This is a genomic window from Nonomuraea sp. NPDC052634 (assembly GCF_040678535.1).
Lineage (GTDB): Bacteria > Actinomycetota > Actinomycetes > Streptosporangiales > Streptosporangiaceae > Nonomuraea > Nonomuraea fastidiosa.
In genome coordinates this window covers 283,522-340,692 of sequence record NZ_JBFATY010000005.1, presented here as the reverse complement: position 1 = coordinate 340,692, position 57,171 = coordinate 283,522, and the positions used below count along the sequence as shown (strand labels likewise).

General features: G+C 69.9%; 51 protein-coding genes and 2 riboswitches (2 of these 53 cut by a window edge). Of the genes, 37 read left to right on the top strand and 14 right to left on the bottom strand.

What is annotated here, in order from left to right:
* The 5 genes in view from AB0K67_RS23990 to AB0K67_RS23970 are tightly spaced (at most 9 nt apart) and all read left to right on the top strand, a layout consistent with a single transcriptional unit that may run on beyond the window.
* On the top strand, positions 1-682 hold the 3' portion of the coding sequence (locus AB0K67_RS23990; RefSeq protein WP_364064094.1) for a sugar ABC transporter permease. Its footprint begins 125 nt before the window's first position; 682 of the gene's 807 nt are visible here — the last part of the coding sequence; its start codon lies off the left edge, out of view; the stop codon is at positions 680-682.
* Positions 679-1,491, top strand: a complete 813-nt coding sequence (locus tag AB0K67_RS23985) for a carbohydrate ABC transporter permease (RefSeq protein ID WP_364064091.1) — start codon at positions 679-681, stop codon at positions 1,489-1,491. The genes AB0K67_RS23990 and AB0K67_RS23985 overlap by 4 nt, the downstream gene beginning before the upstream one ends.
* Positions 1,488-4,430 carry a glycoside hydrolase family 38 C-terminal domain-containing protein gene (locus AB0K67_RS23980; RefSeq protein WP_364064088.1) on the top strand — a complete coding sequence of 981 codons (2,943 nt, stop codon included), beginning with the start codon at positions 1,488-1,490 and terminating at the stop codon, positions 4,428-4,430. The genes AB0K67_RS23985 and AB0K67_RS23980 overlap by 4 nt, the downstream gene beginning before the upstream one ends.
* Positions 4,427-5,653 carry an enolase C-terminal domain-like protein gene (locus AB0K67_RS23975; protein WP_364064086.1) on the top strand — a complete coding sequence of 409 codons (1,227 nt, stop codon included), beginning with the start codon at positions 4,427-4,429 and terminating at the stop codon, positions 5,651-5,653. The genes AB0K67_RS23980 and AB0K67_RS23975 overlap by 4 nt, the downstream gene beginning before the upstream one ends.
* A gap of 9 nt (positions 5,654-5,662) precedes the next feature.
* On the top strand, positions 5,663-7,099 hold the full coding sequence (locus tag AB0K67_RS23970; RefSeq protein WP_364064084.1) for a peptidase S10: 1,437 nt from the start codon (positions 5,663-5,665) through the stop codon (positions 7,097-7,099).
* Here AB0K67_RS23970 and AB0K67_RS23965 read toward each other — a convergent pair.
* The 5 genes from AB0K67_RS23965 to AB0K67_RS23945 all read right to left on the bottom strand — a co-directional run bounded on the left by AB0K67_RS23965 (position 7,058) and on the right by AB0K67_RS23945 (position 11,639).
* Positions 7,058-7,900, bottom strand: a complete 843-nt coding sequence (locus AB0K67_RS23965; protein ID WP_364064081.1) for a hypothetical protein — start codon at positions 7,898-7,900, stop codon at positions 7,058-7,060. The two genes, AB0K67_RS23970 and AB0K67_RS23965, sit on opposite strands and share 42 nt — an antisense overlap.
* Positions 7,901-7,974: 74 nt before the next feature.
* Positions 7,975-8,394: a peptidase inhibitor family I36 protein gene (locus AB0K67_RS23960; RefSeq protein ID WP_364064079.1), complete on the bottom strand. Its 420-nt coding sequence runs from the start codon at positions 8,392-8,394 to the stop codon at positions 7,975-7,977.
* Between the two features lie 298 nt (positions 8,395-8,692).
* On the bottom strand, positions 8,693-9,463 hold the full coding sequence (locus tag AB0K67_RS23955) for an SDR family oxidoreductase (RefSeq protein ID WP_364064077.1): 771 nt from the start codon (positions 9,461-9,463) through the stop codon (positions 8,693-8,695).
* Positions 9,460-10,422 (bottom strand): DUF4432 family protein, encoded by a 963-nt coding sequence (locus AB0K67_RS23950; protein WP_364064074.1) that lies wholly within the window; start codon positions 10,420-10,422, stop codon positions 9,460-9,462. Before AB0K67_RS23950 ends, AB0K67_RS23955 begins: the two co-directional genes overlap by 4 nt.
* 44 nt (positions 10,423-10,466) lie before the next feature.
* Entirely contained in the window at positions 10,467-11,639 is a 1,173-nt protein-coding gene (locus AB0K67_RS23945; RefSeq protein WP_364064071.1) for a DUF4185 domain-containing protein, read from the bottom strand.
* A 166-nt stretch (positions 11,640-11,805) separates the two neighbouring features.
* On the opposite strand from AB0K67_RS23945, the gene AB0K67_RS23940 reads away from it, so the two are divergent.
* The 4 genes from AB0K67_RS23940 (at position 11,806) to AB0K67_RS23925 (ending at position 17,572) form a co-directional block, all read left to right on the top strand.
* Positions 11,806-13,416, top strand: a complete 1,611-nt coding sequence (locus AB0K67_RS23940) for an ABC-F family ATP-binding cassette domain-containing protein (protein ID WP_364064068.1) — start codon at positions 11,806-11,808, stop codon at positions 13,414-13,416.
* A gap of 88 nt (positions 13,417-13,504) precedes the next feature.
* Positions 13,505-14,308, top strand: a complete 804-nt coding sequence (locus tag AB0K67_RS23935; RefSeq protein WP_364064065.1) for a hypothetical protein — start codon at positions 13,505-13,507, stop codon at positions 14,306-14,308.
* 135 nt (positions 14,309-14,443) lie between these two features.
* Entirely contained in the window at positions 14,444-15,979 is a 1,536-nt protein-coding gene (locus AB0K67_RS23930; RefSeq protein WP_364064062.1) for a sigma-70 family RNA polymerase sigma factor, read from the top strand.
* A gap of 549 nt (positions 15,980-16,528) precedes the next feature.
* The gene (locus tag AB0K67_RS23925; protein WP_364064059.1) at positions 16,529-17,572 is read left to right on the top strand and encodes a C40 family peptidase; all 1,044 of its coding nucleotides are present in this window, start codon (positions 16,529-16,531) and stop codon (positions 17,570-17,572) included.
* A gap of 6 nt (positions 17,573-17,578) precedes the next feature.
* Here the strand turns inward: AB0K67_RS23925 and AB0K67_RS23920 are convergent, their stop codons facing one another.
* Positions 17,579-18,070: an inorganic diphosphatase gene (locus AB0K67_RS23920; protein ID WP_364064056.1), complete on the bottom strand. Its 492-nt coding sequence runs from the start codon at positions 18,068-18,070 to the stop codon at positions 17,579-17,581.
* Positions 18,071-18,403: 333 nt separating this feature from the next.
* Between AB0K67_RS23920 and dacB the strand changes: the two genes are divergently transcribed.
* The 11 genes from dacB (at position 18,404) to AB0K67_RS23865 (ending at position 28,019) form a co-directional block, all read left to right on the top strand.
* Entirely contained in the window at positions 18,404-19,579 is a 1,176-nt protein-coding gene (dacB, locus tag AB0K67_RS23915; protein ID WP_364064053.1) for a D-alanyl-D-alanine carboxypeptidase/D-alanyl-D-alanine-endopeptidase, read from the top strand.
* Between the two features lie 68 nt (positions 19,580-19,647).
* Positions 19,648-20,730: a zinc-dependent metalloprotease gene (locus AB0K67_RS23910; RefSeq protein ID WP_364064050.1), complete on the top strand. Its 1,083-nt coding sequence runs from the start codon at positions 19,648-19,650 to the stop codon at positions 20,728-20,730.
* A 220-nt stretch (positions 20,731-20,950) separates the two neighbouring features.
* Positions 20,951-21,943 carry a tRNA lysidine(34) synthetase TilS gene (gene tilS, locus AB0K67_RS23905; protein ID WP_364064048.1) on the top strand — a complete coding sequence of 331 codons (993 nt, stop codon included), beginning with the start codon at positions 20,951-20,953 and terminating at the stop codon, positions 21,941-21,943.
* 10 nt (positions 21,944-21,953) lie between these two features.
* Entirely contained in the window at positions 21,954-22,505 is a 552-nt protein-coding gene (gene hpt / locus AB0K67_RS23900; RefSeq protein WP_364064046.1) for a hypoxanthine phosphoribosyltransferase, read from the top strand.
* Positions 22,506-22,757: 252 nt separating this feature from the next.
* A complete protein-coding gene (gene ftsH, locus AB0K67_RS23895; protein WP_364064043.1) occupies positions 22,758-24,758 on the top strand; it encodes an ATP-dependent zinc metalloprotease FtsH in 2,001 nt (666 codons plus the stop codon).
* Positions 24,755-25,333, top strand: a complete 579-nt coding sequence (gene folE, locus AB0K67_RS23890; RefSeq protein ID WP_364064041.1) for a GTP cyclohydrolase I FolE — start codon at positions 24,755-24,757, stop codon at positions 25,331-25,333. Before ftsH ends, folE begins: the two co-directional genes overlap by 4 nt.
* A gap of 69 nt (positions 25,334-25,402) precedes the next feature.
* Positions 25,403-26,260, top strand: coding sequence for a dihydropteroate synthase (folP, locus tag AB0K67_RS23885; RefSeq protein ID WP_364064039.1), 858 nt, complete (start codon positions 25,403-25,405; stop codon positions 26,258-26,260).
* Positions 26,257-26,706: a nuclear transport factor 2 family protein gene (locus AB0K67_RS23880; protein WP_364064036.1), complete on the top strand. Its 450-nt coding sequence runs from the start codon at positions 26,257-26,259 to the stop codon at positions 26,704-26,706. Before folP ends, AB0K67_RS23880 begins: the two co-directional genes overlap by 4 nt.
* Positions 26,696-27,061 carry a dihydroneopterin aldolase gene (folB, locus tag AB0K67_RS23875; RefSeq protein WP_364064034.1) on the top strand — a complete coding sequence of 122 codons (366 nt, stop codon included), beginning with the start codon at positions 26,696-26,698 and terminating at the stop codon, positions 27,059-27,061. The genes AB0K67_RS23880 and folB overlap by 11 nt, the downstream gene beginning before the upstream one ends.
* Positions 27,058-27,561: a 2-amino-4-hydroxy-6-hydroxymethyldihydropteridine diphosphokinase gene (gene folK, locus AB0K67_RS23870; protein WP_364064031.1), complete on the top strand. Its 504-nt coding sequence runs from the start codon at positions 27,058-27,060 to the stop codon at positions 27,559-27,561. The genes folB and folK overlap by 4 nt, the downstream gene beginning before the upstream one ends.
* 32 nt (positions 27,562-27,593) lie before the next feature.
* Positions 27,594-28,019, top strand: coding sequence for a DUF3180 domain-containing protein (locus tag AB0K67_RS23865; RefSeq protein ID WP_364064028.1), 426 nt, complete (start codon positions 27,594-27,596; stop codon positions 28,017-28,019).
* On the opposite strand, the gene AB0K67_RS23860 is transcribed toward AB0K67_RS23865, so the two are convergent.
* From AB0K67_RS23860 to AB0K67_RS23850, 3 genes are read right to left on the bottom strand one after another with little or no spacing between them, the layout of a single operon-like run.
* The gene (locus tag AB0K67_RS23860; protein ID WP_364064025.1) at positions 28,016-28,201 is read right to left on the bottom strand and encodes a hypothetical protein; all 186 of its coding nucleotides are present in this window, start codon (positions 28,199-28,201) and stop codon (positions 28,016-28,018) included. The genes AB0K67_RS23865 and AB0K67_RS23860 overlap by 4 nt on opposite strands.
* A complete protein-coding gene (locus AB0K67_RS23855) occupies positions 28,194-29,321 on the bottom strand; it encodes an acyltransferase (protein ID WP_364064022.1) in 1,128 nt (375 codons plus the stop codon). Before AB0K67_RS23855 ends, AB0K67_RS23860 begins: the two co-directional genes overlap by 8 nt.
* 10 nt (positions 29,322-29,331) lie before the next feature.
* Entirely contained in the window at positions 29,332-30,477 is a 1,146-nt protein-coding gene (locus tag AB0K67_RS23850; protein ID WP_364064020.1) for an NADH-quinone oxidoreductase subunit D, read from the bottom strand.
* A gap of 121 nt (positions 30,478-30,598) precedes the next feature.
* On the opposite strand from AB0K67_RS23850, the gene AB0K67_RS23845 reads away from it, so the two are divergent.
* Positions 30,599-31,279 carry a DoxX family protein gene (locus AB0K67_RS23845; RefSeq protein WP_364064017.1) on the top strand — a complete coding sequence of 227 codons (681 nt, stop codon included), beginning with the start codon at positions 30,599-30,601 and terminating at the stop codon, positions 31,277-31,279.
* A 189-nt stretch (positions 31,280-31,468) separates the two neighbouring features.
* On the opposite strand, the gene AB0K67_RS23840 is transcribed toward AB0K67_RS23845, so the two are convergent.
* Complete coding sequence (locus AB0K67_RS23840) at positions 31,469-32,680, bottom strand: aminotransferase class V-fold PLP-dependent enzyme (protein ID WP_364064747.1); 1,212 nt, start codon at positions 32,678-32,680, stop codon at positions 31,469-31,471.
* 129 nt (positions 32,681-32,809) lie between these two features.
* Positions 32,810-32,925: riboswitch (SAM riboswitch) on the bottom strand.
* A gap of 112 nt (positions 32,926-33,037) precedes the next feature.
* Here AB0K67_RS23840 and AB0K67_RS23835 point away from each other — a divergent pair.
* Both AB0K67_RS23835 and AB0K67_RS23830 read left to right on the top strand, forming a co-directional pair.
* The gene (locus tag AB0K67_RS23835) at positions 33,038-33,784 is read left to right on the top strand and encodes a TerC family protein (RefSeq protein ID WP_364064014.1); all 747 of its coding nucleotides are present in this window, start codon (positions 33,038-33,040) and stop codon (positions 33,782-33,784) included.
* Positions 33,784-34,980 carry a cytochrome P450 gene (locus tag AB0K67_RS23830; protein ID WP_364064012.1) on the top strand — a complete coding sequence of 399 codons (1,197 nt, stop codon included), beginning with the start codon at positions 33,784-33,786 and terminating at the stop codon, positions 34,978-34,980. Before AB0K67_RS23835 ends, AB0K67_RS23830 begins: the two co-directional genes overlap by 1 nt.
* 327 nt (positions 34,981-35,307) lie before the next feature.
* Here the strand turns inward: AB0K67_RS23830 and AB0K67_RS23825 are convergent, their stop codons facing one another.
* Positions 35,308-36,270: an SAM-dependent methyltransferase gene (locus AB0K67_RS23825; RefSeq protein ID WP_364064009.1), complete on the bottom strand. Its 963-nt coding sequence runs from the start codon at positions 36,268-36,270 to the stop codon at positions 35,308-35,310.
* Positions 36,271-36,457: 187 nt separating this feature from the next.
* On the opposite strand from AB0K67_RS23825, the gene AB0K67_RS23820 reads away from it, so the two are divergent.
* From AB0K67_RS23820 to AB0K67_RS23800, 5 genes are all read left to right on the top strand, one after another.
* Positions 36,458-36,685 carry a chaplin family protein gene (locus AB0K67_RS23820; RefSeq protein WP_364064006.1) on the top strand — a complete coding sequence of 76 codons (228 nt, stop codon included), beginning with the start codon at positions 36,458-36,460 and terminating at the stop codon, positions 36,683-36,685.
* A 315-nt stretch (positions 36,686-37,000) separates the two neighbouring features.
* Positions 37,001-37,891 (top strand): DUF2520 domain-containing protein, encoded by an 891-nt coding sequence (locus tag AB0K67_RS23815; protein ID WP_364064004.1) that lies wholly within the window; start codon positions 37,001-37,003, stop codon positions 37,889-37,891.
* Between the two features lie 22 nt (positions 37,892-37,913).
* Positions 37,914-38,765: a pantoate--beta-alanine ligase gene (gene panC / locus AB0K67_RS23810; RefSeq protein WP_364064001.1), complete on the top strand. Its 852-nt coding sequence runs from the start codon at positions 37,914-37,916 to the stop codon at positions 38,763-38,765.
* A 284-nt stretch (positions 38,766-39,049) separates the two neighbouring features.
* The gene (locus AB0K67_RS23805; RefSeq protein WP_364063999.1) at positions 39,050-41,575 is read left to right on the top strand and encodes an L-aspartate oxidase; all 2,526 of its coding nucleotides are present in this window, start codon (positions 39,050-39,052) and stop codon (positions 41,573-41,575) included.
* Positions 41,576-41,578: 3 nt separating this feature from the next.
* Positions 41,579-42,361, top strand: coding sequence for a type III pantothenate kinase (locus tag AB0K67_RS23800; protein WP_364063997.1), 783 nt, complete (start codon positions 41,579-41,581; stop codon positions 42,359-42,361).
* A gap of 64 nt (positions 42,362-42,425) precedes the next feature.
* On the opposite strand, the gene AB0K67_RS23795 is transcribed toward AB0K67_RS23800, so the two are convergent.
* Positions 42,426-42,899: a hypothetical protein gene (locus AB0K67_RS23795; RefSeq protein WP_364063994.1), complete on the bottom strand. Its 474-nt coding sequence runs from the start codon at positions 42,897-42,899 to the stop codon at positions 42,426-42,428.
* 177 nt (positions 42,900-43,076) lie between these two features.
* Between AB0K67_RS23795 and lysX the strand changes: the two genes are divergently transcribed.
* The 3 genes from lysX (at position 43,077) to AB0K67_RS23780 (ending at position 45,691) form a co-directional block, all read left to right on the top strand.
* Positions 43,077-44,558 carry a bifunctional lysylphosphatidylglycerol synthetase/lysine--tRNA ligase LysX gene (lysX, locus tag AB0K67_RS23790; RefSeq protein ID WP_364063992.1) on the top strand — a complete coding sequence of 494 codons (1,482 nt, stop codon included), beginning with the start codon at positions 43,077-43,079 and terminating at the stop codon, positions 44,556-44,558.
* A gap of 284 nt (positions 44,559-44,842) precedes the next feature.
* Positions 44,843-45,055, top strand: a complete 213-nt coding sequence (locus AB0K67_RS23785) for a hypothetical protein (RefSeq protein ID WP_364063989.1) — start codon at positions 44,843-44,845, stop codon at positions 45,053-45,055.
* A gap of 423 nt (positions 45,056-45,478) precedes the next feature.
* Positions 45,479-45,691: a LuxR C-terminal-related transcriptional regulator gene (locus tag AB0K67_RS23780; protein ID WP_364063986.1), complete on the top strand. Its 213-nt coding sequence runs from the start codon at positions 45,479-45,481 to the stop codon at positions 45,689-45,691.
* A gap of 57 nt (positions 45,692-45,748) precedes the next feature.
* Here the strand turns inward: AB0K67_RS23780 and AB0K67_RS23775 are convergent, their stop codons facing one another.
* A complete protein-coding gene (locus AB0K67_RS23775; RefSeq protein ID WP_364063984.1) occupies positions 45,749-46,678 on the bottom strand; it encodes a C40 family peptidase in 930 nt (309 codons plus the stop codon).
* 122 nt (positions 46,679-46,800) lie between these two features.
* Positions 46,801-46,948: riboswitch (cyclic di-AMP (ydaO/yuaA leader) on the bottom strand.
* Between the two features lie 277 nt (positions 46,949-47,225).
* Between AB0K67_RS23775 and AB0K67_RS23770 the strand changes: the two genes are divergently transcribed.
* The 5 genes from AB0K67_RS23770 to AB0K67_RS23750 all read left to right on the top strand — a co-directional run bounded on the left by AB0K67_RS23770 (position 47,226) and on the right by AB0K67_RS23750 (position 54,391).
* Positions 47,226-47,795, top strand: coding sequence for an amino-acid N-acetyltransferase (locus tag AB0K67_RS23770; protein ID WP_364063981.1), 570 nt, complete (start codon positions 47,226-47,228; stop codon positions 47,793-47,795).
* An 85-nt stretch (positions 47,796-47,880) separates the two neighbouring features.
* The gene (locus AB0K67_RS23765; protein WP_364063979.1) at positions 47,881-49,275 is read left to right on the top strand and encodes an RDD family protein; all 1,395 of its coding nucleotides are present in this window, start codon (positions 47,881-47,883) and stop codon (positions 49,273-49,275) included.
* A gap of 125 nt (positions 49,276-49,400) precedes the next feature.
* The gene (locus AB0K67_RS23760; RefSeq protein ID WP_364063977.1) at positions 49,401-49,889 is read left to right on the top strand and encodes an RDD family protein; all 489 of its coding nucleotides are present in this window, start codon (positions 49,401-49,403) and stop codon (positions 49,887-49,889) included.
* Positions 49,890-50,401: 512 nt separating this feature from the next.
* Entirely contained in the window at positions 50,402-50,734 is a 333-nt protein-coding gene (locus tag AB0K67_RS23755) for an Lsr2 family protein (RefSeq protein ID WP_364063975.1), read from the top strand.
* Between the two features lie 1,155 nt (positions 50,735-51,889).
* On the top strand, positions 51,890-54,391 hold the full coding sequence (locus tag AB0K67_RS23750; RefSeq protein WP_364063972.1) for an ATP-dependent Clp protease ATP-binding subunit: 2,502 nt from the start codon (positions 51,890-51,892) through the stop codon (positions 54,389-54,391).
* A 412-nt stretch (positions 54,392-54,803) separates the two neighbouring features.
* Here AB0K67_RS23750 and AB0K67_RS23745 read toward each other — a convergent pair whose 3' ends face one another.
* Positions 54,804-56,294 carry a hypothetical protein gene (locus tag AB0K67_RS23745; RefSeq protein WP_364063969.1) on the bottom strand — a complete coding sequence of 497 codons (1,491 nt, stop codon included), beginning with the start codon at positions 56,292-56,294 and terminating at the stop codon, positions 54,804-54,806.
* A gap of 627 nt (positions 56,295-56,921) precedes the next feature.
* On the opposite strand from AB0K67_RS23745, the gene AB0K67_RS23740 reads away from it, so the two are divergent.
* Positions 56,922-57,171 carry the 5' end (the start) of a TIM barrel protein gene (locus tag AB0K67_RS23740; RefSeq protein WP_364063966.1) on the top strand. Its footprint extends 689 nt past the window's final position, so only the first 250 of its 939 coding nucleotides appear in the window; it begins with the start codon at positions 56,922-56,924; its stop codon lies beyond the right edge, outside the window.

Here is a 57,171-nt window from a genome sequence, read left to right as displayed (position 1 = left end):
CAAGCTCTTCGCGGACACCGCGCTGCTGACCTCGACCCGCAACACGCTGATCTGGGTGATCGGCACGATGGTGCTGCCGGTCGGGCTCGGGCTGCTGGTCGCGGTGCTGTCGTACGACATCAAGGGCGGCGCGTGGTTCCGGGCGCCGTTCATGCTGCCGTACGCGCTCAGCGGCGCCGGCCTGGCCATGGTGTGGAGCCCGATCCTGTCCCACGGCGGCATCGCGAACGTGCTGCTCGGCGTGGACACGGCGTTTTTGCAGGACGCGCCGGTGAACACGCTCGCGATGCTCGCGGTCTGGACCTGGCAGCAGCTCGGCGTGAACACGCTGCTGTTCGTCGTGGGCCTGCAGTCGATCCCGAAGGAGCCGATCGAGGCGGCGCGGCTGGACGGCGCGTCCGGCTGGCGGCTGTTCCGGCACGTGATCTGGCCGCTCATGCGGCCGCTGACGGCGGTCGTGGTGGGTCTCGCGCTGGTGGCGAGCCTGAAGACGTTCGACATCGTCTGGGTGCTGACGCAGGGCGGTCCTGGACGCAACTCCGAGACGCTCGCGGTGACCATGTACAAGGAGACGTTCGTGGCCAGCGACTACGGCTACGGCTCGGCGGTGGCGGTGATGCTGACCGTCGTGACGGGGCTGGCCTCCTACCTGTATCTGCGCAGGCAGGTGACGGCCACGTGATCCGCCGTGCCGTGCTCGTCGCGCTCGGGCTGATCTGGCTCGGGCCGACGTACCTGCTGCTCGTCAACGCCGCGCGGCCGTCCGATGCGTACGACCCGGCCGGCGCGTGGCTGCCCTCGGGCGACTTCGCCCTGTTCGACAACGTCGCGACGGCGCTGGAGAGCGCGAACCTGACGCCGAGCCTGGCCAGCACCGCGCTCTACAGCGTGCTCTCGCCGCTGCTCGGCGTGCTGATCGGCGCGCTGGCGGGCTACACGATCGTGGTGCTGCGGCTGCGGCACGGGTTCTGGTGGTTCCTGCTGATCTTCGGCGGCACCGTGTTCCCCTCGCAGATGCTGCTGGTGCCGCTCTTCGTCGGCTACAGCGACGCCGGCCTGTACGACAGCCGCCTCGGCATGCTCCTCATCTACACCGCGATCAACGTGCCGCTGGCCGCGTTCGTGCTGCGCAACTTCTACAGCGGGGTGGCGTTCTCCATCTTCGAGGCGGCCCGCATGGACGGCGCCTCGACGTGGCGCATCTTCTGGCGCATCTACCTGCCGATCTCGTTCACGGCGCTGACGGCGGTGTTCATCCTCGAATTCACCTTCATCTGGAACGACCTCATCTTCGGCCTGACCCTGACCCAGACAGAAGAGGTCAGGCCGGTCATGACCGCCATCGCGGGTCTCATGACCGACGTGTACGCCGGCACCCCGGTCCCGGTCGGCCTGGCCGCCGGGCTCGTGGTCTCGCTGCCGACCGTGGTGTTGTTCCTGGCAACCCAGCGCCTCTTCGCCAGGGGCCTGTCTCTAGGGAGTGTGCAATGACCAGCCGGTTGCTCCAGCGCAGCCTGGGGAGTCCCGACTACGACGGGATCAGGCAGGCGCTGCGAGACGACACCTCGACGCCCGTGATCAGCGTGCGCGGGCTGGAGGTCCGGGTCGCGGTGCTGCCGCTGTTCACCCACGACGGACGCCAGGTGGTCCGGGTCTCCAGCACCGAGCCGCTGACCCACGTGCTGGTGGGCGTGGACAGCGCGACGGGCCGCGATGTGACGCTGCTGGTGCCGGAGGTGGACGCGCCGCGCGAGTTCACGCTGGAGTGCCGCGACGACGCGGGCGTCGTGGGCAGCGCACGGATCACGGTGACGCCGCAGCGCAAGTGGAACGTGTTCGTGGTGCATCACTCGCACCTCGACATCGGCTACACCGACCCGCAGGGCACGGTGCTGCGCCACCACCTCGACTACCTGGACGCGGCCGTACGGCTGGCGCAGGAGAGCGCGTCCTGGCCGGACGACGCGCGCTTCCGCTGGACGGTCGAGTCGTCGATGCCGGCGCTGCGCTGGCTGGAGGCCAGGCCGAAGGAGATGGTGGACGCCTTCGCCGAGCTGGCCAAGTCGGGGCAGATCGAGGTGACGGCGCTGCCGTTCCAGCTGCACACCGAGGCGTGCTCGACCGAGGAGCTGCACCGGCAGCTCCGCTTCACCGCCCAGCTGGAGCGCCGCTACGGCTTCGCCACGAAGTCGGCCATGCACACCGACGTGCCGGGCGCGGTCGTGGGCCTGGTGGACGCGCTCAGCCAGGCCGGGGTGCGCTACCTCGCCGCCGCGCACAACTGGGCCGGGCGGTCGGTGCCGTACCTGCACGGCGGTGACAAGCTGACCAGGCCGTTCCGCTGGCGGGCGCCGAGCGGCAACGAGATCCTCGTGTGGTTCACCGACACGCCGCACGGCATGGCGTACATGGAGGGCAACACGGTCGGGCTGACCGACTCCTACGAGCTGGCCGACGACCTGCTGCCGCGCTACCTGTCGGCGCTGGCGACGCGCGGCTACCCGTACGGGCCCGGCACGTTCGGCTGGCAGGGGCCCGACGCGCCGAAGGAGCCGTACGAGCTGGACGTGCTGCACCTGCGGGTGCAGGGCGCGCACGCCGACAACGCGGGCCCGTCGATCGTGCCGGCCACGATCGCGCGGCGGTGGAACGAGCAGTGGGCCTACCCGCGGCTGCGCAGCGCGGTCAACAGCGACTTCTTCGAGTTCGTCGAGGAGCGCTACCACGACCGGCTGGCGGTGCACGAGGGCGACTGGACCGACTGGTGGGCCGACGGGCTCGGCTCGGGGGCGCGCCCGCTGGGCTACGTGCGCAGGGCGCAGTCGGCGCTGCGGGTGGCCGAGACGCTGCACACGCTGGCCGGGGTGGACGCGACGGAGCGCATCGACGCGGCGTACGACAAGGTCGCGCTGTTCAACGAGCACACCTGGGGCGCGGCGAACCCGTGGGAGGACGCCGAGGAGGGCGGCGACTCGGGCGGCCTGCAGTGGACGCGCAAGTCGTCCGGCGCGTACGACGCCCAGGACGACGCCTCCGACCTGCTGCACGCGGCGACCAGGCGGTTCGGCGCGGCGCTCTCGGACGCGGGCGCGGAGGATGACACACGCGGCGCGCTGGCCTCGTTCGCCGTCTTCAACCCGGCCACGTGGGCGCGGACCGACGTCGTGCGCGCGTTCCTGCCGAGGGACGTGGTGGGCACGGAGGTGCCGATCGCGATCGTGGACGCCAGGACGGGTGAGCGGCTGCCGCACCACGAGGAGCCGGTGGACCCGGCGGACTGGCCGACCCGGCCGATCGGGCGGCACGTGCACGCGGTGGTGAAGGACGTGCCGGGCTACGGCTACGTACGGCTCGACGTCGTCCCCGGCGAGACGCAGGCCCCCGAGCCGGTCGAGCTGGACGAGAGCGGCGTGATCGAGAACGAGTTCTACCGCGTGGCGTACGACGTGCGCGAGGGCTACATCGGCTCGATCTTCGACAAGCGGGCCGGCCGCGAGCTGGTCAACGGCGACGCGGCGGCCGGCTTCGGCCAGTACGTCTACGACCAGTACGCCACCGCACCGCACTTCAACCACCTGTCGGGCCACGTCGGCGCGCACGACCGCACGCTGCTCGGCAACCGGTCGATCGGCGAGCACGCGCGGATCACCGAGGCGAAGCGCACGGCGGTGGGCGAGCGGCTGGTCGTGGAGCTGCGCGGCAAGGGCGTGGACTGGATCCGCACCACGATCGAGCTGCACAACGGCGTGCCCAGGCTGGATCTGACCTATCAGCTCGCCAAGCAGGGCACCGCGGCCAAGGAGGCGGTGTTCCTCGCGTTCCCGTTCGCCGCGGGCAAGGCCACGGCCTGGGAGCTGACCGGCGGCGTCGGCGGCCCCGACGTGCCGCGGGTGCCGGGCTCGGCCGAGTACATGCTGCCGATCAGGCACTGGATCGCCTTCGAAGACCCCGGGCTGACCATCGCCTGGGCCACGCTGGAGGCGCCGCTGGTGCAGCTCGGCACCATCCACATGCCGTACGCGCCGTTCCCGCCGACGCTGGAGCAGGAGGACGGCACGGTCTACTCGTGGGCGCTCAACAACATCTGGGACACCAACTTCCCCGCGCAGCAGCAGGGCGAGACGACGTTCCGGTACGCGGTCACGTCCGAGAGCGGCGCGAACGGGCGGCGGCTCGGCGCGGCGGCGGCCGCGGGCCTGTGCGAGCCCTTCGTGGGCGCGCTGATCACCGGCGGCCCGCAGGCGTCGGAGACGTACGTGACAGTTGACCATCCCGACGTGCTGGTCACGTCGGTGGGCTGGGACGGCGTGCGGCTGCAGTCGCTGGCCGCCGAGCCGGTCGAGACGAAGGTGACGATGCCGGGACAGGAGCCGGTCGAGGTGCGGCTGCCCGCCTGCGGGGTGGCCGTGGTCAGGGGGACGCGTCAGTGAAGATCGTCGACATCCGGGCCACGACGGTGGCCGTGCCTCTGGAGGCGCCGCTGCGGCACAGCAACGGCGCGCACTGGGGGCGCTTCGTCCGGACGATCGTCGAGGTCGAGGCCGACAACGGGCTGGTCGGGCTGGGCGAGATGGGCGGCGGCGGGGAGAGCGCGGAGTCGGCGTTCCGCGCGCTGGTGCCGTACCTGAAGGGGCACGACCCGTTCCAGCTCGAAGCGCTGCGCTTCAAGGTCGCAAACCCGACGGCCTCGCTCTACAACAACCGCACGCAGCTCCTCGCCGCGATCGAGTTCGCCTGCCTCGACCTGGTCGGGCAGCGGCTCGGGGTGCCGGTCTGCGACCTGCTCGGCGGGCGTATCAGAGACCGGGTGCCGTTCGCGTCGTACCTGTTCTTCCGGTACGCCTCCGACGCCCACGCCGAGATCCGCACCCCTGACCAGCTCGTGGAGCACACGAGGCGGCTGAAGGAGCGGCACGGGTTCACCGTGCACAAGCTCAAGGGCGGCGTGTTCCCGCCGGACTACGAGCTGGAGTGCTACCGCGCGCTGGCCGAGACCTTCCCCGGCGACCGGCTCAGGTACGACCCCAACGCGGTGCTGTCGGTGGCCGAGGGCCTGCGCTTCGGCAAGGCCATCGAGGGCCTGAACAACGACTACCTGGAGGACCCGGTCTGGGGGCTCGAAGGGCTGCGGGCCGTGCGCGAGCGGGTGAGCGTGCCGCTGGCGACGAACACGGTCGTGGTGAACTTCGAGCAGCTCGCCTCCAACGTGCTGCGCAGGAGCGCCGACGTGGTGCTGCTGGACACGACGTTCTGGGGCGGCATCAGGCCGTGCGTGAAGGCGGCGGGGGTGTGCGAGACGTTCCAGATCGGGGTGGCCGTGCACTCCTCGGGTGAGCTGGGCATCCAGCTCGCGACGATGCTGCACCTGGGCGCGGTGCTGCCGAACCTCACGTACGCGGCCGACGCCCACTACCACCAGCTCAGGGACGACGTGATCGAGGGTGGGAGGATGGCGTACTCGGAGGGCGCCATCGCCGTGCCGGACGGCCCGGGTCTGGGGGTGCGGCTCGACCGCGACAAGGTGGAGCGGTACGCCGAGCTCTACCGCGAGCTGGGCGGCTACCCCTACGACCGCGACCCCGGGCGTCCCGGCTGGTACGCCACGGTCCCCAACGAGAGGTTCGCGGACCCGACGGTGGAAATCGCACCATAATGGGGCGATATGTCTGAAGAGTCGAAGCCTGCCGCCCCCGCCGACAACCTCGTCACCTCCTCCCACACGCTGCCGACCGGCGAGTCGTACACCGCCACCGCCGGCACGCTGGTGCTGCGCGAGGAGGTGACCACCGACGGCACGTTCGAGGGCCTGCGCCCCAAGGCCGAGGTGTTCGTCACCGCCTACACCCTCGACGGCGCCGACCCCGGCAGCAGGCCGGTGACCTTCGCCTTCAACGGCGGGCCCGGCTCGTCCAGCGTGTGGCTGCACCTGGGCGTGCTCGGGCCGCGCAGGGTCGTCATGGGCGACGCCGGTGCGCTGCTGCCGCCCCCGTACGGGCTGGTGGACAACGAGGAGAGCCTGCTGCGGGTGAGCGACCTGGTCTTCATCGACCCGGTCTCCACCGGCTACTCGCGGGCCGCCCAGGGGGAGAAGGCGGAGCCGTACCACGGCTTCACCGGAGACCTGGAGTCGGTCGGCGAGGTGATCAGGCTCTGGACCACCAGGAACGCGCGGTGGATGTCGCCGAAGTTCCTGGCCGGCGAGTCGTACGGCACCGTGCGGGCCGCCGGTCTCGCCGAGCACCTGCAGTCGCGCTACGGCATGTACCTCAACGGCGTCATCCTGATCTCCTCGGTGCTCGACTTCATCACCGGCGAGTTCAACGACGGCAACGACCTGGCCTACGCGCTCTACCTGCCGACGTACGCGGCCATCGCCCACTACCACGGCCTGCACGGCGACCGGCCGCTCGCCGACGTGCTGCGCGAGGCCGAGGAGTACGCCGACCGCGACTACCTGTGGGTGCTGGCCCGCGGCAACCGGCTCACCCCGGAGGAGCGCGCCGCCGCGGTCGCCAAGATCGCCCGGCTGACCGGGCTGAGCGAGGACTACGTCGACCGGGTGAACCTGCGCATCGAGCACATCAGGTTCTTCACCGAGGTGCTGCGCCACCGGCGGCAGGTCGTCGGCAGGCTCGACGGCCGCTTCACCGGCTGGGACCCCGACGCCGGCCGCGAGCACTTCGCCGCCGACCCCAGCATGGACGCGATCATGGGTCCTTACAGCGCGGCGCTCAACCACTACCTGCGCACCGAGCTGGGCTACGCCAGCGACCTGCCGTACGAGGTGCTCACCTCGCGGGTGCGGCCGTGGTCGTACAAGGAGTTCGAAAACGCGCACGTGCAGGTGGTCTCCCGGCTCGGGGCGGCCATGCGGGCCAACCCGCACCTGCGCGTCCACGTGGCCTGCGGCTACCACGACGGCGCCACCCCGTACTACGCCGCCGAGCACACCTTCGCCCACCTGCCCGTGCCGCCCGAGCTGACCGGCAACATCGAGTTCAAGTACTACGAGGCCGGCCACATGATGTACGTGCACGAGCCCAGCAGGCTCGCCCAGTCAGCCGACCTCGCGGCGTTCGTCCTCGGCGAGCAGGCGTGAGGCCTTCGCCAGGCGCTGCTCCAGGTTCTGGCGGAGGGCGGCGAACCTGTCGGGGTTGTCGCGGATGAGGGCCCGCTGCAGCTCGGCATCGGCCGCGTACCAGGCCGCGACCAGGCCCGACGCCCACTTGCACCGGGTGTCGGCGGTCGCGGTGCGCCGCTCCTCGTCCGTCACCGCCGTGGGCTCGTCGAGGTTCCAGCGGCTGTCGCCGATGGCCGCCTCGGGCGACGGATAGGAGTGGCCGGCCTGCTTCATGCACGACTGCCAGCGCTTGACCGCCGCCGTCACCGACGGGTGCTTGGCGGCCTGTTCGAGCGTGAGCGAGTCCTGCAGCGCGAGCCACGGCCAGTCCGCCTTGCGCGCGCCCTCCTCCAGGGCGAGCGTGGCGCGGTCGAGGCAGCCGCGGTCGGCCGCGGTGCCGTACAGGCGGTGCCGGGCGCGTTTGGGCAGCTTGCCGGCCCAGGCGCCGGTCGTGTCGGGAGACGGCGGCCTGGCCAGGTGATAGCCGTGCGTCTTGGCCGCGTCCGGGTCGGCGACGCCGTAGCGGCGGGAGTTGCCGGGATCGATCGCGGCGATCTGCGCCGCGCTCTCGGCGGGTGGGTCGATGGTGATGCCCTGCTTGCGCATGCACCTGACGACGAGACGGTTGTGGGCGTTGCCCAGCGTGGCCCGCTGCTCGGGAGTGGTCTTGTACGCGTCGAACGGGAGCACCAGGTGCGACACCGAGGTGACGCCCTTGGCGGGCGCGGGCGGTGCCGCCGGCTTCTCGACGCCGCAGGCCGCGGCGGCCGTCGCCAGCACCAGCGTGCTCGCGAGGAGTCCGCGGCAGCCGGTTTCCGAGGGCCAAGCCCGGAAACCGGCACTCCCTGTCTTACTCAGCGGCACCAGATGTCGATCGCGCTGGCGCGGTCGTTGCCGATGGCGTTGTTCGCCAGGTAACCGTCGTTCGAGTTGTGGGTGAACGTGCTGTGCGCGCCGGTGTAGCCGGGGTGCTGCCACAGCGTGGCGCTGCAGCCGATGCGGTTGCGAATCGAGCTGGTGTCGTTGTCCATGCTCGTCCAGGAGTTGCTGAAGTCCCAGTTGAGCCAGTTGTTGTCGGCGAAGTTGGAGTCGTCAGAGACGAAGTCCCGCCAGTGGTCGACCTGGCCGCGGTTGTAGTCGTAGCCCGCGTACAGGCAGACGCGACCGCCGTAGCAGGTCGAGCGGGGGCTGGCCGCCGCCGCGGCGGCCGGGGCGACCACGGTGAACAGCGTGGCCGCGGCGATGAGACCGGCGGCCTTCTTGGTGAGCCTCACAGGTTTCTCTCCGATCAGTGAGTCGTTTTCGGCCTGGAACCCGACAGGCGGCGAATCGCCCGCGAGCCGCGTTGACCCCCGCGCGATCGCTTGAAGGCTCCGCGCCCGTGCAGGGTCGCGGGCCCGGCCCGCCGCACTCACTGCTATCAAGGCCCCGCACAACGCTTTCACGGCGTTGGCAGAAGACTTGGCCCTCGTGGAGGAACCCGTGGCCTGCGCTCGACCTATTCGGGAAGCGTCGGCTACTCGGGCCGGCTACTCGGGGAGGCTACTCGGGCCGGCTACTCGGGGAGGCCGGCTACTCGGGGAGCGCTGCCGGGTTCTGCGCGAGCAGCCCGCCGTCCACCCGGTGCTCCGCGCCGGTCACGAACGACGAGCGCGGCCCCGCCAGGAACGCCACCACCTCGGCCACCTCCTCAGGACGGCCCACCCGGCCCAGCGGGTGGCTCTTGCCCCACTGCGCGACCTGCTCCTCCTGCGACAGCTCGCCCCGCCACAGGTCGGCCGCCCAGCGCAGCATCGGCGTGTCCACCGAGCCGGGGCAGACCGCGTTCACCCGGACGCCGTCGCGGGCGTGGTCCAGCGCCATGGCCTTGACCAGCCCGTTCAGCGCGGCCTTGCTCGCCGTGTACGCCGCCACCTGCGCCTGCGAGGCGAACGCCTGCACCGACGACACCACCACGATCGACCCGCCGCCCCTCGCGCGGAGCTGCGGCATCGCGGCCTTGCAGGTCAGGTAGACGCCCTTGAGGTTGATGTCGAGGACCTCGTCCCAGACCTCCTCTGGGGTGTCCTCGACCGTGCCGTAGCGCTGCACGCCCGCGCAGGTGACCACGATGTCGAGACCGCCGTACCTGGAGACCGCGAGGTCCACCAGGCCGCGCATGTCATCGGCGCTGCGCACGTCGGCGACCCGGCCGGTGACGCGCTCGCCGTCCCGCTCGGCCTCCTTGTCCACGCCGCAGTACACCACCGACGCGCCGCCGGCCGCGAGCCGCTCGACCACCGCCCGCCCGATGCCCATCGAACCGCCGGTGACCAGCGCCACCTTGCCGTCGAACTCGCTCATGCCACGACCTCCGCGCGCAACCTCAGCACCTTCGTCTCGTACGGCTCCAGCACCAGGGCCGTGCCGTTCTCCACAGCGGTGGCCAGGCCGTTGGTCGGCATGCCGGCGAACGGCTCGAGGCCGACCGTGTACGCCTCACCCCACCAGGGGTACCCGGTGGTGGCCCCGAACTCCTGCCACATCCACAAGTACGGCAGGAGCGCGGCGTCCCACTCCACCCGGAAGCCGATCTCACCGGTGATCTCGTACCAGCCTTCGGAGAAGCCGGTCAGGTAGACGATGTCGCTCGGCGTGCCGGGCTCGGGCACCACGCTCAGGTCCAGGTCGCCGCCGCCCTCGGCGGGCACGACCGGCCACTGCCACGGCCCGCCGGGCTTGACCCGCCGGCCGCCGGGCGCGATCGGGACGTCGTGCGGGATCACGGTGACGCCGTCGGGCAGCCGGATCCGCGCTCCCGGGTGCAGGAACGGCCGGCCGAACACGATGTGCTGGCCCCACATGGCGTGCAACCGCTGCCCCGACTCGTTGGTGGCGGACGCCTCGATCTCCAGCGCGGCCGCGCCGTACCGCAGCCGCAGCACCTTCTCCATCCGGTACGGCAGCCGCCGCGTCCGCACGCCGAGCCGTACCGCGACCTCCTCGGGGGAGTCGGCGACCACCTCGCACTCCCAGGGCAGCGCGAACACCTCGCCGTGCTGGGCCAGCCGCGCGCCCCGGTACTCGCTGGGCGCGCCGCCGTTGGGGAAGACGTCCTGCCAGCCGCCCTCGTAGTAGTCGGCGAACGGCGCGACGTCGTCGGGCGCGCCCTGGAAGTGCTCGCGCGGGTCGCGCAGGCCGCGCGGGGTGAGCCAGACGAGGTCGGTGTCGGTGGGCTTGTGCAGGAACTCGATGACGTCGCCGCCCTTGTCGGGCAGCACGGTCACGCGCAGCCGCTCGTTCTCCAGCGTGACCGCGCGCATTCCCTCGATCGTGCCCTGTCGCAGGCGGGCCGCCCAGTTGCGCCTCACGTGAACGTCACATCCAGGAATCGGGGGCGGTAGATGGAGACGTCGTCGTAGTGGTCGGTGTTGACGAAGCTGTTGACGTTGTAGGACACCACGAGCCCCGGCCCGTCGATCTCCGGGTGGGCGTGGGCGTTGTAGGTGAAGATGTTCCCGCCGGTCTCGGGGGTCGTGTAGACGTGCTGCTTGCCGGTGAAGGGGCCGGCGGGGGAGCAGGCGGAGTACGCGACGATGGTGGGGTTGAGCGGCTCGGTCGTGTCATGCGTGATCAGGACATATCCCGATCCGACCTTGCTGACGCTGTACTCGTTCGCCACACCCTCCATGATCCGCGCGGAGTCGGCCTCGTCGGGCGACCAGCCGCCGTCGGCCGTGCGGTACTCCCACGGCCCGAGCAGGCTGTTCCCCTTGACCCTGGCGATGTGCATGTACTTAGGCGAGCCGTGGTCCTCGACCCCGTAGACGTAGGTGTAGCCGCCGTCCCTGAGGATGCCCGACGCCCAGGACACGCCGTTGCCGCTGGGCAGGTCGTGCACGCTCAGCGGGCGATCGAGCCGCCCAGGGGAGAAGCGCGCGACCACGTTGCGGTGCCAGCGCCAGTCCCAGGCGCCGGGGCCGAAGCGCTCGTACTCCTGGTAGGTGACCTCCACGACGCCGCCGGCCAGCGTCGCGTCGCCGGCCCAGTACCAGTGGTCCTCGTCGCGCGGCGGCATCACGGCCTTGGGCGCGTCCGGCGTGCCGCCGTGGATGGTGGACAGGCGGCCGTCGCGCTCGACGGCGAACGTGTTGTTGAGGAACACGGTCGTGCCGCCCTCCTCGACCACCGGCGGCCGGGTGCCGTCCGGGTTGACCTTGCCGAGGAACGTGTCGGAGAAGATCCACAGCTCGCGGCCGCCGGGCAGCTTCAGCGAGTAGGTGCCGTCGGCGCCCGTCCAGTCGTCCAGGCGGTTGTTGTCGTTGCCGTAGTTGGTGAACAGGCTGGTCAGGCGGAGGTTGGGGGTGGCGCCCGCGACCGTGGGCGCGCAGGCGGCGCTCGCCTTCGCGGTCTGTGCGGGGGCCTGCTGCTGTGCGGTGGGTACGGGTTTCGGCGGGGCGGCCCAGGCGGGCTGGGGTACGGCGGTGAAGCCGAGCAACGCGATGGCGAGGGGGGCGAGGGCTGAGCGGAATCGCGTCATGACCGGTCCTAGGGGGAGGGGAGCTCCCTACAGTTCTAGTCATTAGATCACTTGGTGTCCAGGGGTGAAGTGAGGTCTTCGGGCGGCCTGCTCTTGCGGTTTCATGCGGGTTTGCGGGCCGGAAAACCGAATGACCGCCTGGCTGCCCGGCCGCTACCCTGCCCGGGTGGGTCACGTGGAAGTAGCGCATTTGACGTACGTGCTGCCGGACGGGCGGCCGCTGCTCAACGACGTCTCCTTCCGCATCGGCGAGGGCGTCAAGGCGGCGCTCGTCGGCCCCAACGGCGCCGGCAAGACCACGCTCATGCGCCTCATCGCCGGCGACCTGCAGCCGGTCGAGGGCAGCGTGGCGAGCTCCGGTGGCCTGGGCGTGATGCGGCAGTTCATCGGCAGCGTGCGCGACGGCAGCACCGTACGCGACCTGCTGCTCGGCGTCGCGCCGCCGGCCGTGCGGGAGGCGGCGGAGCGGCTCGACGAGGCCGAGCTGGCCATGATGGAGCGCGACGACGAGAAGACCCAGCTCCGCTACGCCCAGGCCATCGGCGACTACACCGACGCGGGCGGCTACGACATCGAGGTGCTCTGGGACACCTGCACGGTCGCCGCGCTCGGCCTGCCGTACGAGCGGGTCAAATACCGCGACGTGGCCACGCTGTCGGGCGGCGAGCAAAAGCGCCTGGTCCTGGAGGCGCTGCTGCGCGGCCCCGACCAGACCCTGCTGCTCGACGAGCCCGACAACTACCTCGACGTGCCCGGCAAGGAGTGGCTGGAGCGGCAGCTCAAGGAGACGCCCAAGACCGTCCTGCTGGTCAGCCACGACCGGCAGCTCCTCGCCAACGCGGCCGAGCGCATCATCACCGTCGAGTCGGGCAACATCTGGATCCACGGCGGCGGCTTCGCCACGTACGCCGAGGCGCGCAAGGCCCGCAACGAGCGCCTCGACGAGCTGCGCAGGCGCTGGGACGAAGAGCACGCCAAGCTCAAGGCCCTGGTCAACATGCTCAAGAACAAGGCGCGCTACAACGACGGCATGGCGCCCGCGTACCACGCCGCCCAGACCAGGCTGCGCAAGTTCGAGGAGGCGGGGCCGCCCGAGGTCGCGCCGAGCGAGCAGCGCATCTCGATGCGGCTGCGCGGCGGGCGTACCGGCAAGCGCGCGGTGATCTGCGAGCAGCTCGAGCTGACCGGCCTGATGCGCCCGTTCGACCTGGAGGTCTGGTACTCCGAGCGGGTCGCCGTGCTCGGCTCCAACGGCTCCGGCAAGTCCCACTTCCTGCGCCTGCTGGCCGGCGAGCCGGTCGCGCACAAGGGCGTGGCCAGGCTGGGCGCGCGCGTGGTGCCCGGCCACTTCGCCCAGACCCACGCCCGTCCTGACCTGCTCGGCCGTACGCCGGTCGAGATCGTCATGACCGAGCACGGCAAGCTCAAGAACGAGGCGATGAAGGCGCTGGCCCGCTACGAGCTGGCAGGCCGCGTCGCCGAGCAGCGCTTCGAGACGCTGTCGGGCGGCCAGCAGGCCCGGCTGCAGATCCTGCTCCTGGAGCTGTCGGGCGCCACGCTGCTGCTGCTCGACGAGCCGACCGACAATCTCGACCTGGCCAGCGCCGAGGCGCTGCAGGCGGGACTCGACGCGTTCGAGGGCACGGTGCTCGCGGTCACCCACGACCGCTGGTTCGCCGCCGACTTCGACCGCTACCTCGTCTTCGGCTCCGACGGCACGGTCTACGAGTCGCCCGAGCCGGTCTGGGACGAGACCAGGGTGGTGCGCCCGCGCTGACCGCGCTGGACCAGGGGGCGGCAAAGAGTTGGTACGGCTGGCGCGTGTCCGGTGACGGGCGTGCCCATGACCGGGTTATCACGGCAAAGTGATCCCGCGTAGCCGAACCGTCAGCCTCCTCGCACTCGGGGCGATCTGCCTCGCCGGGTGCGCGAGCGAGGAACGTCCCGTCAAGCCGCAGCTCAAGCCGCTCGCGCTCAAAGAGCAGGTCTCGAACATCGTCAAGTCCGCCGACGGCTACGCCGTCAACTGGGCGGGCGTGCTGACCAACGCCAACCCGTGGCACTTCGGCGAGCACGTGGTGGCCACCATCGTCGGCCACGACGCCAAGGGCGCCGAGGTGCTGAAGCTGGACCAGCCGCTCGACGCGGTGCCGCCGGGCGGCTCGCTGGCGTTCACCGGGCAGGCGCCCACCTCGGTGAAGCCGGCGAAGGTGACGATCCAGTACCGCCCGGCGCAGTGGCGGCAGGCGGCGCGGATTCCTTCGGCGTTCCAGCGCTTCCCGATCAGCCGGGTGCAGACATTGCCGCAAAAAGACGGCTCTTACCTCATTACCGGATATGTCGATAATCCATATCAAATGCCGGTGAGCAGCCTGGTGGTGACCGCGATGTTGCGCGACAAATCCGGCAAGCTGCTCGGCGGCGGTGACACGTTCGTGGACGACGTGAAACCGGGCAGCCCGCCGCGTTTCGTGCTGTCGGTGCTCGGGCTGCCCAAGAACGCCAAGGTCGCCACGACCGAGGTCACCGCCAGGACCTGGGGGTCTACCGGGCGTCCGTACGAGGAGCTGGCGCTGGCCGGGGCGCGGCCGATGCACACCGTCAAGCCGACGACCGAGCCGTTCGCGGTGGACAGGAGCACTGCGGTCGTGTCCGAACTCAAGCAGTGATTTCCGCAAATTTCGGGCGGAAATGGCTTACAGCGGGAAATTTCCGTACGGGATTCCGCCCGCTCTCCGACAAGAACCGGCGATAAGCCCGGAAGTGGTGGAACTACTAGTTACGGATCCATTACCTTCGGTCACATGACTGACCGCGTCCTGGTGGAAGCACTCCGCGCCCGCGATCCAGGGGCGATCGCCGCGCTCTACGACGCGTACGCGGAGAGCGTCTACCGCTACTGCTGGTCCCTGCTGCTGAGCGCCGAGAGCGCTCAGGTGGCTCTCCGCGACACGCTGATCGCCGCCGAGGCGCACGCCGGCGCCCTGGCCGACCCCGACAGGCTCCGTACCTGGCTGCTCGCGCTGGCCAGGGCCGAGTGCCTGCGCCGCAGGGCCGCCGAATCGCCCGACGCCGGCGAGAGCCTCGCCGAGGCGCCGCAGCTCGACGACCCCGCCGACGCCGACCTGCGCGTCATGGCGTGGCACGCCGTACGCGGCCTGCCCGCGCCCGAACGCGAGGTGCTGGAGCTCGTCCACCGCCATCGGCTGCCCGGGCCCGAGCTCGCGCAGGTGCTCTCGCTGCCCGTACGCCAGGTCGAGCTGCTGCACGAGCGGGCCCGCGAGAGCCTGGGCGACGCGATCACCGCCGAGGTGCTGGCGAGGAAGGGGCCCTACGACTGCCCCCGCCGGGCCCGCATCCTGTCCGGCTTCTCCGGCGAACTGACCGCCGAAATGCGCGAGCACCTGGTCCGCCACCTGCCGCGCTGCAAGGTCTGCTCGCCGCACCGGGGCCGCGAGGTCTCCGTCGCCAAGGTCTACGAGCTGCTGCCCGAGCCCGCGCTGCCCGAGACATTGCGCGTTCGGGTGATGAGCTGCTTCGCCGACCCCGAACTGCTGCCCTACCGCCGCTACGTCGCCCGCCGCACCGCCGTGCTCGGCGCCGCCGGGTTTCCCCTTCCCGCCGCGCACCACGTTCGGCGGTGGCCTCAGGCGGTGGCGGGCGCGCTGGCGGCGGTCGCGACCGTGGTGGCGATAGCGGTCATCTTCCAGCACATCGGACGCGAGAACGGCGGCGTGACCGGCGTCGCCACGGCCGCCTTCCCCGCCACCGGCGAGCCGCCCGGCATCCGCCTGCCCTGGCAGGCCGACCCCGAGGACGTACCGCTGGCCGTCATGCCCATCCTCGACGGCACCGCCACGCACCCCCTCGGCGTCACCGGCTCGCCCATCCAACCGCCCCCCGCCGTTCCGATGACCACCACCCCGACCACGCACCCGGTGCCGTCATCCCCCCATGGCGAGCCCGCACCGCCGTCGGAGCATCCGGTCCCACAGCCGACCAGCCCCGCCTCACCTCCCGTAACGCTCCCGCCCCAGCCCCCGACCCACCTCACCCCACCCGCGGGCTCTCCGTCCACGCAGCCTTCGCAGAACCAGCCGACGAGACACCCCCACACGCAGCACCCCCACACGCAGCACCCCCACACGCAGCACCCCCACACCGAACGCCCGCACACCAAGCACCCACCCCGCCCTCACCCATGGCCACCTCACACCCGTACTCCCACCCCGACTCCCACAGCGACCGTCACGGAGACGCCCACGCAAACCCCCACACCCCCTCCGACCACCCCCACCGAGGCCCCGGCCATCACCGCCACACCGGATAACCGCAGCTGACCCTGCGCCTGCGCCTGTGCACCCGCCGCCCGTGCGGCCTCGCCCCTCGAAGGCTTCGCAGTCGCCTCCCGGGGCGTCGCTCGGCGCTTGGCGTTTCCCCGACCGGCCTGAGCCCGTTCGCTCCTCTCCGACCTCAGCTCCGTACGACCCGCGCCTTCGCGCGAAGGACCTCAGCCCCGTACGACCCGCGCCTTCGCGAAGGACCTCGGTCGCGCGCGGCCGAGTGGCGGTTCGCCTGCCCACCCCTTTCGCTGCCGACGCCGGCCCCGTGCCGTCCGCAGGTCCGCACTCTCACGAAGAAGCTCGGCCGGCGCGTCCGGGGGCGGCTTGACCCCTCTCGCCGACCCCGGGCCCGCGCCGGCAGATCACCGTTTGGCCAGTGGTTCGGAAAGGGGCAGGTGAGGCTCGGTAGAGTCACGTTACGTGTGTTAACCCAGGGGAATCGTGCGCATAGAGTAACCAACGGTTTCAGGGGGACCTATGCGCGCATTCCGGGCCGGGCTCCTCGTTGCCTGCCTGCTCGCCACCTGTCCGCCGTGCCCGCCGGCCGTGGCCGAACCCAGAGGGCCGTCCGCCCGGGACGTCAAGAAGGCCCGCCAGCTCGTACGCCACCGCTCACACCAGCTCAGCAAGACCACGGCGGCCCTGGTCACCGCCCAGTCGCGGCTGGACCGGCTGGCGGCGGAGGTGGAGCGCCTGGTGGAGGCGTACAACGGGGAGATGGTCCGGCTGCACCGGGCCGAGCAGGCGCACCAGCAGGCCACGGCCCGGCTGGCGGCCGCTGACGCGGAGGTGGAGCGGGCCCGCCAGGACGTCGCGCTGCTCGCCGCCGAGAGCTACGGCGGTCTGGGGACGGTCAAGCCGTACATGGCCATGCTGGCCGACCGGGGCGGCACGGAGGGGTTCCTGCACCGGGCGAGCGTCCTCGGCTACCTGGAGGAGGAGCAGGCGGCCGTCATGCGGCGGCTGCGCGACGCCCAGGAGGTGGCCACGATCCTCAGGACGCAGGCCGCCCGCGCCCACGCCGAGCGGCTGGCGGCGGCGGAGAGCGTACGGAAAGCGAAGATCGCCGCCGAGAAGGCGGTGGCGCGGCAACGGCGCGAGACCAAAGAGCTGATGGCCCGCAAGACGACCCTGCAGCGCAAGGTGAACGCCGCCCGCGCCCGCGCCCGGCTGCTGGCCAGGCGGCGGAACGCGGCGCTGTCAGGGCTCGTCAGAGGTGGTTCGAGGCTGGGGGACGTGGCCGCGAACTGGGCGCTCACCCAGCTCGGCAAACCGTACGTGTGGGCCGCCGCGGGCCCCGACACCTATGACTGCTCGGGGCTGACGATGCGGGCCTGGGAGAAGGCGGGCGTGCGGCTCGACCACTGGACGGGCACCCAGTGGACCTCGGGCCCGCACGTGCCGCTCGACCAGCTGCGCCGCGGCGACCTGCTGTTCTTCGCCCACGTCAGCGGCGACCCCTCGACCATCCACCACGTCGGCATCTACGTCGGCCGCGGCCAGATGGTGCACGCGCCGCAGACCGGCGACGTCGTGCGGGTGGCCTCGATCTGGCGCGGGGACCTGGTGGGCGCCACCAGGCCCCGCTGATGAGGGTCAGTGGTGGCCTTGCTCCTTGGCCCGGCGGAACGAGCGCTCGATCTCGGCCTCGGCCTCGATGCGGCCCACCCAGTTGGCGCCTTCGACCGACTTGCCCGGCTCCAGGTCCTTATAGACCTCGAAGAAGTGCTGGATCTCCAGCCGGTCGAACTCCGAGACGTGGTGGATGTCCTGGATGTGATGCATGCGGGGGTCGGTGGACGGCACGCACAGCACCTTGTCGTCACCGCCCTTCTCGTCGGTCATCCGGAACATCCCCACCGCCCGGCACGTGATGTAGCACCCCGGGAACGTCGGCTCCTGGAGCAGCACCAGCGCGTCGAGCGGGTCGCCGTCCTCGCCGAGGGTGTTCTCGATGAAGCCGTAGTCGGCGGGGTACTGCGTGGAGGTGAACAGCAGCCGGTCAAGCCTGATCTTGCCGGTCTCGTGGTCCACTTCGTACTTGTTCCGTTGTCCCTTGGGAATCTCAACGACAACGTCGAACTCCACCGCGGTTCCTCCGCTCAGGCCCCCGGGCACCCCCGGCTGGGCGTTAATGTCTCGTAAGCGAACACAGGAGAGAGGGCAGGCGACGTGGCGCGGCGTGACCGGTTGGTGATGCTGACCACCCTCGCCGTGCTCCAGGTCCTGACGATCGTCATCGGCGTCTACGCGATAGCGACCGACTTCAACCTGAGCGCGCTGACGAGCGGGTCCGCTTCGACCGATCCGACGGCGTCGCCGGCGGAAGGCTCTCCACCCGTCCCCGTGGTCACCGCAGGGCCTGTGCTGGCCCAGCTTTCGGCGAAGTCAGGAGACGGACCTCTCCCGACTAAGGGTACTTTGACGAAGCAGTTGGCCAGCGCGCTGGGTGACGATGCGCTCGGCGAACGCGTGGGTGCGGCCGTCATCGACACCGCCACGGGCGAGCAGCTTTTCGCCTCCGGCGCCGACACTCCCATCACCCCCGCGTCCACCACCAAGGTCATCACCACTACGGCGGCCCTGGCCTCACTCGGGCCCGACGCCCGGCTGTCCACCCGCGTCGTCCAGGGGTCGAAGCCCGGCGCCATCGTCCTGGTCGGCGGCGGCGACCCCCTGCTCGCCGGTCCCCGCGCCAAGCAATCCGGCTACCCCAAGCAGGCCAGCCTGAACACCCTCGCCGCCCGTACCGCCGCCACGCTCAAGGCGCAGGGTGTGCGCAAGGTCACGCTCTTCTACGACAGCACCCTGTTCACCGGCACCCCCAAGGCGCCCGGCTGGAAGCCCAACTACATCCCCGACGGCGAGGTCGCCCCCGTACACGCCCTCATGATCGACGAGGGCCGCCAGAACCCGGGCATGCGCGCCCCCCGGGTACAGAACCCGCCCCAGTACGCCGCCGACGCCTTCCGCGGGCTCCTCGCCAGGCACGGCATCTCGGTCGCCAAGTCCGTACGCCCGGCGAAAGCCCCCGCGGGCGCCGCCGAGCTGGGCCGCGTCGACTCCGCGCCCCTCTACGCGCTCGTCGAGCACACGCTCACCCGCAGCGACAACGACCTCGCAGAGGCCCTCATGCGGCACGTCGCCATCAAGGAGGGCCAGGAGGCGTCGTTCGCCGGCGGCGCCAAGGCCGTGCTCGCCGTGCTCCAGCGCCTCGGGATCGCCCAGAACGTCTCGCTCTCCGACGGCAGCGGCCTGTCCATCCGCAACCGCATCAGCCCCAACGCCCTCGCCAAGGCCATCGCCCTGGCCGGCTCGCCCCAGCACCCCGAGCTGCGCGCCGTCACCACCGGCATGCCCATCGCCGGCTTCTCCGGTACGCTCGGCAACGGCCGGCGCTTCGTCGACAGCCGCAGCAAGGACCAGGTCGGGCTCGTACGCGCCAAGACCGGCACGCTCAACCACGTCAACACCCTGGCCGGGCTCGCCACCACCAAGGACGGGCGGCTGGTCACCTACGCCTTCATGGCCGACCAGGTGCCGGTCAACGCCGAGCCCGTGCTCGACCGGCTGGCGGCCATCGTCGCACGTTCCTGAGCCGGTCCTTCGCACGTTCCTGAGCCGGTCCTTCGCGGGGCGGACGAGAAACACGTACCGTGGACGTTATGCAGGTGATCGACTGGGATCTGGCCGTCACGACCGGCACGCGCCTCGTGCGCCCCGGCCCTCAAGTGAGCCGGGAGGAGGCCAGGCAGGCCGTCACCGAGCTCCGCACCCTGTCGCGCGAGGCCGAAGGCCACGTCCGGCAGTTCACCAAGATCCACACGGAGACCGCGCCACGACCGGCGACCATCGTCGACCGGCCCGGCTGGATCAGGGCCAACGTCGAAGGCTTCCGTGTGGTGCTCGAGCCGCTGACCCAGCGCATGGGCAACTCCGAGAACCAGCCGCCGGCCATCGTCAGCGCCGTCGGCTCCCGCATCACGGGCGTCGAGGTCGGGGCGGTCCTCGCCTTCCTCGCCTCCCGCGTGCTCGGGCAGTACGAGCTGTTCCTGCCGCCCGACCCCACCGGGCAGGAGCCGGCGGGGCGGCTCACGCTCGTCGCGCCCAACATCGTCCACGCCGAGCGCGAGATGGGCGTCAACCCCCACGACTTCCGCCTGTGGGTGTGCCTGCACGAAGAGACCCACCGCGTGCAGTTCACCGGCGTGCCCTGGTTGCGCGAATACGTGCGCTCGCAGATGACGGAGTTCCTGCTCGCCTCCGACCTCGACCTGCCCACGCTGCTCGAACGCCTCCGCAACGCCGCCGACACCGTGGCCGACGTCGTACGCGGCGGCGAGGGCAACCTCATCGACGCCATCCAGTCGCCGGGGCAGAAGGAGATCCTCGACCGGCTCACGGCCGTGATGACCCTCGTGGAGGGGCACGGCGACTACGTCATGGACGCGGTCGGGCCGTCCGTGGTGCCGTCGGTGGCCGAGATCCGCTCGAAGTTCGCGCAGCGCCGCGAGGGCGGCTCCCGCCTCGACCGCACCGTCCGGCGGCTGCTGGGGATCGAGGTCAAAATGAAGCAGTACGCGGAGGGCTCCGCCTTCGTCCGTACTGTGGTGGACCGGGTGGGGATGGACGGCTTCAACAAGGTCTGGACGTCCCCCGAAACCCTTCCGACCACCCCGGAGATCGCCGACCCCACGGCCTGGATCAACCGCGTGATAGGCACCGACACCCCGGCCCTTCCCGCCTGACCCGGGGCTCGCCCGCCTCAGTGGAGGACAACGCCTGCGGCTTGCGGGCGGTGACCCGCACAGGGGAGGCGGTACGCGGGCTTCCGCGGTGACGCCTTCGGGCTGGAGCGGCGACGGCTTCGGCAGCGGAGTCGCCGTCGGGCACGCACGCTTTGGGCTCGCTCTGCTCCGTCAGGGCTGACCCATCCGAGCGCCGCGCGCGGGGCGGGAGAATGGGGGCGTGGGTCCGCATCCGGCTGTTGCCGACGTTCGCAGGGCCGTGCGGGAGGCGTTGGCCGATGTGCCGCACGGCGCGCTGGTTCTCGTGGCCTGTAGCGGCGGGGCCGACTCGCTGGCGCTGGCGGCGGCGACGGGGTTCGTGGCGCCGCGCATGAAGCTGAGAGCCGGGCTGGTGACCGTTGATCATCAGCTCCAGGAAGGCTCGGGAGAGCGGGCCGCGGAGGTGGTGGCGCTCGGCGCGAAGCTGGGGCTGGAACCGGCGGAGGCGATCGCCGTCACGGTCGGTACGAGCGGCGGCCCGGAGGCGGCGGCCAGAGAGGCGAGGTACGCGGCGCTGGCGGAGGCGGCCGACCGGCTGGCGGCGGAGGCGGTGCTGCTCGGCCACACCCGCGACGACCAGGCGGAGACGGTGCTGCTGGGCCTGGCCAGGGGCAGCGGTACGCGCAGCCTGTCGGGGATGGCGGCCGTGACGGGACGCTACCGCCGCCCGTTCCTGGGCATCCCGCGGAAAACGACGAGAGCTGCCTGCGAGGCGCTCGGCCTGACCCCCTGGGACGACCCGCACAACGAGGATCCCAGGTTCACGAGGGTGCGGGTCCGCAGGAGGGTGCTGCCGGTCCTGGAGGAGGAGCTGGGCCCTGGGGTGGCGGAGGCGCTCGCGCGGACGGCCGCGCTGGCCCGGGAGGACGCGGACGCGCTCGACGCGTGGGCGGACACGGCGTACGGAAATTGCGCTGTTAGCGATATCGGCGGGTCGGTACGGCTGGAGGTGGCGGAGCTGGAGAAGCTGCCCGACGCCGTCAGGCGGCGGGTGGTGCGCAGGGCGGCGATCGCGGCGGGAGCGCCGTCCGGCGCGCTTTCGGCCACCCACGTGCTGGCCGTGGACCGGCTCATCACGCACTGGCGCGGGCAGAAAGCGGTGGACCTGCCCGGGGGTCTGTCGGCCGTGCGGCGGTATGGCACCCTGATATTCGCCATCAGTCCCATCCCGTAAGGAACCACAGGTGGACGCTGCCGACATGGGCAATGACCTGGAAAAGGTACTCATTCCCGAGGACGAGCTCCAGGCGAAGATCAAAGAACTCGCGGCCCGCATAGATGAGGATTACGCGGGCAAGGAAGTGCTGCTCGTTGGCGTGCTCAAGGGCGCGGTCATGGTCATGGCCGACCTGGCCAGAGCGTTGCACGTGCCGGTGCAGATGGACTGGATGGCGGTGTCGTCGTACGGGGCGGGCACCAAGTCGTCCGGCGTCGTACGCGTGCTGAAAGACCTTGACACTGACATCATGAACCGCCATGTGCTGATCGTCGAGGACATCATCGACTCGGGCCTGACCCTGCACTGGCTGCTGGAAAACCTGAAGTCGCGCAATCCGGCGTCGCTGGAGATCTGCGCCGCGCTGCGGAAACCCGACGCGGTCAAGGTGCCGATCGACGTCAAATACGTCGGCTTCGACATTCCCAGCGAGTTCGTCATCGGTTATGGGCTCGACTACGCGGAGCGATACCGCAACCTGCCGTTCATCGGCACCCTCGCTCCGCACGTATATCGATAACGGATAGGGCCCTCCGTTCCGGCAATGGCCGGGAACATGGCGCAACCTGACGTACGTTGATAGGGCAAGGCCGGTGTAGCGGGCGGGGTCCCTCCGTGCGCTTCGCCGGTGTACCTTCAGACTCCGGGAGGGTGACCCCGTGTCCCCTTCGGGTAGTCAGAAGTCGCGGTGTCGGATGCCGCGGCCCCGGGCGTGCCCGGGGTTCCAGGCCATGGTCAGGAAGGGACGGGCCCGCAAGGGGTTCCGCATCGGATGGATCTCAAGCGATTTACACGTGGGCCACTGCTGTGGATCCTGGGCATCGTCGTGCTGCTCCTCCTCGTCACCCAGCTCTGGAGTGGCGGTGGAAATTACAAGTCGGCCGACACGTCCTTGGTTCTTCAGCAGATTCGCGCCGGAAACGTCAGCAACGCCAAGATCGTCGACAAGGACAACCGGATCGAGGTGAAGCTCATCAACCCGGTCGCGGTTGAGCCGGGCGGCACTCCGACCAACCTCATCCAGTCCGACTGGGTCACCGGCTACGGCAGCAAGCTGACCGACGAGCTGCAGGCCCAGGTCGACGCCGGCAAGACCAAGAGCTTCACGACCGAGGTGCCGCAGGAGAACGTCCTGCTGAGCCTGCTGGTCAGCTTCCTGCCGATCGTCATCATCGTGCTGATCTTCCTGTTCATCATGAACCAGATGCAGGGCGGCGGCTCGCGGGTGATGAACTTCGGCAAGTCGAAGGCGAAGCTCATCACGAAAGACACCCCCAAGACCACGTTCGCCGATGTCGCGGGTGCGGATGAGGCCATCGAGGAGCTGCAGGAGATCAAGGAGTTCCTGCAGGCCCCGGCGAAGTTCCAGGCGATCGGCGCCAAGATCCCCAAGGGCGTGCTGCTCTACGGCCCGCCCGGCACCGGTAAGACCCTGCTGGCCCGCGCGGTCGCCGGTGAGGCCGGGGTGCCGTTCTACTCGATCTCGGGTTCCGACTTCGTCGAGATGTTCGTCGGTGTCGGCGCCTCCCGCGTGCGCGACCTGTTCGAGCAGGCGAAGGCCAACGCCCCCGCGATCATCTTCATCGACGAGATCGACGCCGTCGGCCGCCACCGCGGCGCCGGCCTGGGCGGCGGTCACGACGAGCGCGAGCAGACGCTCAACCAGCTCCTCGTCGAGATGGACGGCTTCGACGTCAAGGGCGGCGTGATCCTCATCGCCGCGACCAACAGGCCCGACATCCTCGACCCCGCGCTGCTGCGTCCCGGCCGTTTCGACCGGCAGGTCACGGTCGACCGCCCCGACCTGGAGGGCCGCAAGGGCATCCTCAAGGTCCACGGCCGCGGCAAGCCGTTCGCGCCCGACGTCGACCTCGACGTCATCGCGCGCCGCACGCCCGGGTTCACCGGCGCCGACCTGGCCAACGTGATCAACGAGGCGGCCCTGCTCACCGCGCGGGCCGACCAGAAGCTGATCACGATGGACGTCCTCGAGGAGTCGATCGACCGCGTCATGGCAGGGCCCGAGCGTAAGAGCCGGGTCATGTCCGACAAGGAAAAGAAGATGATCGCCTACCACGAGGGCGGTCACGCGCTGGTGGCGCACGCGCTGCCCAACTCCGACCCGGTGCACAAGATTACGATCCTGTCCCGCGGCCGGGCGCTCGGTTACACGATGACGCTGCCGATGGAGGACAAGTTCCTGGCCACCAGGTCGGAGATGATGGACCAGCTCGCGATGCTGCTGGGCGGCCGCGCGGCGGAGGAGCTCGTCTTCCACGAGCCCACCACCGGCGCCTCCAACGACATCGAGAAGGCCACGGCCGTCGCCCGCCGCATGGTGACCGAGTACGGCATGAGCGAGCAGCTCGGCGCCCGTAAGTTCGGCACCGGCCAGGCGGAGGTGTTCCTGGGCCGCGAGATGGGCCACGAGCGCGACTACTCCGAGAAGATCGCCTCCACGATCGACGAGGAGGTCCGCCGGATGATCGAGACGGCGCACGACCAGGCGTGGGACATCCTGGTCGAATACCGCGACGTGCTCGACAACCTGGTGCTGGAGCTCATGGAGAAGGAGACCCTCTCCCGTGAGCAGGTGCTGGAGATCTTCGCCCCCGTGGTGGTCAAGGAGCACCGCCCGTCCTACGCCGGCTACGGCAAGCGGCTGCCCTCCGACCGGCCGCCCATCCTGACCCCGAAGGAGCAGTCGGCCAACGGCTCGCTCACCACGGGCGGTCAGAAGGACGCGCTGCCCTCGGGGGACAGTACGTCGTGACGCAGCACGCCGTTGACCTCGGGCGGATCGAGAAGGCCGTTCGGGAGATCCTCTACGCCATCGGCGAGGACCCCGACCGCGACGGCCTGATCGAGACGCCCGCCAGGGTCGCCCGCGCGATGGCCGAGCAGTATTCCGGGCTCGGCCAGACGCCGGAGGACGTGCTCAACAAGGTGTTCGACGTCGATCACGACGAGATGGTGCTCGTACGCGACATCGAGGTCTACTCGACCTGCGAGCACCACCTCGTCCCGTTCCACGGCCTGGCCCACGTCGGCTACATCCCCAACGAGAAGGGCCAGGTCACGGGGCTGTCGAAGCTGGCCAGGCTGGTCGACGTGTTCGCCCGCAGGCCGCAGGTGCAGGAGCGGATGACCTCGCAGATCGCCGACGCGCTCATGCGGGTGCTGGAGCCGCGCGGGGTCATCGTGGTCGTGGAGTGCGAGCACCTGTGCATGACGATGCGCGGCGTGCGCAAGCCGGGCGCCAAGACCGTCACATCGGCCGTGCGCGGCGACTTCCGTACCAGTGACAAGACCCGGTCCGAGGCCATGGCGCTCATCCTTGGGCGCTGATCTGCTCGCGCGCGGCGAACGAGGTACCCACGATGTCAGCAGGTGCGAAGAAGCGCCTAGGCTTGGCCCATGACTAGCGTGCCCATCAGCGTGCCGGGAGGTGCGGAGCGGTGCCTCGTCATGGGTGTGGTCAACGTGACGCCCGACTCCTTCTCCGACGGCGGCAAGTGGTTCGACCCTGACGCCGCCATCCAGCACGGCTTCGACCTGGTGCGCGAGGGCGCCGACATCGTCGACGTGGGCGGCGAGTCCACCCGTCCGGGCGCGGCCAGGGTGTCGCAGGAGGAGGAGCTGGCCCGGGTGGTCCCGGTGATCCGGGAGCTGGCCGCCGGCGGGGTGGTGGTCAGCGTCGACACCATGCGCGCCGAGGTCGCGAAGGCGGCCGTGGAGGCGGGGGCGCGGCTGGTCAACGACGTGAGCGGCGGCCTCGCCGACCCGGAGATGCCGCGCGTGGTGGCCGCGACCGGCGTCGCCTACGTGGTCATGCACTGGCGTGGCCACAGCCATGACATGGACAGCCGCGCCATCTACACCGACGTGGTGACGGAGGTGCGCGAAGAGCTGAGCAAGCGGGTCGATCTGGTGCTGGCCGAGGGCGTGACGGAGGAGCAGATCGTGCTCGACCCGGGTCTCGGGTTCGCCAAGAACGCCGAGCACAACTGGGCGCTGCTGGCCGGCATCCCGCACCTGGCCGAGCTGGGTTTCCCGCTGCTCATCGGGGCTTCACGCAAGCGGTTCCTGGGGCGCCTGCTGGCCGATCCCGACGGCACGCCCAGGCCGTTCAGCCGCTGCGACGACGCCACGCTGGCAGTGACCGCGCTGGCCGCCCAGGCCGGAGCCTGGTGCGTACGCGTGCACGAGGTAGGTCCCAACGCCGATGCCGTGCGCGTGGCCGCCGCATGGAAGAGAGCCGGAGCAGGCACATGAGCAGCGTCGACACCGCCGCCGTCGAGACGGTCAACCAGGAGTTCTACGCCGCCATCGAAAGCGGCGACCTGGACAAGATGACCGAGATCTGGGCCGAGGACACCGCCGACGACCAGGTGAGCTGCGTCCACCCGGGCTGGACCCTGCTGACGGGCCGGTCCGAGGTGCTGCGGTCGTGGGCCCTGATCATGGCCAACACCACCTACATCCAGTTCGTGCTGACCGACGTCAACACCACCGTGCTGGGCGATGTGGCCGTCCTGACCTGCGTGGAGAACATCCTGACCGCGGGAGAGGAGGGCGAGGCGAGCTTCGCCGCGGGCAAGGTGGTGGCGAGCAACGTCTACATCCGCACCCCGCAGGGCTGGCGGTTGTGGATGCACCACGGGTCGCCGGTGCTGCAGGCCGACGACGACGATGAGGAGGAAGGCGAGCTTGAGCGCTGACCGCATCACCCTCAAGGGCCTGCGCGCCAGGGGGAGGCACGGCGTGCTCGCTGCGGAGCGTGATTTGGGGCAGGAGTTCGTCGTGGACGCCACCCTGTACCTCGACACCGCGCCGGCGGCGGCGGGCGACGACCTCACCAAGACCGTTCACTACGGGGAGCTCGCGCAGGAGCTGGCCGCGGTGGTGGAGGGCGAGCCGGTCGCGCTGATCGAGACGCTCGCGCAGCGCCTGGCGGACGTGTGCCTGGCCAACGAGCTGGTGCACAAGGTCGAGGTGAGCGTGCACAAACCGGCGGCGCCGATCCCGCTGCCGTTCGACGACGTGATCGTGACCATCGAGCGGAGCCGCGCATGAAGGTGGTGCTCTCACTCGGCAGCAACCTGGGGCGCAGGTTCACGACCCTCCAGGGGGCGCTGGACACCCTGTTCGACGCCCCTGGGCTGGAGTTCGTCAAGGCGTCCCCGGTCTACGAGACCGACCCCGTGGGCGGCCCAGGCGGGCAGCGGCCGTACCTCAACGCGATCGTCATCGCGGAGACCACGCTGGAGCCGCGCACGCTCCTTGAGCGGGCGCTGAGCGTGGAGAACGCGTTCGGCCGCGAGCGCCTTGAGCGCTGGGGCCCGCGTACCCTCGACATCGACCTGATCGTGGTGGGCGACGTCGTCTCCGACGACCCCGAGCTGACGCTGCCGCATCCCCGGGCGCACGAGCGGGCGTTCGTGCTGGTGCCGTGGGCGGCCGCCGACCCCGAGGGGGAGCTGCCCGGCAAGGGCACGGTGGCCGGGCTGCTCGAAGGGCTCGATCGGCGGGGCGTGCGCCTGCGTGAGGATCTCAAGCTGCAGAGGCCCGATTGAAGCCAACGTCTCCTGGTCCCCTCGTCGGCATTTTGATCATCGTCGCCCTGGCGACCTGGGCGGCGATCATGATGGGCGACTACGGCGGGTGGCCGGTGCTGCCGTGGACCGCGATTCCCACGCTGCTGCTGCTGGCGCTCGGCGAGGGCTACAGCGGCTGGGCCACCAAGGCCAGGATCGCGCGCAAGCCCGGCACCAAGCCGGTCGAGCCGCTCGCGGTGGCCCGCCTTGCGGCGCTGGCCAAGGCGTCGGCGTACGCGGGCGCGGTCTTCGGCGGCATCTTCGCCGGCTTCGCGCTGCACACCGTGCAGCTCCTCGACCGCGAGACGCCGCGCGGTGAGTTCTTCATCGCGACGGGCTCGCTCGTGTCGTGCGTACTGCTCGTCTGCGCCGCGCTTTACCTGGAGCACTGCTGCAAGGTGCCGAAGAAGCCCGAGGACGAGCAGCCGCGCGACTAGCGCTCGCCGGGCTGGCCCTCCTCGATGGCCCGCTGCGCGGCGGCGAGGCGGTCGTGCCACATCTCGCGCTGCAGCAGGCGCAGCGCGCGGCGCAGCACGTCGCTGGGCCGCTCACCTTCCCGCAACGCGGTACGGATGATCCGCTCGTCTTCGGCGTTGGCCCGGAAGGCGATCTCAGCCATGCCTTGAGCTTATGGACCCGCCGACGGCCTTGTCCTGCGTTTGACGGACGGGCGCGCGGCGGCGGCCGAAGAGGTAGATGACGGGGGCGGTGCAGATCAGCGGGCCGATGACGGCGAGCGGGCGTTCGAGCCACCACACGAGGTCGGGCGGTATCCGGTCGCCGAGGGTACCGAACAGCCACCACGACAGGCCGAGCGAGATGGCCATGCCGGTGGTGTGGAAGAGGAACAGCGGCAGCGAGTAGCGGTTGATGAACTCGTTGAGCCGCCGCCAGCGCGGACGCTCCAGCACCCGCTCCATGGCGGGGCGCAGCACCTCGACCAGCCCGATCTGGAACAGCAGCAGCGCGACGATGACGAACGTGGGCGGCGCCATGTTCGACCACTTGTCGCCCGGCACGCCCACCATCGAGCCCGGGTAGATGCCGGAGTACACCAGCCCGAACAGCGCGAAGAAGCCGGTCCACAGCAGCGCGGCGTCGTAACGCCTGGGCAGCTCCACGACCCGGTCGTAGAAGAAGCCCGCCTGGTGCGCCAGCCCCCACACGACGATCATGTTGAGCCAGCCGACCCAGTCGAGGTCGTAGCGGAAGCGCAGCACGTCCACCACGAGGGCGGTGCCGCCGAGCCAGATCAGCGCGAGCACGTCGTAGCGGCGGTGCAGCCACAGCGCGACCGGCAGCAGCGCGATGAGCACGAGATAGACGGCGAGGAACCACAGCGGGCTGAGCACCAGCAGCACCACCCGCCACATCCAGTCCACTTCGAAGGTGTACGTCACCATCGCCCCGATGACGACCCACACCCCGGACAGAAACAGCGCGGGTAAGGCGAGCGCGCGGATGCGGCGCAGCACGAACGCGCCGATGCCGACGCCGCGCTCCTTGGCCCGGTGCCAGGACAGCAGGTGCACGTGGCCGCCGACGTAGAAGAACAGCGGCAGCACCTGCAGCAGCCAGGTGAGGATCCACAGGCCCGAGGTGAAGCCGAGCGGGCTGGTGGGTTCGGGGCCGGACGGCTTCCATTCGAGGATGGTGAACGCCCAGTGCCACACCACCACCACGACCAGGCTGATCGCGCGGAGCCAGTCGATGTACTTGTCGCGTTGCCGCCCTGTCACTGCCGCCCTGTCACTTGTCGATGTCACCCACGACGAAGAACATCGAGCCGAGGATGGCGACCATGTCGGCGACCACGTGTCCCGGCAGCATCTCCCTCAGCACCTGGATGTTGTTGTACGACGCCGAGCGCAGCTTGAGCCGCCACGGCGTCTTGTCGCCCCTCGAGACCAGGTAGTAGCCGTTGATGCCGAGCGGGTTCTCCGTCCACGCGTACGTGTGGCCCTCCGGCACCTTCAGCACCTTCGGCAGCCGCTGGTTGATCGGCCCCGGCGGCAGCTCGCGCAGCCGCTCGACGCACGCGTCCGCCAGGTCGAGCGAGACCTTGAGCTGGTCGAACAGCACCTCGAAGCGCGCGTGGCAGTCGCCCGCGCCGCGCGTGACGACCTTCACCGGCAGCTCGCCATAGGCCAGGTACGGATCGTCGCGCCGCAGGTCGAAGTCCACTCCGGAGGCGCGGGCGATGGGGCCGCTGACGCCGTACTGCATGATCTGCTCGCGCGTCAGCACCCCCACCCCCTTGGTACGGGCGATGAAGATCTCGTTGTGCAGGATGAGGTTCTCGATGTCCGGCACCCGGCGGCGGGTCTCGGCGACGGCCGCCGACACCCGATCCAGCCAGCCCAGCGGCAGGTCCTCCTTCAGGCCGCCGACCCGGTTGAACATGTAGTGCATGCGCCCGCCGGAGATCTCCTCCATGACCGCCTGGATGCGCTCACGCTCGTTGAACGCGTAGAACAGCGGCGTCATCGCGCCCAGCTCCAGCGGGTAGGAGCCGAGGAACATCAGGTGGTTGAGCACGCGGTTGAGCTCGGCCAGCAGCGTACGGGCCCAGACGGCGCGCACGGGCGGCTCCATGCCGAGCATGCGTTCGGCGGCGATGACCACGCCCAGCTCGTTCGCGAAGCCCGACAGCCAGTCGTGCCGGTTGGCGAGCATGATGATCTGACGGTAGTCGCGCACCTCGAACAGCTTCTCCGCGCCGCGGTGCATGTAGCCGACGATCGGCTCGGCGGCGGTGATGCGCTCGCCGTCGAGCGTCAGCCGCAGCCGCAGCACGCCGTGGGTGGACGGGTGCTGCGGACCGATGTTGAGGATCATGTCCTCGGTGGCCAGCTCTTTAGCTCCCGCGCCGATTCCGACCACACGTTCCGTCATACGGCCATGCTCCCACCGTCGTCACCGGTGATCCAGCAGGGGGGTTGGTCAAGAGATGGTATGCGATGGCATCCCGTAGGCGGACACGGGGAGGAATAGCTGGAACGGGGGGAGAAGGACCATGAAGAGAGTTCTCTTCGATATCGCGGCCCTGATCGCGCGCATCGTGACCGGCGTGATCTTCGTCGCGCACGGATGGCAGAAGTGGCAGGGCGGGCACGCCGCGATCGCGGCGGGATTCGGCGAGATGGGCATCCCGATGCCCGAGCTTGCCGCGGGCTACGCCATGGTCGTCGAGCTCATCGGTGGGGTGCTGCTCATCCTCGGGGCGTTGGTCCGGCCGGTGGCGCTGCTGCTGCTGATCAACATGATCGGCGCGGTCGTCTTCGCGCACTCGGGCAAGGGCCTCTTCGTGGACGAAGGCGGCTGGGAGCTCGCGGGGGCGCTCGCCGCGCTCTGCCTGCTGTTCGTCGCGCTGGGCGGCGGGCGCATCGGCATCGACGGCATCTTCGGCCGCATGTGGCGCAAGCGGCACGAACGCGCGGACGAGGACTTGGCGTCCCAGCAGACGGGCCGGAGCGGCGCCACCTCTGCGGGCTATGGCGCGGGCGGGCCGACCACGCCCGCCAGGTCCGCCACCACCGAGCAGCCGGAGGTGCCTCGGCAGCAGACGGCGCCCCACCACGAGCCTGGTGGGTCCCGGCAGGACCGGGCGAGCCGGCTCAGCGACGACGACATGCGGGAGATCGACTCCCTGGTCGCCGACGAGCCGCCCCAGCACCGCAAGCCGCCGAACCGCTGACTCGCCGAACCGCCGACCTGCCGACCTGCCGACCCGGCGACCCGGCGACCCGCTGACCTGCCGAACCGCCTGACCCGGCGAACTACCGACCCGGCGACCCGCTGACCCGGTGGCCGCCGAGCCGCGCTTCCGGTCTGCGCGTCTGCGGGCTCACGTCCGGAATGAGCGCCCGAGAACCCGGGCGCACGGTCAGCGGGAGACCAGGTCGCGCAGGGCCGACACGAGCCGGTCCACGTGCTCCTGCGTGGTGCCGATGCCGATCGAGGCCCGTACGGCGGAGGCGGTGCCGTCCTCGCAGCCCCCGTCGGAGGCGCCCAGCAGGTGGCGGACGAACGGGTGCGCGCAGAACTTCCCGTCGCGCACCCCGATGCCGTACTCGCCGGACAGCACCTCGGCCACCTCCCGCGCCGAGTAGCCGTCCACGGTGAACGACACGATGCCGACCCGGGGGTGGTCGGGGCCCCACAGCGACAGCTCGCGCACCCCGTCGATCGAGGCCAGCCCGGCGCGCAGCCGGGCGAGCAGCCGCTCCTCCTCGCCGACCAGCTCCGTCCAGCCGGTCGCGGTCAGCGCGTCGCAGGCCGCGGCCAGCGCGATGGCGCCCAGCACGTTGGGGGTGCCGGCCTCGTGGCGCGGCTCGGGGTCGTCGTGCCACTCGACGCTCTCGCCGACCGAGCGCACCGCGCCGCCGCCCTTCAGGTACGGCTCGCCAGCGGCCAGCCAGTCCCGCCGCCCGACCAGCGCGCCCGCGCCGAACGGCGCGTACAGCTTGTGGCCTGAGAAGGCGATGTAGTCGAGGTCGAGCGCGGTGAGGTTGAGCTTCCTGTGCGGTACGTACTGCGCCGCGTCCACGAAGATCCGCGCGCCGTGCCGGTGCGCGATGTGGGCCAGGGCCGCGATGGGCCACAGCTCGCCGGTGACGTTGGATGCGGCGGTGACGACGAGCAGCTTGGGCCCGTCGATGGCGGCCAGCGTCTCGTCGGCGGCGCGGACCGCCTCGCCGGGGAAGGCGGGCGGCGCCAGCCGGACGGCGTTCGGCCAGGGCAGGAGCGAGGCGTGGTGCTCGGTGTCGAAGACGACCGTGGTGCAGCCCTCGGGCAGGCAGCCGGCCAGCAGGTTCGTGGCGTCGGTGGTGTTGCGGGTGAAGATCACCGCGTCGTCGGGGCGGGCGCCGACGAAGGCGCGTACGGTGTGGCGGGCCTGCTCGTAGCGGGCGGTGGTGAGCTGCGATGCGTAGCCCGCGCCGCGGTGGACGCTGGAGTAAGCCGGAAGCGCGGCGGTGACGGCGGCGCTGACCGGCTCGAGACAGGGGGCGCTGGCGGCGTAGTCGAGGTTGGCGTATCCGACCAGGCGGCCGCCCTTGACCGGCACCTCGAGGTCGGCGCCCAGGACGGCGGGGATCGGCCGGCGCTGCTGCGTGGCGGTGGCGGAGCTCTCCTCAGCGGTGGCGGCGCGGCCGGAGTTGAAGATCGTCAGAGTGGACACGGCAAACCTCCTTCGGGACCATCGGGCCCCTGGAAGCAGCCACGGAGCCCGCGCTTGCCCGCCACACCTCGTGACGGACCAGGTCTTCACCCGGGGCACCCCGCCGCGGACGCGAGGGTTGCCGGCCAGCTAGCCGGGGCTTGACGCTGGCGCTCATGACCTACGGGCTGAACTATAACCGACGGCCCGGCAGAAATCGCAAGGGCGAACTTATGTGACCTCCGACTCGTTGCTACCGGATATCCGACAGCACCCGAGTCATGGAGGTACCCGATGCTCGACTGGGTGGCCGACCCGCAGATCTGGATCGGCTTCTTAACCCTGGTCGCCCTGGAGATCGTGCTGGGGATCGACAACATCATCTTCATCTCCATCCTCGCCGGGAAGCTGCCGCCCGAGCGGCGCGACCGCGCCCGGGTGCTCGGCCTCGGCGCGGCCCTGGTGAGCCGGTTGCTCCTGCTGCTCGGCCTGTCGTGGGTGGTGCGGCTCACCGATCCGCTGTTCGCCGTCTTCGGCCATGAGATCTCCGGACGCGACCTGATCCTGCTGCTCGGTGGCCTGTTCCTGCTCGGCAAGAGCGTCACCGAGATCCACCACAACATGGAGGCACCGCACGAGGAGGAGGGCGGCAAGAAGGTCGCGGCCACCTCGTTCGCCTCCGTGATCCTGCAGATCATGGTGCTGGACATCGTCTTCTCGCTCGACTCGGTGATCACTGCGGTCGGCATGGTCGACGAGCTGGGCGTGATGATCGCGGCCGTCATCGTGGCGGTGGCCGTGATGCTCTTCGCGTCCGGGCCGATCAGCCGGTTCGTCGACAGCCACCCCACGATCAAGATGCTGGCGCTGGCGTTCCTGGTGCTCATCGGCGTGATGCTCGTCGCCGAGGGTCTCGACCAGCACATCCCGAAGGGTTACATTTACTTCGCGATGGCGTTCTCTGTCGTGGTGGAGCTGCTCAACATCCGGGTACGGAGCAGGCACGCGAAGAAGGAGCAGGTCACTCCTAAGATGAAATAGTGGGCTTTGATCCTTGGAATCCGGATTTCGTAGCGCACCCCTACGGGGTCTACGACGAGTTGCGGCGCGAGTCGCCCGTGACGTACTTCGAGCCGACCAATCAGTGGCTCATCGCGCGGCACGCCGACGTGAACGCGCTGCTCAGAGACCGCCGGCTGGGCCGCTCGTACCTGCACGTGGCGACCCACGAGGAGTTCGGCAGGCCGCCGGAGCCGGAGTTCCAGGAGCCGTTCTGGCGCGTGATCAGGGCGGGCATGCTCGACGTGGAACCGCCGGTGCACACGAGGCTGCGCCGGTTGGTCTCCAAGGCGTTCACGCCGCGCATGGTCGAGTCGCTGCGGCCCCGCGTCAGATCCATCGCGCGTGAGCTGGTGGACGCGTACGTGGAGAAGGGCGGCGGCGACCTCATCGCCGAGGTCGCCGAGCCGCTGCCGGTCACCGTCATCGCGGAGATGCTCGGCATCCCCGAGAGCGACCGCCACCTGCTGCGCCCCTGGTCGGCCGACATCTGCGGCATGTACGAGCTCAACCCCACCCTGGAGGCCCAGCACACCGCCGTACGCGCGGCGTCGGAGTTCGCCGACTACCTCAAGGCCCTGGCCGCCGAGCGCCGCGCCGCTCCCGGCGACGACCTCATCAGCGCGCTCACCCAGATCGACGAGCTGACCGAGGACGAGCTGGTCGGCACCTGCGTGCTGCTGCTCAACGCCGGTCACGAGGCCACCGTGAACGTCACGGGCAACGGCTGGTGGTCGCTGTTCCGCAACCCCGGCGAGCTGGCCAGGCTGCGGGCCGATCGCTCGCTGCTGCCCACCGCCGTCGAGGAGCTGCTGCGGTGGGACACGCCGTTGCAGATGTTCGAGCGGTGGGTGCTCGAGGACATCGAGGTGCACGGCGTACGCATCCCGCGCGGCTCCGAGGTGGCCCTGCTGTTCGGCTCGGCCAACCGCGACCCCGAGGTGTTCGACGACCCTGACCGGCTCGACGTGGGGCGCGCCGACAACCCGCACATCTCGTTCGGGGCCGGCATCCACTTCTGCCTGGGCGCGCCGCTGGCCAGGATCGAGCTGGCCGAGTCGTTCGGCGCGCTGCTCGACCGCACGGCCGAGCTGGAGCTGCGCGAAGAGCCCGAGTGGAAGCCCGGGTACGTCATCCGCGGCCTGCGCGCACTCCAACTCACCGCCACCCCCGCCTGAGCACCCCGCTTCAGCCGCCCGCCCCTCCGCCACCCCGCACCACTTCCGGCCCGCACCCCTGCCGGCCCGCACCTCTGCCGGCCCATGCGCCTGCCGGCCGGGCCGCCTCCTGTCCCGTGCGCCTGCCGGCCCAGCCGTCGGCCACCCCAGTGTCGGTCGGTCACCCGACCGTCGCCTGGATGGCCACCGGGCTCAGGCGCGGCTCACACGGGGGCGCCTCGCCAGGCGTGCGCGGCGTGCGGCGCGTGCGGCACCGGTGGGCAGCGGGCAGCGAGCGAGCGACGCGTGGCGGGCGAAGCGGTCATTTGCGCCTCGAAAAGGGCGGGTTCACTTGGTCTGGCTGAGCCAGCCGAAGCCGCCGAGGCCGGTCGCCTCCAGCAGCTCGCCCTCTTCGGAGGCGCGTGCCAGGGCGCGGAGGTAGCCGCGCGGGTCGGTGCGGGCCAGCTCAAGGGGCGGGCGCGCGCCGGTCAGCCCCAGCTCGCGCAGCGCCTCGCGCTGTGTGGACAAGGTTGTGGATATCGCGCCGGCCCGCCGCCCGGCCTCGGCGCACGCGTCGAGTGCTACGTGTGCGGTGATGTCGCAGCTCCCGTCGGGTACGGGGGTCACGACCGACCCGTCCCGGTATCCGGTCAGCGTTCCACAAGGTGGACGGTTATCCACAGGATGTGCATAATCGATGGCGATCGCCCTGCCCCTGGTGAGGCGTACGAGGACGGAGGCCCACGCCTCGTCGCGCGGCCTGCCGATCTCGGCCCGCGTGCCCACCCGGGTCAGCGGCCACCACCGGTCGAGCCACTCGCGGTCGGCGGGATGCGGCGGGTCGCCCAGGCGCTCCTCGCCCGTGGAGACGTTCACCATCACCACCCGCGGCCCTCGCGAGGTCTGCTCGACCACGTCGAGCGGTACGTTGTCGAGCCACTCGTTGGCGATGGCCAGCCCGGTGACGGCGTCCGGCAGGCTCCTGGACCAGACGATCTCCTCGGGCAGGTCGTCGGGCCGCGGCGACAGGTCCACGGCCGTGACCCGCAGCCGGTCGCGCAGCCCAGGCTCGGCGCGTTCGAGCACGCGGGTCACCAGCACGCCCTCACCCGCCCCGATGTCGACCAGGTCGAGCACGTCGGGCTTGCCCAGCTCGGCGTCCACTTCCGCGAGCAGCGTGAGCACCGCCTCGGCGAAGGCCGCGGACGCGCTGACCGAGGTGCGGAAATGGCCTGAGGGGCGTTCGCGGAGGTAGAAGCCCTCCTCGCCGTACAGCGCGCGCTCGGTCGCGGCGCGCCAGGTGAGCCACATGTCTGGACTATCTCATGACTTACATTGGAGACGCACTGTCATCGAATGACTACGAGACGTTGCGAAGTTGCGGTAGCGTTTACCTGTTGTCACTGAGTGATTGCGCTGCGCCAACCCCCAAGTGGTGTGGCCTTTCACTCGCCGAACCAGCACCCGCGGTATGACGCCGCGAAAGAGAGGAGCCCTCGTGCTGAAGAAGATCTTGGTCGCAACCGGAGCCGTCGCCATGCTCTCGCTGGCCGCCCCGGCGCACGCCGACATCACCAACGGCACCGGCGGCGTTATCTCCGGCAACCAGCTCCACGTCCCGATCGTCGCCCCCATCAACGTCTGCGGCAACGCGATCGCCGTCATCGGCTTCGCGAGTGCGGGCTGCAAGGGCGGCGCCAACGCCTACGCGCCCAGCCACCACTGAGCGACATGGATGAGCCCGGGCCGGTGTAGGCCGGCCCGGGTCCTTATCCCGGCGGATCAGTCGGCGGTCGACCCGCCGGCGCACTCCCAAGGGGTCATACACAGTCGCGGGCGTCGGGTCCTGAAGGACTCGGCGCCCGCTGCCATTGCGATGGCCCCTCTCCTCATCTCTTCCGACAGGGGGTGCACCGTTTTGTCTGCCCTTGCCCCTTTTGTCGTTAACTCAACGCGCGGCAAAACACCGGTCACACTCGCCGCTCCGCGAGACGGTTACGCTGGTCGGCAGTGCCATCACGTTGGTCAGGGGTGAGACGTCATGGACGCAGGGGACCGCCCGGCACGGCTGGCCGTCGGCGTGCTGGGCGCCGGCAAGGTGGGTTCCGCCCTCGGCGCGGCGCTCGCGCAGGCAGGCCATCGGGTGGTGGCCGCCAGCGGCGTTTCCGACCGTTCCCAGCGGTGGGCCGCCGAGCGGCTCGGCGTCTCGCCGTCCAGGCCCGACGAGGTGGTGGCGGCCGCCCAGCTCGTCCTGCTGACGGTGCCCGACGACGCGCTGCCCGACCTGGTCGGCGGGCTGGCCAGCACGGGCGCCGACCTGCGGGGCAAGATGCTCGTCCACACCAGCGGCGCGTACGGGCTGTCGGTGCTCGACCCGGCGGCCGAAGCGGGCGCGCTGCCGCTGGCGCTGCACCCGGTGATGACGTTCACCGGCCGCGACGACGACCTCAACAAGCTCACCGGCATCTCCTACGGTGTCACCGCGCCCGACGTACTGCGTCCCGTCGCCGAGGCGCTGGTGATCGAGATGGGCGGCGAGCCGGTCTGGATCGCCGACAGCGACCGCCCGCTCTACCACGCGGCCCTGGCCGGGGCCGCCAACCACATGGTCACGCTCATCGCCGAGTCGTCCGACCTGCTGCGCCGCATCGGGGTCGAGCACCCCGGCAGGATGCTGGGGCCGCTGCTCGGTGCCGCGCTCGACAACGTGCTGCGGCTCGGCATCGCGGGGCTGACGGGTCCGGTCGTCCGCGGCGACGCCGGCACCGTACGCAAACATGTCGACGCGCTCATCCTGGCCGCGCCCGAGGCGGCGGACGCCTACATCGCGCTGGCCAGGCTCACCGCGGACAGGGCGCTGGCCGCGGGGCTGCTCAAGCCGGAGGAGGCGGAGCGGCTGCTCGACGCGCTCGGGGGCAATATATGGACCTGACCGTAGCGTTCGGAGGGCACTTATGGAGCTGATCGTCGCCAGAAACCGGGAAGAGCTGGTCAAGGCACGGCGTAGTGGCACGGTGGCGCTGGTGCCCACCATGGGCGCGCTCCACGAGGGGCACAGGTCGCTGATCAGGCTGGCCCGGGTGCGCGCCGATCAGGTCGTGGTCAGCATTTTCGTCAATCCTCTACAGTTCGGCCCTAACGAGGATTTTTCGCGTTATCCCCGTACATTTGATGCCGATCTGGACGTGTGCCGGGCCGAGGGCGTCGACGTCGTCTTCCACCCCTCCGCCGAGGAGATGTACGCCCCCGACCGCCAGGTCAGCGTCTCCGCCGGCGAGATGGGCCGCATCGTCGAGGGCGCCGCGCGTCCCGGCCACTTCGACGGCGTGCTCACGGTCGTGCTCAAGCTGTTCAACCTCGTGCAGCCCGACCTCGCGGTCTTCGGGCAGAAGGACGCCCAGCAGCTCGCGCTCATCCGGCGCATGGTCGCCGACCTCGACCTGCCGATCGAGATCCTCGGCGCCCCCACCGTACGCGAGCCCGACGGCCTGGCCATGTCCAGCCGCAACCGCTACCTGTCCGACGAGGACCGGCAGGTGGCGCTGACGCTGTCGCGGGCGCTGCGGGCCGGTGCCGCCCGGCTCACCCCCGCCGAGATCCGCGCCGAGGCGCGCAAGGTGCTCGACGAGGCCGGGCCCGCGCTCGACGTCGATTACCTCGCGCTGGTCGATCCGGCCACGTTCGTCGAGGTCGGCGACGACTACGAGGGCCTGGCCGTGCTCGCGGTGGCCGCCAGGGTCGGCACCACCCGGCTCATCGACAACGTCACGCTCACCCTCAACCCGCGAACCACCACTCCCGCCTGACCGGAACGACGGCCGCTGAACACGGGCGCGGCGCGAGGGCCACGCAGCCCGCCACCGGAGCGCGCCGCGCCCGCCTTCCGCGCCGCCCGCCTGCCCGTCTGGGGAGCGCCGCGCCTGCCTTCCGCCCGCCCGTCTGTCCGTCTGGGGAGCGCCGCGCCTGCCTTCCGCGCCGCCCGCCTGCCCACCTGAGAAGTGCCGCGCCCGCCTGCGCACCCCGGGGCATGGCCACGCCGAGCCAGGCGTTATCGTCATAGTGACGAAATCGCCTCAGTGAGGAGACCCCCATGAGTGCACCGGCGATTCCCCTGCGTCTGACCGCGCCCAGCCCCGGCTGGACCGTGGACGCGGACGTGGTCGTCGTGGGCTCCGGCATCGCGGGCCTGACCGTGGCCCTGCACTACGCCGAGCTGGAGCCGGAGGCCAAGGTTCTGGTCGTCACCAAGGACCAGCTGTCGTCCGGCTCGACCCGCTGGGCGCAGGGCGGCATCGCGGCCGTGCTCGATCCGCGTGACACCCCCGATGAGCACCTGAACGACACGCTGGTCGCCGGTGTGGGGCTGTGCGACGTACGGGCGGTGCGCACGCTCGTCACCGAGGGCCCGGGAGCGCTGCGGCGGCTGATGGAGCGCGGCGCCCGCTTCGACCGCACCCCCGAAGGCGAGCTCCAGCTCACCAGGGAGGGCGGGCACCGGCGGCGCAGGATCGTGCACGCGGGCGGCGACGCCACGGGCGCCGAGGTGCAGCGGGCCCTCGTCGAGGCGGTGCGCGCGGCCTCGATCGAGGTGATCGAGCACGCCCTGGTGCTCGACCTGCTCAAGGACGCCCAGGGCCGGGCCAGGGGAGTGACCCTGCACGTCATGGGCGAGGGCGCGCGCGACGGCGTGGGCGCGGTGCACGCCAGGGCGGTGGTGCTGGCCACCGGCGGCATGGGCCAGGTCTACGCGGTCACCACCAACCCGGTCGTCTCCACCGGCGACGGCGTGGCGCTCGCGCTGCGGGCCGGCGCCGTGGTGCGCGACATCGAGTTCGTGCAGTTCCACCCCACGGTGCTGTGGCTGGGCGAGGGCTCGACCGGGCAGCAGCCGCTGATCTCCGAGGCGGTCAGGGGCGAGGGCGCGTTCCTCATCGACCACGAGGGCGAACGGTTCATGACGGGCGTGCACGAGCTGGCCGACCTCGCGCCGCGCGACGTCGTGGCCAAGGCCATCATGCGCAAGATGCGCGAGAGCGGGCGCGAGCACGTCTACCTCGACGGCCGCCACCTCGGCCGCGAGACCTGGGAGTCGCGCTTCCCCACCATCTACGCGGTCTGCCGCGAGCACGGCATCGACCCGGCGAGCGAGCCCATCCCGGTCGCGCCCGCCGCACACTACGCGAGCGGCGGCGTCCGTACGGACCTGCGCGGCCGTACCTCCATCGAGGGCCTGTACGCCTGCGGCGAGGTCGCCTGCACGGGCGTGCACGGCGCGAACCGGCTGGCCTCCAACTCGCTGCTCGAAGGGCTGGTCTTCGCCGAGCGCATCGCCGAGGACATCCACGCCTCGCGCCCGTCGCCCGGCGACCCGGTGCCGGGCACCGGCCACGAGGGCCTGGTGGACCCGCGGGTCAGGCCGCGGATCCAGGCCCACATGAGCAACGGCGCGGGCGTGCTGCGCAGCCGCGACTCGCTGCTGCAGACCGCGCGGGCGCTGCGCGACGCCCGCTGGACGCCGGTCGCGGTGCCGCCGTGCACCGAGTCGTGGGAGGCCACGAATCTGCTCACGGTGGCCACCGTGCTCACCGGCGCGGCGGCGGCCAGGCTGGAGACGCGCGGCTCGCACTGGCGCGAGGACCACGAGGTGCGCGACGACAACGAGTGGCTGGGCCACCTGGACGTGACCCTGACCGAGGAGGGGCTTCGCATGACGTACACGCCGCATGGGGACGCGATGCCGGCGCGCCTGGCGCAGGAGCTGACGGCGGCCGGGCTGGACCCGGCCGAGGTGGACGCGCTGATCGGCCGCGCGCTCGACGAGGACCTGCAGGAGGCCGGCGACGTGACGAGCCTGGCCACGATCCCGGCCGGCCGGCGGGCGGTGGCCGACGTGGTGGCGCGCAAGGACGGCGTGGTCGCGGGGCTCGCGGTGGCCGAGGCGGTGTTCGTCCGGCTGGGCGCGGTACGGGCCGAGCGGGCGGCCAAGGACGGCGAGCGGGTCAAGGCGGGCGACGTGCTGATGACGCTGGAGGGTCCCGTACGCGGGCTGCTGACGGCCGAGCGCACCGCGCTCAACCTGCTCACCCACCTGTCCGGCGTGGCCACGCTGACCGCCCGCTGGGTCGAGGCGATCCGCGGCACGGGCGCCCGGGTGCGCGACAGCCGCAAGACGCTGCCGGGGCTGCGGGCGCTGGAGAAGTACGCGGTGCGCTGCGGCGGCGGCGTCAACCACCGGATGTCGCTGTCGGACGCGGCGCTGATCAAGGACAACCACGTGGTGGCGGCAGGAGGCGTGGCCGAGGCGTTCAGGGCGGTCAGGGAGCGGTATCCGGACCTGCCGATCGAGGTGGAGATCGACCGGCTCGACCAGCTCGAACCGGTGCTCGACGAGGGGGCCGAGCTGATCCTGCTCGACAACTTCACGGTCGAGGACACGGCGCGTGCCGTACAAGTCGTGAAAAATCGGGCGAAAAATAGGGTTGCTCTTGAAGCGAGCGGGGGATTGACCTTGGAATCGGCCCGTGATGTGGCGGACACTGGCGTCGACTACCTTGCGGTGGGCGCGCTAACGCACTCAGCGCCGGCCCTGGACATCGCACTTGATCTGCGGGGGTAATTGATGCTGCTCACGATCGACGTCGGCAACACGCACACGGTGTTGGGGTTGTTCGAGGGCGAGGACGTCATCGAGCATTGGCGGCTCGCCACCGACGCCCGGCGCACCGCCGACGAGATCGCGGTCGTACTCCAAGGTTTGCTGGCCCAGTCGCCGCTGCTGAAAGGGGCCGACGTCGACGGCATCGCCATCTGTTCCACCGTGCCGAGCGTGCTGAACGAGATGCGCGAGATGTGCCGCCGCTACTACGGCGACGTGACCGCGGTGATCGTGGAGCCGGGCATCCGCACCGGGGTGCCCGTACGCATGGACAACCCCAAAGAGGTCGGCAGCGACCGCATCGTGAACGCGCTGGCCGCCATCGACCAGTACGGCGGCCCCTGCATCATCGTCGACTTCGGCACCGCCACCTCGTTCGACGCGGTCTCCGCCAAGGGCGAGTACGTCGGCGCGGTCACCGCGCCCGGCATCGAGATCTCCGTCGACGCCCTGGCGGCGGCCGGGGCGCAGCTCCACAAGGTCGAGCTGGTCAGGCCGCGCTCGGTCATCGCCAAGAACACGGTGGAGGCGCTGCAGGCCGGCATCATCTACGGCTTCGCCGGCCAGGTGGACGGCATCGTCGAGCGCATGGCCGCCGAGCTCGCCGACGACCCCGACGACGTCACCGTGGTGGCCACCGGCGGCCACGCGGCGCTCGTGGTGGGCGAGTCGCGCTCGATCGACGTGCACGAGCCGTGGCTGACCCTCATCGGGCTGCGGCTGATCTACCACAGGAACGCCGGCTGAGCGCGTACGCAAGGAAAAGCGGCCCTCCGCCGAGTGCGGAGGGCCGCTCGCTTGCCGGTTGATGTCAGCCCCTGGCGCTGAAGATGTAGTCCCAGTTGCCGCACCGCGTCGGCCACGCGCGGCGCTCGGGGCCCGCCTGGCAGACCTTCACCCGCACGCCCGAGACGTCGAAGACGCGGAAGCGGATGAGCTTGGAGTTCGGGTAGCCGCAGTACTTGTCGGTGTAGACCGTGTCCCAGCCGCCGCGGAACTCGCGGGCCTGGAAGGTCACCCACGCGCACTTGCCGCCCCGGCGGTAGCTGCGGGCGTCGCGGTCGTACAGGCGGCCCCGGACGACGGCCGTGTTGTCGCGCCGGCCGTCCCAGTTGACCCGGATGGTGCCCTCGGCCTTGGCCAGCCTGTTGCTCGAGTAGGTGCTGAACGACGCGACGCTGTCGCGAGGGCCGAACGAGGACGCCTGGGCGGCGGTGGGAAGTGACAGGGCCAGCGTGGTCGTCGCAGCCGCGGCCAGGAGCCCTGTGGCGATCTTCTTGAACATCTTCTCTCCTTGAGCTCCCCTTGGGCCGGTTCCCTACCGGCTCCCCCCTGAGCTCGTAAGAAAGATGTAAAGCAGGGCTCTTGCAGAGGATCTACAGTGCGCCGACCAGCACTTGCAGAGGATCTACATCAGGCCGACGAGCCTTTCAGTTCGCCATATCCCCTACCCTTTGATGGTGTGAGCGACGAACTTCCCGAGCAGATGCGCATCCGGAGGGAGAAGCTCGACCGCCTTCGCAGCGAGGGCGTCGACCCTTACCCGGTGAACTTCCCACGTACGGCGACCAACGCCGAGGTCAGGGAGAAATACCAGGGCCTGGAGCCCGACACCTCGACCGGTGACAAGGTCGCGGTCGCGGGGCGCGTCATGCTCAGCCGCGTGGGAGGCAAGCTCTGCTTCGCCACCCTGCGCGACGGCAGCGGCGATCTGCAGGTCATGATCTCGCTCGACAAGGTGGGCGAGGAGTCGCTGGCCAAGTGGAAGCGCGACGTCGACCTGGGCGACCACGTCGGCGTGATCGGTGAGGTCATCACCTCGCGCAGAGGCGAGCTGTCCATCCTCGCCGACTCCTGGCAGATCACCGCCAAGTGCCTGCGCCCGCTGCCGGAGAAGCACATCGGCCTCACCGACCCCGAGGCGCGGGTCCGCCAGCGTTACGTCGATCTCATCGTCAACGACGAGGCCAGGAAGATGGCGCGCATCCGCAGCGCCACTGTGCGCGCGGTGCGCGACTTCTGGCACGAGGAGGGCTACCTCGAGGTCGAGACGCCGATGCTGCAGCCGATCCACGGCGGCGCGGCGGCCCGGCCGTTCAAGACCCACATCAACGCCTACAACATGGAGCTCTACCTTCGCATCGCGATCGAGCTCTATCTCAAGCGTCTTGTGGTGGGCGGCATCGAGAAGGTCTTCGAGATCAACCGCAACTTCCGCAACGAGGGCGCCGACTCGACGCACAACCCCGAGTTCACGATGCTCGAGGCGTACGGCACCTACCTCGACTACAACGACATGGCCGACCTGACCCAGCGCATGTACCAGAAGGCCGTCGTGGCCGCGCTGGGCACCACGGTGGTCGTGCACGACGGCGTCGAGATCGACCTCGGCCTCAAGGAGTGGCCGCGCATCACCCTGTACGGTGCGGTGTCGGAGGCCGTGGGCGAGGAGATCACCACCTCCACCTCCCTTGAGGAGCTGCGCAAGATCGCCGACCGCCGCGAGGTCCACTGGGATCCGAAGTGGGGTCCGGGCAAGCTCGTGCAGGAGCTGTTCGAGGCGCTGGTCGAGCACACGCTGGTGCAGCCGACGTTCGTCATGGACTACCCGCTGGAGACCTCGCCGCTGACCCGCCAGCACCGCGACAACCCGCTGCTGACGGAGAAGTGGGACCTCATCGGGTTCGGCACCGAGCTGGGCACCGCCTACTCCGAGCTGATCGACCCGATCGAGCAGCGGCGCCGCCTGGTCGAGCAGTCGCTGCTGGCCGCCGGTGGCGACCCCGAGGCCATGCAGCTCGACGAGGACTTCCTGCAGGCGCTCGAGTACGCGATGCCGCCGACCGGTGGCATGGGCGCGGGCATCGACCGGATGATCATGGCGTTCACCGGCAAGAACATCCGCGAGACCATCCTGTTCCCGCTGGTCAAGCCCACTCACTGAGCATTCTGCGGGGCGGCGGCGCGGCCACACGTCGGCGCCGCCGCCCCGCGCTTTTACGGTGCGGCCGCCGTCCCCCACTCGGCGCCTTCTCGACCGAAATCTGCCCGGGCCGCTCTGGAATGCGCGTTGGAGCGCTCAGGAGCGCGCCTCCGGGGCCTGCACCGCCGGTCCCCGGTAGTAGCCGTCGAACGCCATTCTGGCCCGTCCGGTTTCCGACAACTGATCGTCTGTAAGCACCGGGTCAAGTCCGCGGTCCGCCACCTCGCTTCAGCTGGTCCCGCCGCATGAGCGCGCCGGACGACCGGCTGATCACCATGACGGGCGGCGGACAGGCCGGCTCCGCCCTGCGGTCGCGCTACTCGGGCGGCGCCTCGATCGGCGTCTCGCTGTGCTGCCTGAGCCGCTCCTGCATGCGCGGGGTGGAGGGCCGGCTCACCGGCACGCGCAGCCCGCTGCGGCCGGGTGGGCCGGGCCGGAGGACCGATTCGAGTCGCTGACCTGGGGATCTTTCACTCAGCATCACCCTGAGGTCAGGGGGCGCGGCGTCACTGAGCGGCGGCGCTCGGCGAGCCGTCCCCCGCACATGCGGAAGAGCGGTCCGCGTGCGCTCGGCTCGCGGTAACGCGCGTACGGATCACGCTGATATTCACCATCGAACGGATCGATTCCCGAAGATCGACGGCCGCCTGAGCCGTTGTTTCCCGAAGGGGGTGAGGCTCGCGAGACCGCTCAGGAGACACCGATCTGTAGCGCTTTATCGTCAGGGCGTCACATATTTCGGATCATGTCAATAGTGCTGGTCAAGTATGGAAGACGTCATTGCTTGACGACCTTTCCGAGATGCGTTTACGGTCTGCGAGGAGCAACCTGGGTCCGGTCGAGAGGCCCACGTTCTGCGCTGTTGGGGGGGAGGGCTCCCGATGGAAGTGCTCACTGAGGATGTTCAACTCAGCCACGCCGATCTCGCGTTGCTGGCGGAGCTGGCCAAAGGGGTCACGGTCGACAGGGTCGGCAGGCGGCTGGACATCAGCGGCCGCACCGTACGACGGCGGTTGCGGGTCATCTGCGACCGCATCGGCGTCGCCACGGCGATCGAGGCCGTGGCCTGGGCGGCCCGCCGCCAGCTGATCTAGCCGCGCCGATCAAGCCCGGCGGTCAGGGCCGGGCGACGGGCGCTCATTGGCGGCGGATCAGTCGGCGATGCGGACCGCGCCGGCGTAGGGCCTGTTCGCGATGGAGGCGATACGGACGACGTCGCCGGTGCGCGGGGCGTGGATCATCATGCCGCCGCCGAGGTAGATGCCCACGTGGTGCAGGTCGCTGTAGAAGAACACGAGGTCGCCGGCCCGCAGCTCAGAGCGGTCGATGTGCCGTCCGGCCGTCCACTGGCTGCCGGTGTAGTGCGGCAGCGAGATGCCGACCTGCTGGTAGGCCGCCATGACCAGGCCGCTGCAGTCATAGGAGTTGGGGCCGTCGGCGCCCCAGACGTACGGCTTGAGCTGCTGCGTCAGCGCCCACCTCGCGGCCTGGGCGGCCTTGCCGCTGCCCGGGATGGGCAGGTCGACGCGCTGGGCACGGGTGCCGGGCCGGCCCGCCTCGCCGAGCGCCCGGCGGAAGAGGTTGCTCTCGACCTTGGCGACCAGCTTGGTGATCTTGTCGCGCTTGGCGCCGAGGTCGGAGATCAGCTTCTGGACCTCGTCGATGCGGGTCTTGGCGCTCGCCCTGGCGCGCTCCGCGGCCTGCCGGGCCCTGGTGACCTGGTTGACGGCCTCGCCCTGCTGCTGCTCCAGCACGTACGTGGTGGCGGCGCGGTCGAGGAACGTGTCGGGGTCGTCGGAGGTGGCGAAGGCCAGGATGCGGCTGAGCCCGCCGGTGATGTAGGCGTTCTCGGCCAAGGCGGCCGCTTTGGCGCGCTTGGCGGCGAGATCGGCCTCACTGGCGGCCAGGGTCTTCTTCGCGGCCTCAGCGGCCCTCTTGGCGCTCTTGAGCTTCTCCCGCTGGCCGTTGTACTGCTCGGTCAGCTGCTCGATCTCGGTGTGCATCTTCTCGACCTGCTTGGCCAGGTCTTGAAGCGAGGGCTTGGGGTCGGCGGATGCCGAGCCGACGGGGGTCGCGGCCATGAACGCCGCGAGTGTGACACTTATTACACCGAGCAGGCGGGACCGCCGTGCGGCGCGTTTCGGAGGGCGGGCGTGCTTGCCCGCCGTCGTCCTCTCACGCTCGCGCGTACGCTTCACCAACCAGCTCCTTCCATCGGCGCCTGCCGGGTTAGCTGACGGGTTCGGGCCGGAGCAGCCCTACCGGTGGTGCGGATTCACCCCGGGTGGCGTTGGGGGCGCCACCGGCGGTTCCCCGGCTCCTCCCTGCGGAGGATTAGGCGTGTCGCCCGCGCGCGACACGCGGGGAACATCGTCGCTGGACACTAATGCACTCCGGGTTCGTGCTCAACCAGAACTGCCGACTCTGTTGAGGTTTCACAACCGAAGGGTCACAAGGTGATCTCGTGCCTGGCCGTACAGAACCGGTTTTATGCCGGATTTGGCGCAACTTCGGATGGGCTGCACGCCTGCTCGGAGCGCGTGCTCGGATGAGCACGAGTTGTTACAGCATGGGGCGAGACGTGGGAGTTACGGCCGAGCCGTAATGACATCTGTACCCTGGAGGGCCATGGAGCAGGTGGCCGAACTGACAGCAGCCGAGACCGCGGTGGTGGTCCGGCGTGCCCGCACACCCGATGTGCGGGCCATCAGGAGGCTTGTGGACACCTACGCGGGAGCGGGCCCGCGGCTCCTGAAGAAGGCCACCGTCACCCTGTACGAGGACGTACAGGAGTTCTGGGTGGCCGAACGGGGCGGGCAGGTCGTCGGCTGCGGCGCGCTCCACGTGCTCTGGGAGGACCTCGCCGAGGTCCGGACGGTGGCCGTGGATCCGGAGTGCCGGGGCATGGGCGTCGGCCGTCGGATCGTCTCGGCGCTCATACAGCAGGCGAAGGATCTGGGTCTGAGGCGTGTATTCTGTCTGACTTTTGAGGTCGACTTCTTCGCCCGGCTCGGCTTTCGCCAGATTCAGGGCACGCCGGTCTCACCCGAGGTGTACGCCGAACTGCTGGCCTCGTACGACGAGGGTGTGGCGGAGTTTCTCGATCTCGAACACGTCAAACCGAACACCCTGGGCAACACCCGCATGCTGCTCCATCTGACATCGGGTGACGCGGACCCTGACCATACGGAAAGGTGATTGTTGATACCTATGTCGATACGTTGGGCAGCACAGGCATGTGTCCTGACACGTGCCACATGCGCACTTGAAGCGAGGTGACACGGTGAGCACCGGACAGCCGCCGTATCCACAGGACGAATCCGGCGAGAATTCTGCACCCGGCACCCCTTACGGGCCGCAGAACGCGGGCCGCCACCCCGGCGCGCCCGACCCGGACGCGACTGTGGTCGGCTACCGGGCGGACGACGCCTACGGGCAGCAGCCCCAGTACGGACAACAGCAGTACGGCTATGGCCAGCAGCAGCCGTCCCAGCCGGGATACGGCCAGCAGCAGCCCCCCTATGGCCAGCAGCAACCCCCTTACGGCCAGCCGGGCTACGGCCAGCAGCCGCAGCCGGGCTACGGCCAGCAGGGCTACCCCCAGCAGGGCTACGACCCCCAGCAGCAGGCTTACGGGCAGCAGCCGCAGTCCCAGCCCGGCTACGGCCAGCAGGCCCCCTCCGGCCAGCAGGGCTACGACCAGCAGGCGCCGTACGGGCAGCAGCCCCAGTCGCAGCCGGGCTACGGCCAGCAGGGCTACGACGCCCAGCAGCAGTACGGCCAGCAGGGCTACGGCCAGCAGCCGCAGTCCCAGCCCGGCTATGGACAGCAGCCCCCGTCTCAGCCCGGGTACGGTCAGCAGCCGCAGTCCCAGCCTGGTTACGGTCAGGGCTACGACGCCCAGCAGCAGTACGGGCAGCAGCCCCAGTCGCAGCCCGGCTACGGTCAGCAGGGCTACGACGCCCAGCAGCAGTACGGCCAGCAGGGCTACGGGCAGCAGCAGCCGTCCCAGCCGGGCTACGCGCAGCCCGGGTACGGTCAGCAGGGCTACGACGCTCAGCAGCAGTACGGGCAGCAGGGCTACGGCCAGCCGCAGCCGTACGGGCAGCAGGGCTACGGGCAGCCCGGTTACGGTCAGCCCTACCGCCAGCCGATCGGGGTGCAGCCTCCGGGCGCGCCGGCGCCGCTGGCGGAGTGGTGGCAGCGACTGCTCGCCAGGCTCATCGACGGTGTGGTCTTCGGTGTCGTGATCGTCGTGGTGTCGCTGCTGCTGACGCCGCTGTATCCCTCGTACAGCTCGATCACGGGCGTCGCGAGCGGGCTGGCCTCGGCGCTGCTGTACACGGTGGTCTCCGCGGTCCTCATCACCTTGATCTACACCCTGTACGACTTCCAGCTGACCAGGATGAAGGGTCAGACGCTCGGCAAGATGGCGCTCGGCATCAAGGTCGTCCAGGTCGGCGGGCAGCTCCAGCCCGACGGCGTGCCGACCGGCCCCGCGCTCAAGCGCTCGGCGATGACGGTGGGCGGCTACATCTTCTACTGGGTGCCCTTCGTCGGATGGCTGATCACGCTGGTCGCCTACGGGCTCAACGGCGCGTCCCAGCTCTGGGACAAGCCGCTGCAGCAGACGTTCGCCGACAAGTTCGCCAAGACCGTGGTCGTCAAGGTCAGGTAGACCCCTCAGAAGTCCTCACAGGCGTCACAAGGGCCGGCTCCGCGCCGGCCCTTGTGTTATGTCCGCAGACCCCGGAGAAAATGGTGAGGGCCCCCCGTGCTCCGCGAAGACGTGAGGTGGGAGATATGGCCGGGACACCGCAGGTACCGGACGCACCTCCCGCTGAATGGTGGGAACGCCTGGCCGCCCGGCTCATTGAAGCGCTCGTCTTCGGGGTCTTCTATTACATTCTGTTCATTGCGCTGTGGGCCATCTTGCGGACTGTCGGGATGTCGGAGATGTTCGGCGGTCGGCTGCCCGGAGTGGCAGGCTGGGCGGTGGCCGGGCTGGGTTATGCCGCTTACGACTGGTGGGCCCATTCACGGCGCGGGCGTACGTTCGGCAAGGCGATCATGCGCATTCGCCTGGAGCCGGCCCGCCGGCCGGCCCGTAAGCTGCTGAAACGGTCGCTGGTCTATCCCGCCCCGCTGATGCTCATGGGCATTCCCGTGGTCAATCTGCTGACCGGAATGCTGCTCTTCGGCGTGGGGCTGCTCATCCTCATGGACAAGCCGCTGGAGCGGGGCCCGCACGACAGAGCTGCTGGAACGCGGGTAGTAAAAGATCTTCGCTGAGCCTTGTGTACCAGGGGCGATGTCTTTTCGTAAAATTTTCGCTTGATCCGGTAAGGAGCCTGGAGAGACTGGCATTAGGCTATGGGGCGTCCGGGTTGCCGGATGTTGGCGCCCCTGCGACACGCAGGGCATCTGTGTGCCGCTATGGTCGGTTGCGGGTGGCATCGCACCGTGCGTCATGAGGAGCCGGGCTCTCGAGGTGACGCACCGGACGCTTTAAGCGCCCCCGAAACCCCGCTAGCCGTGGAGGCGAAGGACGAATGGAAGCCCTAACAGAGGTATTGTCAGCGCTCATCCCCCCGGCGGTGGTGGCGGGCGCCTTCATCTTTGGCGTAGTGAAGTTGGTCCGCTCCGAGGCTCTGGGGGGCCGCCGAAACCGCGAGGATCAGCCCGAGGGCCAGAACTGATCGGCCAGTCAGCCGAATCCCCGTAGCGCTGAATTGTCTCCACGCCTTTCCGGGTATATGTTTGGGCAGGCGAATGAAACAATGCTCCGCGAAAGGATTGCGTACATGGCCAAGCAGATCCAGGAGATTCTCATCGATGACCTCGATGGGGGCGAGGCCAATGAGACGGTCAGCTTCGCTATTGACGGCTCGTCCTATGAGATTGACCTCAGCGACCTTAACGCGAAGAAGCTGAGGGACGCTCTATCGCCTTTCGTGCAGCACGCGCGCAGGGCGGGCTCGGCCACCACGCGTCGTCGCGGGCGCAGCGGCAGCCGGGCCATGAGCCGGGAGAAGAGCTCGGAGATCCGTCAGTGGGCCAAGGCCCACGGCCTGCCCGTCAGCGAGCGCGGCCGCATCGCCTCCACCGTCGTGGAGAAGTACGAGGCCGCGCACTGACGCCGCTCTCTAACAGAGCGACAGCCGACCATGCGCTTATGATGTTCGCCTTGGACCCCGGCGACCGCCATAAGCGCATGATCGTATCCCCGGCGTCCACGAATCCGGACTTCGGTGGATGATGATCGCGTAAGGCGCCCATATCCGGGCGTAATGGGCACGCGCGTTCCTTGGCCATCCCCGGCGCGTTTCCGCGCCGGGGCCGCGATATGCGGGCGAGCGCGCGCCGAAAGCCGTGTGGGGCGGCCGTGCCGCTTTCAGCGTACGCTCCGTGTACGCCGCGGGGCGGCCGCCCACATTGCCGTTCGCCGGCCGTGCCCCCGCTGGTGCGGCGCAAATCCCGGGCCGCCGGTTAAGCCGGCCGCTGAACTCTTCACGCGCTGTAGTGTAAAAGCGTGATCCACGGTTACCGTACGCGGCCGTAAACACGAAGCGTACGGATGCGCGGGCATCCCGATATCCCGCTCCCGCGCCCCTCCCGGGCATATGACGCGACTATGAGCAAGGCTCGCGCAATGCCGGTTCCCCTGCATCCCCCCGCAATGCGGCCATCTCGCGAGCAGTTCGTTTCCGATTGCCGTGCACGTGTGTGTGCAAGGATCACGAGAGAATGCATCGCATCAACCGCCGAGCGCGTCTCATCATGCGGGATGGGTTCGGTAACCGTCCTGATCGGATGGCGGAATACCGATTACCGACGGTACGGGCCTTCCGGGAGCGCGGTGCGCGCACTGTGGTTGATCGTGTTCGATGCGTAACGGGCTCGCTTGGCCAAGCCTCGCATCACGACATACGATGATTACGTAACAGATACGGACGTTGCATCAGTGCTGATGCGCGGGCGAAGTGGCGTCCCCAACGCCGCGTCGTACGAGGCGTCCGGCGGCCAGATGCGTGTGTGATCCGCATGCGCCGCGAGTGGCAATTCCAGTCGTTCCTGAGAGACGGCTTAAACATCGTTCGCTTGCGGCGTAGCGGGAACACGTCACCCCCGATCAGTAGTTGGATGGAGGGTGAACGCCCTGCTCTCGGGGAACGTGTCTGCTATAGAGCGTGTCAGCGGCAGAGGGCACGGTTCGCCGAGCCAGGGCTAGCATGCGGGAGGACGGGACCGGATTTACCGGCCTGACTGACCGCTCTGTGAGGAGCGACGAGATGTTCGAGAGGTTCACCGACCGAGCGAGGCGTGTTGTCGTCTTGGCCCAGGAAGAGGCCAGGATGCTCAACCACAACTACATCGGCACTGAGCACATTCTTCTTGGTTTGATCCATGAAGGTGAGGGCGTGGCCGCCAAGGCTCTCGAGAGCCTGGGCATCAGCCTTGAGGGTGTGCGCCAGCAGGTCGAGGAGATCATCGGCCAGGGCCAGTCGGCTCCGTCGGGGCACATTCCGTTCACCCCGCGGGCCAAGAAGGTCCTCGAGCTGTCGCTCCGTGAGGCTTTGCAGCTGGGTCACAACTACATCGGCACCGAGCACATCCTGCTCGGGCTCATCCGCGAGGGTGAGGGTGTGGCCGCCCAGGTGCTGGTCAAGCTTGGAGCTGATCTCAACCGTGTCCGGCAGCAGGTCATCCAGTTGCTCCACGGTTACCAGGGCAAGGAGCCGGCCGCGGCGGGCGGCCCCCAGGAGTCGGCCCCGTCCACGTCCCTGGTGCTCGACCAGTTCGGCCGTAACCTGACCCAGGCCGCCCGCGAGGGCAAGCTGGATCCGGTCATCGGCCGCGAGAAGGAGATCGAGCGGGTCATGCAGGTCCTCTCCAGGAGGACCAAGAACAACCCCGTTCTCATTGGCGAGCCCGGCGTCGGCAAGACCGCCGTCGTCGAGGGCCTGTCGCAGAAGATCGTCAGGGGCGAGGTGCCCGAGACGCTGAAGGACAAGCAGCTCTACACGCTTGACCTCGGCGCCCTGGTCGCCGGCTCCCGCTACCGCGGTGACTTCGAAGAGCGCCTGAAGAAGGTGCTGAAGGAGATTCGCACGCGCGGCGACATCATCCTGTTCATCGACGAGCTGCACACGCTCGTGGGTGCGGGCGCCGCCGAGGGCGCGATCGACGCCGCCAGCATCCTCAAGCCGATGCTGGCCCGCGGCGAGCTGCAGACGATCGGCGCGACCACGCTCGATGAGTACCGCAAGTACTTGGAGAAGGACGCGGCACTCGAGCGGCGCTTCCAGCCGATCCAGGTGGCCGAGCCGTCGCTCAGCCACACGATCGAGATCCTCAAGGGTCTGCGCGACCGCTACGAGGCACACCACCGCGTGTCCATCACCGACGACGCGCTGGTGGCCGCCGCGCAGCTGGCCGACCGCTACATCAGCGACCGCTACCTGCCCGACAAGGCGATCGACCTCATCGACGAGGCCGGCTCCCGCATGCGCATCCGCAGGATGACCGCGCCGCCGGACCTGCGCGAGTACGACGAGAAGATCGCCAACGTCCGCCGCGACAAGGAGTCCGCGATCGACGCGCAGGACTTCGAGAAGGCCGCTGCACTCCGCGACCAGGAGAAGCAGCTCCAGCTCAAGCGCGAGCGGCGGGAGAAGGAGTGGAAGGCCGGCGACATGGACGTCGTCGCCGAGGTCACCCAGGAGCTCATCGCCGAGGTCCTGGCGACCGCCACCGGCATCCCGGTCTTCAAGCTGACCGAGGAGGAGTCGCAGCGCCTGCTCCGCATGGAGGACGAGCTCCACAAGCGGATCATCGGCCAGGACGACGCCATCAAGGGCCTGTCGCGCTCCATCCGGCGCACCCGCGCCGGGCTGAAGGACCCGCGCCGTCCCGGCGGTTCGTTCATCTTCGCCGGCCCGTCCGGCGTCGGTAAGACCGAGCTGTCCAAGGCGCTCGCGGAGTTCCTCTTCGGCGACGAAGACGCGCTGATCAGCCTGGACATGTCGGAGTTCATGGAGAAGCACACCGTCTCCCGGCTGTTCGGCTCGCCTCCCGGCTACGTCGGCTACGAGGAGGGCGGTCAGCTCACCGAGAAGGTGCGGCGCAAGCCGTTCTCCGTGGTCCTGTTCGACGAGATCGAGAAGGCCCACCCCGACATCTTCAACTCGCTGCTGCAGATCCTGGAAGACGGTCGCCTGACCGACGCCCAGGGCCGGGTGGTCGACTTCAAGAACACGGTCATCATCATGACCACCAACCTCGGCACCCGCGACATCTCCAAGGGCATCGGGGTCGGGTTCGCGAAGTCCAACGACACCGAGTCCAACTACGAGCGGATGAAGGCGAAGGTCCAGGAGGAGCTCAAGCAGCACTTCCGGCCCGAGTTCCTCAACCGTGTCGACGACATCGTGGTCTTCCACCAGCTCACGCCGGTCGAGATCATCCAGATCGTGGATCTGATGCTCGCCCAGGTCGACGCCAGGCTGAAGGACCGCGACATGGGGCTCGAGGTCTCGCCCGAGGCCAAGCAGCTGCTCGCCGACCGCGGCTACGACCCGGTCATGGGCGCCCGGCCGCTGCGCCGTACGATCCAGCGCGAGCTGGAGGACTCGCTGTCGGAGAAGATCCTGTACGGCGAGCTCCGGCCCGGCCAGGTCGTGAAGGTGACGGTCGAGGGCGAGGGCGACGACGCCAAGTTCGTCTTCAAGGGCGAGACCGCCTCGAAGATCCCGGACTCGGCCGCCGCGATCGCAGCTCCGATCCAGAACTGACGTCCCTTCCTTAGGGGCTGAACCGGAAGCCCCCGTGTGAGTCGCTCGCACGGGGGCTTCCGCGTGCCTGGGGTCTTTTCGCGGGTGGCTGTGCGGGGGCGCTCGGTTCTTCGACAGGGACGGCGTCGGCGCGCCGCTGGGGAGCTTCTTGAGGGCGCGCTGCGGGCCGCCGCCTCCCGGGGGCTTGGGCCTCGCCGCTGGGCACGAGCGTGCTTGAGCAGCCTTATGGCGTGCACGGGACCGGGACTGCGGGACGCTCCGCGGGGCCAGGCCGTCCGGGACGAGCTCGCCAGACCCGCTTTCCAGGGGAGCGCCGGCCCGCCTGCTGGGCGGCCGGGTGTCGCGGGTGGTGTGGGGTGCGGGTCCGCCTGCCCGCGCCCTTGTGGCGTCCATGCCGGGTGCCCGCGTCACGTCACGGGCGGATCAGCTTTCCGTAGGCGGCGCGGATGTCCGACTTCGAGGACTTGACGTACATCTCGCTGGGCGGGCCGGTGTCGATGCCGCCCCAGTAGGTGTAGTGGATGCGGCGCGGGCAGGCGGAGCCGCCGATCTGCACGCTGCGCGGGCCGACGCGCTTGCCGGTGCGCAGCTCGTAGACGCGTACGGGGACCTTCCGCTTCTTGAACGTCACGTAGCTGGGGCTGAAAGCGGTCAAGCTGGTGGTGGACCTGTACGGGCAGGTTCTGACCGAAGAGCCGTACGTGGTCTCGCCGGCGCAGATCACCAGGACGGCCTTCGCGGGGTCCTTGGTCACCCACGAGGAGGGCAGCTTCTTCCTGTGGCCGCTGTTGCCGATCAGGATCGCGCGGTGCGGCCCCCTGCCCCGGTACGGCTTCGCGCCGGAGTAGGGCGCGGGCCTGCTGCAGTACTTGGGCTTGCCGCCCTTGAGCAGCTTGCGGACGTTCGCCAGCTCGATCTCCAGGCCGGCCCGCTTCCTGCCGTCCTTGGCCCTGGATGCGAGGTCGTCCTTGGGGTACTGCTTGAGGAGCTGCTCGTACTGCGCCTTGGCCTTCTTCCACTTCTTGTCCTTCGCCAGGGCGTCACCGCATTCGACGATCGCAGCGGGCGCGACCTTCGGGACGATCTCGGCGGCGCGGGCCAGCACCCCGCCATCGGAAGGCCGTTCACCGAGCCAGTCGGTGATCGTCTTGGTCTCGCAGGCGTCCTTGGTCGGCAGGGCCTTCAGGAAGTCGTCCAGGACCTTGCCTGCCTTCGCCTCCTGGCCGGCGGCCTCTTTGAGCGCCTGCGACAGGTGGCCGAAGCCCGACTCCAGGGCCTTGGTGTCGCCGGTCAGGGCGGTGTTCAGGTCGCCGGCGGCCTGCGCGAGGAAGAGGTCGGCCCTGCGTCCGTCCACGCCCTGCCACAGCGCGCCCGGGTGCGCGTGGTAAGTCTCGAGCGTACGGGCGGCCAGCAGCCGATCGGTCGAAGCCTGCCGCTCGGCGGTCACCAGCAGCTCGCAGGCCGCGCCCTCGTTCTCGGCCCGGGCGGTCAGCGGGGAGTCGGCCACCCGGTGCCCGGCCCAAAGCCCTGCCAGAGCCGACAGGGCTCGTGTGCAGTCGCCGTCACGGTGGGCCGCCGCGGCCTCCTGGTGGATACGGTAGGCGTCCAACCGCAGGTAGCCGGCGGCCAGCAGGACGACGAGGGCCGCGGCCAGCCCGACGAGCCGTTGCCGTCGCTTCTCCTCGGGGTTCTCGCGTTGTAAGCCCCTGCTCGCCAGCCACCAGCCGTGGGCGGTGACGAGGACCCACCACAGCAGCACCACGTACTCGAACCAGGTGACCCGCGCGACCAGGGCCAGCACGACGACGAGCGCGATCGTGACCGCCACGGAGCCGAATGCCAGCCCGCGCCGCCGCATCATCAGGTATCCGACGCCCAGCAGCGAGGCGTTCCCGAGCGCCACGGCCAAGGGGTCGGAGGTCGGCCCAGATTCAGGTGGAAGGTCATGGGCACTCGCCGGTCTCGGATCCATCGTGGCGCCTTTCTCGTACGAACGGCTCACGGCCCTGCTCGGATCACCGCCATTGTCGGTGCGGAGGTTTGGGAGGGGTCCCGGACCAGGCGGCCCTGATCACACGATGCGATGTTCATGTGGCCCAGCGCAATACCTCTTCCGGCTTTCTGTCCGGGTGGTGGCCCAGTGGGGGCTTGTGAGGCGCTGAGGGGATGTTTGGGAGGCTTTCGGCGTTTGTCCTAAGGTCAGGGCGGGTGGGAGGTTCCCCGGGCGCTCCGAGGCGGCCACAGGCGGTCTTCACGGTGAATGATCCCGGTTTGTGATGACCGTTGCGTAATTGTTGGGTGGCCGGGTATGCCACCACCGGAAGTAGTACTACACTGCGTAGAGCATCGCCAAGTCTCACCAAGTGAGCCACAAGAGCGTTATCCCGAGCTGAGGCTGCTCCCAGCGGAGTAGCGGACGATCGACTCAGGGCGGACGCGCATACGACCCGCAGACAGGCAACATGCTCACCTGGCTCGCACGCAACGAGGCGGGCGACGGGACACAACAAGCAAGCCGTGGAGGAAACCGATGCGCCTGCGTCACGATGACGGAACGCTCGTTCACCTCGCCTACAACGCAGGCGTCCACCCCGCTGAGGACCTGGAGAACCTCATCGCGCACCTCACCCGTTACGCGGTCCCGGTGCGCAAGCGGCTGGGCGTTGAGCGCATGGGCATCGGGTTGTGGCTGTCCCCGAGCGTCGCCGACCACCTCATCGCCGACCGGATCGAGCTCGTACGGCTGCGCCGCTCCCTGGAGGAGCGCGGCCTTGAGGTCG

Bases quoted from the DNA above. Each gene is read 5' to 3' on its own strand.
- AB0K67_RS23815 (WP_364064004.1), top strand. From the start codon at position 37,001: ATGGACGCAGGGGACCGCCCGGCACGGCTGGCCGTCGGCGTGCTGGGC.
- AB0K67_RS23860 (WP_364064025.1), bottom strand. From the start codon at position 28,201: ATGGCTGAGATCGCCTTCCGGGCCAACGCCGAAGACGAGCGGATCATC.
- AB0K67_RS23950 (WP_364064074.1), bottom strand. From the start codon at position 10,422: ATGCGCGCGGTCACGCTGGAGAACGAGCGGCTGCGCGTGACCGTGCTG.
- AB0K67_RS23760 (WP_364063977.1), top strand. From the start codon at position 49,401: ATGGCCGGGACACCGCAGGTACCGGACGCACCTCCCGCTGAATGGTGG.
- AB0K67_RS23785 (WP_364063989.1), top strand. From the start codon at position 44,843: ATGAGCGCGCCGGACGACCGGCTGATCACCATGACGGGCGGCGGACAG.
- AB0K67_RS23825 (WP_364064009.1), bottom strand. From the start codon at position 36,270: ATGTGGCTCACCTGGCGCGCCGCGACCGAGCGCGCGCTGTACGGCGAG.
- AB0K67_RS23795 (WP_364063994.1), bottom strand. From the start codon at position 42,899: ATGTTCAAGAAGATCGCCACAGGGCTCCTGGCCGCGGCTGCGACGACC.
- ftsH (WP_364064043.1), top strand. From the start codon at position 22,758: ATGGATCTCAAGCGATTTACACGTGGGCCACTGCTGTGGATCCTGGGC.
- AB0K67_RS23805 (WP_364063999.1), top strand. From the start codon at position 39,050: ATGAGTGCACCGGCGATTCCCCTGCGTCTGACCGCGCCCAGCCCCGGC.
- AB0K67_RS23780 (WP_364063986.1), top strand. From the start codon at position 45,479: ATGGAAGTGCTCACTGAGGATGTTCAACTCAGCCACGCCGATCTCGCG.
- AB0K67_RS23945 (WP_364064071.1), bottom strand. From the start codon at position 11,639: ATGACGCGATTCCGCTCAGCCCTCGCCCCCCTCGCCATCGCGTTGCTC.
- panC (WP_364064001.1), top strand. From the start codon at position 37,914: ATGGAGCTGATCGTCGCCAGAAACCGGGAAGAGCTGGTCAAGGCACGG.
- AB0K67_RS23750 (WP_364063972.1), top strand. From the start codon at position 51,890: ATGTTCGAGAGGTTCACCGACCGAGCGAGGCGTGTTGTCGTCTTGGCC.
- AB0K67_RS23980 (WP_364064088.1), top strand. From the start codon at position 1,488: ATGACCAGCCGGTTGCTCCAGCGCAGCCTGGGGAGTCCCGACTACGAC.
- AB0K67_RS23930 (WP_364064062.1), top strand. From the start codon at position 14,444: ATGACTGACCGCGTCCTGGTGGAAGCACTCCGCGCCCGCGATCCAGGG.
- AB0K67_RS23775 (WP_364063984.1), bottom strand. From the start codon at position 46,678: ATGGCCGCGACCCCCGTCGGCTCGGCATCCGCCGACCCCAAGCCCTCG.
- AB0K67_RS23845 (WP_364064017.1), top strand. From the start codon at position 30,599: ATGAAGAGAGTTCTCTTCGATATCGCGGCCCTGATCGCGCGCATCGTG.
- folP (WP_364064039.1), top strand. From the start codon at position 25,403: ATGACTAGCGTGCCCATCAGCGTGCCGGGAGGTGCGGAGCGGTGCCTC.
- AB0K67_RS23770 (WP_364063981.1), top strand. From the start codon at position 47,226: ATGGAGCAGGTGGCCGAACTGACAGCAGCCGAGACCGCGGTGGTGGTC.
- AB0K67_RS23850 (WP_364064020.1), bottom strand. From the start codon at position 30,477: ATGACGGAACGTGTGGTCGGAATCGGCGCGGGAGCTAAAGAGCTGGCC.
- folK (WP_364064031.1), top strand. From the start codon at position 27,058: ATGAAGGTGGTGCTCTCACTCGGCAGCAACCTGGGGCGCAGGTTCACG.
- AB0K67_RS23800 (WP_364063997.1), top strand. From the start codon at position 41,579: ATGCTGCTCACGATCGACGTCGGCAACACGCACACGGTGTTGGGGTTG.
- AB0K67_RS23955 (WP_364064077.1), bottom strand. From the start codon at position 9,463: ATGAGCGAGTTCGACGGCAAGGTGGCGCTGGTCACCGGCGGTTCGATG.
- AB0K67_RS23880 (WP_364064036.1), top strand. From the start codon at position 26,257: ATGAGCAGCGTCGACACCGCCGCCGTCGAGACGGTCAACCAGGAGTTC.
- AB0K67_RS23755 (WP_364063975.1), top strand. From the start codon at position 50,402: ATGGCCAAGCAGATCCAGGAGATTCTCATCGATGACCTCGATGGGGGC.
- AB0K67_RS23970 (WP_364064084.1), top strand. From the start codon at position 5,663: ATGTCTGAAGAGTCGAAGCCTGCCGCCCCCGCCGACAACCTCGTCACC.
- AB0K67_RS23910 (WP_364064050.1), top strand. From the start codon at position 19,648: ATGCAGGTGATCGACTGGGATCTGGCCGTCACGACCGGCACGCGCCTC.
- AB0K67_RS23835 (WP_364064014.1), top strand. From the start codon at position 33,038: ATGCTCGACTGGGTGGCCGACCCGCAGATCTGGATCGGCTTCTTAACC.